Annotated in this window: 53 protein-coding genes and 2 pseudogenes (2 of these 55 only partly in view); 20 read left to right on the forward strand and 35 right to left on the reverse strand. The window is 71.2% G+C overall.

Going from position 1 to position 56,583, the window contains the following annotated elements:
• Positions 1–673, forward strand: the 3' portion of a protein-coding gene (gene eccB, locus AWQ71_RS08970) for a type VII secretion protein EccB (RefSeq protein ID WP_067129606.1). The gene continues 740 nt to the left of window position 1, outside the view; only the last 673 of its 1,413 coding nucleotides appear in the window; its start codon lies off the left edge, out of view; it ends in the stop codon at positions 671–673.
• Between the two features lie 42 nt (positions 674–715).
• On the opposite strand, the gene AWQ71_RS08975 is transcribed toward eccB, so the two are convergent.
• From AWQ71_RS08975 to AWQ71_RS09020, 10 genes are all read right to left on the reverse strand, one after another.
• Positions 716–1,432, reverse strand: coding sequence for a WXG100 family type VII secretion target (locus AWQ71_RS08975; RefSeq protein ID WP_067129609.1), 717 nt, complete (start codon positions 1,430–1,432; stop codon positions 716–718).
• Positions 1,433–1,473: 41 nt separating this feature from the next.
• Positions 1,474–2,541, reverse strand: a complete 1,068-nt coding sequence (locus tag AWQ71_RS41465; protein ID WP_067129611.1) for a hypothetical protein — start codon at positions 2,539–2,541, stop codon at positions 1,474–1,476.
• Between the two features lie 23 nt (positions 2,542–2,564).
• Positions 2,565–3,842 (reverse strand): hypothetical protein, encoded by a 1,278-nt coding sequence (locus tag AWQ71_RS08985; protein ID WP_067129615.1) that lies wholly within the window; start codon positions 3,840–3,842, stop codon positions 2,565–2,567.
• A gap of 11 nt (positions 3,843–3,853) precedes the next feature.
• Positions 3,854–4,375 (reverse strand): hypothetical protein, encoded by a 522-nt coding sequence (locus AWQ71_RS08990; protein ID WP_067129618.1) that lies wholly within the window; start codon positions 4,373–4,375, stop codon positions 3,854–3,856.
• A 25-nt stretch (positions 4,376–4,400) separates the two neighbouring features.
• The gene (locus tag AWQ71_RS08995) at positions 4,401–5,963 is read right to left on the reverse strand and encodes a WXG100 family type VII secretion target (RefSeq protein ID WP_067129621.1); all 1,563 of its coding nucleotides are present in this window, start codon (positions 5,961–5,963) and stop codon (positions 4,401–4,403) included.
• A gap of 13 nt (positions 5,964–5,976) precedes the next feature.
• A complete protein-coding gene (locus AWQ71_RS09000) occupies positions 5,977–6,396 on the reverse strand; it encodes a hypothetical protein (protein ID WP_067129624.1) in 420 nt (139 codons plus the stop codon).
• A 120-nt stretch (positions 6,397–6,516) separates the two neighbouring features.
• Positions 6,517–6,831, reverse strand: coding sequence for a WXG100 family type VII secretion target (locus tag AWQ71_RS09005; protein ID WP_067129627.1), 315 nt, complete (start codon positions 6,829–6,831; stop codon positions 6,517–6,519).
• Between the two features lie 33 nt (positions 6,832–6,864).
• On the reverse strand, positions 6,865–7,191 hold the full coding sequence (locus AWQ71_RS09010) for a WXG100 family type VII secretion target (RefSeq protein ID WP_067129630.1): 327 nt from the start codon (positions 7,189–7,191) through the stop codon (positions 6,865–6,867).
• A gap of 163 nt (positions 7,192–7,354) precedes the next feature.
• Positions 7,355–7,801 carry a YbaB/EbfC family nucleoid-associated protein gene (locus tag AWQ71_RS09015; protein ID WP_067129633.1) on the reverse strand — a complete coding sequence of 149 codons (447 nt, stop codon included), beginning with the start codon at positions 7,799–7,801 and terminating at the stop codon, positions 7,355–7,357.
• Between the two features lie 182 nt (positions 7,802–7,983).
• Positions 7,984–8,499 carry a YbaB/EbfC family nucleoid-associated protein gene (locus AWQ71_RS09020; protein ID WP_067129636.1) on the reverse strand — a complete coding sequence of 172 codons (516 nt, stop codon included), beginning with the start codon at positions 8,497–8,499 and terminating at the stop codon, positions 7,984–7,986.
• Positions 8,500–8,665: 166 nt separating this feature from the next.
• Between AWQ71_RS09020 and AWQ71_RS09025 the strand changes: the two genes are divergently transcribed.
• Positions 8,666–8,980 carry a hypothetical protein gene (locus tag AWQ71_RS09025; RefSeq protein WP_067129639.1) on the forward strand — a complete coding sequence of 105 codons (315 nt, stop codon included), beginning with the start codon at positions 8,666–8,668 and terminating at the stop codon, positions 8,978–8,980.
• A gap of 109 nt (positions 8,981–9,089) precedes the next feature.
• Entirely contained in the window at positions 9,090–9,836 is a 747-nt protein-coding gene (locus AWQ71_RS09030) for a hypothetical protein (RefSeq protein ID WP_067129652.1), read from the forward strand.
• A 48-nt stretch (positions 9,837–9,884) separates the two neighbouring features.
• On the opposite strand, the gene eccD is transcribed toward AWQ71_RS09030, so the two are convergent.
• Positions 9,885–11,321, reverse strand: a complete 1,437-nt coding sequence (eccD, locus tag AWQ71_RS09035; RefSeq protein WP_084258718.1) for a type VII secretion integral membrane protein EccD — start codon at positions 11,319–11,321, stop codon at positions 9,885–9,887.
• A 125-nt stretch (positions 11,322–11,446) separates the two neighbouring features.
• Between eccD and eccCa the strand changes: the two genes are divergently transcribed.
• Both eccCa and AWQ71_RS09045 read left to right on the forward strand, forming a co-directional pair.
• Entirely contained in the window at positions 11,447–15,454 is a 4,008-nt protein-coding gene (gene eccCa / locus AWQ71_RS09040) for a type VII secretion protein EccCa (RefSeq protein ID WP_067129666.1), read from the forward strand.
• The gene (locus AWQ71_RS09045) at positions 15,454–16,467 is read left to right on the forward strand and encodes a scabin-related ADP-ribosyltransferase (RefSeq protein WP_067129668.1); all 1,014 of its coding nucleotides are present in this window, start codon (positions 15,454–15,456) and stop codon (positions 16,465–16,467) included. The genes eccCa and AWQ71_RS09045 overlap by 1 nt, the downstream gene beginning before the upstream one ends.
• Here the strand turns inward: AWQ71_RS09045 and AWQ71_RS09050 are convergent, their stop codons facing one another.
• A complete protein-coding gene (locus AWQ71_RS09050) occupies positions 16,468–16,803 on the reverse strand; it encodes a hypothetical protein (RefSeq protein ID WP_067129671.1) in 336 nt (111 codons plus the stop codon).
• A 162-nt stretch (positions 16,804–16,965) separates the two neighbouring features.
• Between AWQ71_RS09050 and AWQ71_RS09055 the strand changes: the two genes are divergently transcribed.
• The 4 genes from AWQ71_RS09055 to AWQ71_RS09070 all read left to right on the forward strand — a co-directional run bounded on the left by AWQ71_RS09055 (position 16,966) and on the right by AWQ71_RS09070 (position 21,585).
• Positions 16,966–17,301 carry a hypothetical protein gene (locus tag AWQ71_RS09055; RefSeq protein ID WP_067129675.1) on the forward strand — a complete coding sequence of 112 codons (336 nt, stop codon included), beginning with the start codon at positions 16,966–16,968 and terminating at the stop codon, positions 17,299–17,301.
• A gap of 106 nt (positions 17,302–17,407) precedes the next feature.
• Entirely contained in the window at positions 17,408–18,526 is a 1,119-nt protein-coding gene (locus tag AWQ71_RS09060) for a transglycosylase SLT domain-containing protein (RefSeq protein WP_157570254.1), read from the forward strand.
• Positions 18,527–18,655: 129 nt separating this feature from the next.
• A complete protein-coding gene (locus tag AWQ71_RS09065; protein ID WP_067129681.1) occupies positions 18,656–20,074 on the forward strand; it encodes a hypothetical protein in 1,419 nt (472 codons plus the stop codon).
• Positions 20,075–20,352: 278 nt separating this feature from the next.
• Positions 20,353–21,585, forward strand: a complete 1,233-nt coding sequence (locus tag AWQ71_RS09070; RefSeq protein WP_157570255.1) for a pentapeptide repeat-containing protein — start codon at positions 20,353–20,355, stop codon at positions 21,583–21,585.
• Here AWQ71_RS09070 and AWQ71_RS09075 read toward each other — a convergent pair.
• Positions 21,562–22,953, reverse strand: a complete 1,392-nt coding sequence (locus AWQ71_RS09075; RefSeq protein WP_067129685.1) for an NAD(P)H-quinone dehydrogenase — start codon at positions 22,951–22,953, stop codon at positions 21,562–21,564. The genes AWQ71_RS09070 and AWQ71_RS09075 overlap by 24 nt on opposite strands.
• Before the next feature lie 151 nt (positions 22,954–23,104).
• On the opposite strand from AWQ71_RS09075, the gene AWQ71_RS09080 reads away from it, so the two are divergent.
• The 3 genes from AWQ71_RS09080 (at position 23,105) to AWQ71_RS09090 (ending at position 26,155) form a co-directional block, all read left to right on the forward strand.
• Positions 23,105–23,557, forward strand: coding sequence for a gamma-glutamylcyclotransferase family protein (locus AWQ71_RS09080; protein ID WP_067129688.1), 453 nt, complete (start codon positions 23,105–23,107; stop codon positions 23,555–23,557).
• 142 nt (positions 23,558–23,699) lie between these two features.
• On the forward strand, positions 23,700–24,503 hold the full coding sequence (locus AWQ71_RS09085) for a purine-nucleoside phosphorylase (RefSeq protein WP_067130408.1): 804 nt from the start codon (positions 23,700–23,702) through the stop codon (positions 24,501–24,503).
• 8 nt (positions 24,504–24,511) lie between these two features.
• Positions 24,512–26,155: a phospho-sugar mutase gene (locus AWQ71_RS09090; RefSeq protein ID WP_067129692.1), complete on the forward strand. Its 1,644-nt coding sequence runs from the start codon at positions 24,512–24,514 to the stop codon at positions 26,153–26,155.
• A 140-nt stretch (positions 26,156–26,295) separates the two neighbouring features.
• On the opposite strand, the gene AWQ71_RS09095 is transcribed toward AWQ71_RS09090, so the two are convergent.
• The 4 genes from AWQ71_RS09095 to AWQ71_RS40010 all read right to left on the reverse strand — a co-directional run bounded on the left by AWQ71_RS09095 (position 26,296) and on the right by AWQ71_RS40010 (position 29,208).
• Positions 26,296–26,865, reverse strand: coding sequence for a PH domain-containing protein (locus AWQ71_RS09095; RefSeq protein ID WP_067129696.1), 570 nt, complete (start codon positions 26,863–26,865; stop codon positions 26,296–26,298).
• Positions 26,862–27,950: an adenosine deaminase gene (locus AWQ71_RS09100; protein ID WP_067129699.1), complete on the reverse strand. Its 1,089-nt coding sequence runs from the start codon at positions 27,948–27,950 to the stop codon at positions 26,862–26,864. Before AWQ71_RS09100 ends, AWQ71_RS09095 begins: the two co-directional genes overlap by 4 nt.
• A 186-nt stretch (positions 27,951–28,136) precedes the next feature.
• Positions 28,137–28,493, reverse strand: coding sequence for a cupin domain-containing protein (locus AWQ71_RS09105; RefSeq protein ID WP_067129702.1), 357 nt, complete (start codon positions 28,491–28,493; stop codon positions 28,137–28,139).
• Positions 28,494–28,506: 13 nt separating this feature from the next.
• Positions 28,507–29,208, reverse strand: a complete 702-nt coding sequence (locus tag AWQ71_RS40010; protein ID WP_084258720.1) for an AMIN-like domain-containing (lipo)protein — start codon at positions 29,206–29,208, stop codon at positions 28,507–28,509.
• A gap of 169 nt (positions 29,209–29,377) precedes the next feature.
• Between AWQ71_RS40010 and AWQ71_RS09115 the strand changes: the two genes are divergently transcribed.
• Positions 29,378–31,243, forward strand: coding sequence for a SigE family RNA polymerase sigma factor (locus AWQ71_RS09115; RefSeq protein ID WP_067129705.1), 1,866 nt, complete (start codon positions 29,378–29,380; stop codon positions 31,241–31,243).
• 1 nt (position 31,244) lies between these two features.
• Positions 31,245–31,813: pseudogene (locus AWQ71_RS43690) on the forward strand (transposase); the annotation flags it as partial.
• 272 nt (positions 31,814–32,085) lie between these two features.
• Here AWQ71_RS43690 and AWQ71_RS09120 read toward each other — a convergent pair.
• Both AWQ71_RS09120 and AWQ71_RS09125 read right to left on the reverse strand, forming a co-directional pair.
• Positions 32,086–32,472 carry a TraR/DksA family transcriptional regulator gene (locus AWQ71_RS09120; protein ID WP_067129708.1) on the reverse strand — a complete coding sequence of 129 codons (387 nt, stop codon included), beginning with the start codon at positions 32,470–32,472 and terminating at the stop codon, positions 32,086–32,088.
• 165 nt (positions 32,473–32,637) lie between these two features.
• Complete coding sequence (locus tag AWQ71_RS09125) at positions 32,638–32,838, reverse strand: response regulator transcription factor (RefSeq protein ID WP_369407193.1); 201 nt, start codon at positions 32,836–32,838, stop codon at positions 32,638–32,640.
• Between the two features lie 68 nt (positions 32,839–32,906).
• On the opposite strand from AWQ71_RS09125, the pseudogene AWQ71_RS44875 reads away from it, so the two are divergent.
• Positions 32,907–33,059, forward strand: a pseudogene (locus AWQ71_RS44875) (transposase family protein); the annotation flags it as partial.
• Positions 33,060–33,162: 103 nt separating this feature from the next.
• On the opposite strand, the gene AWQ71_RS09135 reads toward AWQ71_RS44875, so the two are convergent.
• Positions 33,163–33,696, reverse strand: coding sequence for a P-loop nucleotide/nucleoside kinase family protein (locus tag AWQ71_RS09135; protein WP_067129712.1), 534 nt, complete (start codon positions 33,694–33,696; stop codon positions 33,163–33,165).
• A 241-nt stretch (positions 33,697–33,937) separates the two neighbouring features.
• Between AWQ71_RS09135 and AWQ71_RS40020 the strand changes: the two genes are divergently transcribed.
• Complete coding sequence (locus AWQ71_RS40020) at positions 33,938–34,117, forward strand: hypothetical protein (protein WP_245658188.1); 180 nt, start codon at positions 33,938–33,940, stop codon at positions 34,115–34,117.
• Positions 34,118–34,154: 37 nt separating this feature from the next.
• Here AWQ71_RS40020 and AWQ71_RS09145 read toward each other — a convergent pair whose 3' ends face one another.
• Positions 34,155–35,582: an MFS transporter gene (locus tag AWQ71_RS09145; protein ID WP_245658189.1), complete on the reverse strand. Its 1,428-nt coding sequence runs from the start codon at positions 35,580–35,582 to the stop codon at positions 34,155–34,157.
• Positions 35,583–35,683: 101 nt separating this feature from the next.
• Here AWQ71_RS09145 and AWQ71_RS09150 point away from each other — a divergent pair, with 101 nt between their 5' ends.
• The gene (locus AWQ71_RS09150) at positions 35,684–36,082 is read left to right on the forward strand and encodes a MarR family winged helix-turn-helix transcriptional regulator (protein WP_067129721.1); all 399 of its coding nucleotides are present in this window, start codon (positions 35,684–35,686) and stop codon (positions 36,080–36,082) included.
• 72 nt (positions 36,083–36,154) lie between these two features.
• Here the strand turns inward: AWQ71_RS09150 and AWQ71_RS09155 are convergent, their stop codons facing one another.
• The 9 genes from AWQ71_RS09155 to AWQ71_RS09195 form a co-directional block, all read right to left on the reverse strand.
• Positions 36,155–37,459, reverse strand: coding sequence for a thymidine phosphorylase (locus AWQ71_RS09155; protein WP_067129725.1), 1,305 nt, complete (start codon positions 37,457–37,459; stop codon positions 36,155–36,157).
• Between the two features lie 49 nt (positions 37,460–37,508).
• On the reverse strand, positions 37,509–37,907 hold the full coding sequence (locus tag AWQ71_RS09160) for a cytidine deaminase (RefSeq protein ID WP_067129727.1): 399 nt from the start codon (positions 37,905–37,907) through the stop codon (positions 37,509–37,511).
• Positions 37,904–39,175: an ABC transporter permease gene (locus AWQ71_RS09165; protein ID WP_067129729.1), complete on the reverse strand. Its 1,272-nt coding sequence runs from the start codon at positions 39,173–39,175 to the stop codon at positions 37,904–37,906. Before AWQ71_RS09165 ends, AWQ71_RS09160 begins: the two co-directional genes overlap by 4 nt.
• On the reverse strand, positions 39,172–40,299 hold the full coding sequence (locus AWQ71_RS09170) for an ABC transporter permease (protein ID WP_067129731.1): 1,128 nt from the start codon (positions 40,297–40,299) through the stop codon (positions 39,172–39,174). The genes AWQ71_RS09165 and AWQ71_RS09170 overlap by 4 nt, the downstream gene beginning before the upstream one ends.
• On the reverse strand, positions 40,296–41,915 hold the full coding sequence (locus tag AWQ71_RS09175) for an ABC transporter ATP-binding protein (protein ID WP_245658190.1): 1,620 nt from the start codon (positions 41,913–41,915) through the stop codon (positions 40,296–40,298). Before AWQ71_RS09175 ends, AWQ71_RS09170 begins: the two co-directional genes overlap by 4 nt.
• A 61-nt stretch (positions 41,916–41,976) precedes the next feature.
• Positions 41,977–43,041: a BMP family lipoprotein gene (locus tag AWQ71_RS09180; RefSeq protein WP_218001709.1), complete on the reverse strand. Its 1,065-nt coding sequence runs from the start codon at positions 43,039–43,041 to the stop codon at positions 41,977–41,979.
• 411 nt (positions 43,042–43,452) lie between these two features.
• Positions 43,453–44,700 (reverse strand): amidohydrolase, encoded by a 1,248-nt coding sequence (locus AWQ71_RS09185; RefSeq protein ID WP_084258725.1) that lies wholly within the window; start codon positions 44,698–44,700, stop codon positions 43,453–43,455.
• 389 nt (positions 44,701–45,089) lie between these two features.
• On the reverse strand, positions 45,090–46,271 hold the full coding sequence (locus AWQ71_RS09190; RefSeq protein ID WP_067129735.1) for a glutamate--cysteine ligase: 1,182 nt from the start codon (positions 46,269–46,271) through the stop codon (positions 45,090–45,092).
• A 62-nt stretch (positions 46,272–46,333) separates the two neighbouring features.
• Complete coding sequence (locus AWQ71_RS09195) at positions 46,334–46,540, reverse strand: SCO4848 family membrane protein (protein ID WP_067129737.1); 207 nt, start codon at positions 46,538–46,540, stop codon at positions 46,334–46,336.
• Positions 46,541–46,638: 98 nt separating this feature from the next.
• On the opposite strand from AWQ71_RS09195, the gene AWQ71_RS09200 reads away from it, so the two are divergent.
• Complete coding sequence (locus AWQ71_RS09200) at positions 46,639–47,790, forward strand: D-alanyl-D-alanine carboxypeptidase family protein (protein WP_084258726.1); 1,152 nt, start codon at positions 46,639–46,641, stop codon at positions 47,788–47,790.
• An 85-nt stretch (positions 47,791–47,875) separates the two neighbouring features.
• Here AWQ71_RS09200 and AWQ71_RS44330 read toward each other — a convergent pair whose 3' ends face one another.
• Entirely contained in the window at positions 47,876–49,762 is a 1,887-nt protein-coding gene (locus AWQ71_RS44330) for a sensor histidine kinase (RefSeq protein ID WP_067129739.1), read from the reverse strand.
• 192 nt (positions 49,763–49,954) lie between these two features.
• Positions 49,955–51,214: an MFS transporter gene (locus AWQ71_RS09210; protein ID WP_067129742.1), complete on the reverse strand. Its 1,260-nt coding sequence runs from the start codon at positions 51,212–51,214 to the stop codon at positions 49,955–49,957.
• A gap of 82 nt (positions 51,215–51,296) precedes the next feature.
• On the opposite strand from AWQ71_RS09210, the gene AWQ71_RS09215 reads away from it, so the two are divergent.
• Positions 51,297–52,124: a LysR family transcriptional regulator gene (locus AWQ71_RS09215; RefSeq protein WP_067130421.1), complete on the forward strand. Its 828-nt coding sequence runs from the start codon at positions 51,297–51,299 to the stop codon at positions 52,122–52,124.
• Between the two features lie 18 nt (positions 52,125–52,142).
• On the opposite strand, the gene AWQ71_RS09220 is transcribed toward AWQ71_RS09215, so the two are convergent.
• Genes AWQ71_RS09220 through AWQ71_RS09230 form a run of 3 tightly spaced genes read right to left on the reverse strand, consistent with a single transcriptional unit; the run spans position 52,143 to position 55,493 of the window.
• Positions 52,143–53,078, reverse strand: coding sequence for a YihY/virulence factor BrkB family protein (locus AWQ71_RS09220; RefSeq protein WP_067129745.1), 936 nt, complete (start codon positions 53,076–53,078; stop codon positions 52,143–52,145).
• A 47-nt stretch (positions 53,079–53,125) separates the two neighbouring features.
• Positions 53,126–54,133: a tryptophan--tRNA ligase gene (gene trpS, locus AWQ71_RS09225; RefSeq protein WP_067129747.1), complete on the reverse strand. Its 1,008-nt coding sequence runs from the start codon at positions 54,131–54,133 to the stop codon at positions 53,126–53,128.
• Between the two features lie 43 nt (positions 54,134–54,176).
• A complete protein-coding gene (locus AWQ71_RS09230; RefSeq protein WP_067129756.1) occupies positions 54,177–55,493 on the reverse strand; it encodes a hemolysin family protein in 1,317 nt (438 codons plus the stop codon).
• A 192-nt stretch (positions 55,494–55,685) separates the two neighbouring features.
• Between AWQ71_RS09230 and galE the strand changes: the two genes are divergently transcribed.
• Positions 55,686–56,583: the 5' portion of a UDP-glucose 4-epimerase GalE gene (gene galE / locus AWQ71_RS09235; protein ID WP_067129758.1), read on the forward strand. The gene runs 50 nt beyond the window's last position; only the first 898 of its 948 coding nucleotides appear in the window; it begins with the start codon at positions 55,686–55,688; its stop codon lies off the right edge, out of view.

Raw genomic sequence — 56,583 nt, forward strand, 5'->3', positions numbered from 1 at the left:
GCTGCGCGGTCCGGACGGCACGAGCGCCGTCGTGGGCCAGGTGTTCACCGTCCCGGCGATGGCCGGAACCCCCGCCCGCTGGTACGTTTTGATGGGCGACGGGCTCGCCCCGATCTCCATCACCCAGGCGAGCCTCCTGCTGGAGGACCCCGAGAGCAAGAAGAAGGCGTACGGCAGGCGGCCGGTCATGCCCATCCCGATCGACGCGGCCACCGCGAACAGCGCGCCCGTGTCGAAGACCGACATGACGGTCCCCGGGATGCCCACCGAGATGCCGAAGATCATCGTCCCGGACCTGTCCGCGCCACTGTGCGCCGTCTACGCCGACAGCGAGTCCGGCTCGGCCCGGGCCCGGCTGACCATCGGGAGCCGGATCGAGATCCCGGTGCCTCCGGCGAGCGGCGACCAGGAGCATTTCGACCAGGTACTGCTCCCGCCGGGGGCGGCGGCGGTGGCCGGGGTGCTGCCCGGCGACGGCGCGGCGGTCCACACGTACTTCCTGGTCACCGACCAGGGGCGCCGGTTCGCGGTCGCGTCCGCCGACCTGCTCGCCGATCTCGGCTACCAGGTCTCGGACGCCGCGCCGGTGCCGACGCAGATCCTCCACCTGATCCCCGAAGGCCCGGCGCTCGACCCCGCCGCCGCCAGGAAGCCCCTGCAGTACGGCCAGTGACCGGCGCTCCGGCGGGACTTCCCGGCCCGGCTTCCGGCTTCCCTAGGCCCCCGCCATCCCCGGGATCTGCGGGACCTTCAGGTCCTGCTGGAGCCCGGCCTCGTCGTTGTACTTCAGGTACGCGCCGGAGTAGTCGGCCGGCTGCTGCGGGAGCGCCGTCGTGTTGGGGAACAGGGCGCCCGTACTCGAGCTCTGCCAGTTCACCAGGCCGATGACTCCGGCGATCATGAAAACGGCCCTGGCCTGCTTCTGCAGGAGCTTCCTCATCGCCCCCGCGAGGGTGGTCAGCGCGGAACCCGTCGCGGCCCGGACCGCGACCTTGGCAGGGGGGTAGGCGATGCATATGTACTGCAGCACGGCAAAGGCGGCCAGTAGGCCGGCCACACTGAGGCAGACGATGACGGCGACGTGGTACATCCTCGCGGTCTGGTCGAGGGAGTCACCCGCCCCTTCGTGGTTGCGCTTGAGCTGATCGACTCCTTCCACGAAGGTGTCCGCGACGGCGCTGAAGGTCGAGAACGCCGGCCCCTTCCACTTGTCCTTGAACGAGTCCCTCATCTGGACGATGTGGTCCTTGAGGGAGTCGAGGTCGACGCGCCAGTCGGCCGCGGCCGCGGCCATGGCCTCCGGATCGGAGACGAACGACGACATCATGAGAACGATGGTCCTCGCGACCGGGTACTCCCACAGAAGCATCGCGGAACCGCCGGCCGCCGCCACCGCGTTCATGATCAACATCTTGTCGCTCTCGTAAGCCACGAGCCGCTTCCTCTATTCCTTCTGGTGTCGCCGGACGGCGCTCAGTCGATCTGACCGATCACCGCAGGGGCCACGTCGTCGTCCGCGCCCCAGTCACCCTCGTCACCGGTGAGGAAGGCCGACTTCTCCCTCTCGCGCTCCTGCGCCCCACCGCCGCCGCCCCCACCCATCGGGGGCATGTACGGCATCCCCGTGCCGCCCGCTCCCGCCGCGCGCGCGGCGTCGGCGGCCGTCCGGCCCAGCCCCGCCCCCGGCGCCGTTCCGGAGTAGCCGGGTCCGCCGGTGGTCGTACCGCCCGGCCCGGATCCCGGCCACCCGGAGCCCCCGGGGTACTGCCCCCCGGGGTTCTGCCCCCCGGGAATCGTGACCCTGTTCGGGTCGAGTCCCGCGAGGTTGGTGCTCGGATCGCCGATCGAGGGGGTGGTGATCCCGGTCGTGTCGTGGGACGGGAGATCGGTTCCCGGCCCCTTGCCCAGGTCGTCCGGGTTCGGAACATTGGGCCCCTTGCCCAGGTCGTCCGGGTTCGGAGCCTTGGGCCCCTTGCCCAGGTCATCCGGATTCGGAGCCTTGGGCCCCTTGCCCAGGTCATCCGGATTCGGAACGTCGGGCCCCTTGCCCAGGTCATCCGGATTCGGAACCTTGGGCCCCTTGCCCAGGTCATCCGGATTCGGAACGTCGGGCATCTTCGGATCCGGCGTGCCGGGGATCTTCGGCGTGCCGGGGACCTTCGGATCCGGCGTGTCCGAGCCCTTTTTCTTGTCGTCGGGGTTGGTGCGGTCGTAGTTATCGTCCATGTCCTTGAGCGCCTTCTCCCAGGACGCCAGCGCCTTCTGGGCTTCCTCGAGGGCGCTCGCCGCGGCCTTGCGCGCGGAGTCGTGCGCGCTGGCCAGGCCGATGCCGACGGCGCCGAACCCGGGGAACCCGATCTCGATCGAACCGGTCGCCTGCGAGATCTTCCCGAGGGCGGGGGCGCGTTCCGCGAGTTTGCTGCCGAGACTCGCCACCTCCCCCTTCTCCGGGAACTGGAGCTCTTGGTGGCCCATCAGCGACGAGCCGCCCATCAGGTCGGCGGCGCTCGGGATGCCCGAACCGGACGAGGAGTCAGTCATGTGTACGCGCCTTCCGCTGTCCGCTACCCGAGCACCGGGGGAATGCTGCTGCCGCCCTCGCCCCAGACCTCGTCGTCTTCCATGAGCCAGGTGGAGTTCTCCCGGTCCGCCTGCCCCTCACGGCCCTGTCCGCCGCCGTGCGCGCCGGCCCCCATCATGCCGTTCGCGCCCGCCGCTCCCGCGCCGCGAAGACCCGTACCGCGAGACGCCGCCCCGCCTCCGGACGAGCCGCCGGCCACGCCGCCGAGCCCCGGCACGATCCCGGCGGAGCCCCCTCCGAAGGCGCCGGAGCCGGACGAGCCGCCGGAGGAGGGACCGCTGAGCGTGGTCGCCGACGGGGTGAGCGTCCCCGGGCCGCTGTACCCGGCCAGATCGGCGGTGCCGGAGCCCGATCCCGTGCTCGATCCCGGGCCGGTTCCCCCTCCGGAGGGGCCGCCGGGTGTCACCCCGGTCCCGTCTCCTCCCCCGAGACCGCCGGTGGACGGGCCGAGGACGGACGGCGTGACCCCATCGGCGCCGGGACCGGTGATCCCGAGGTCGCCCGGGATCGAGCCGGGCCCTCCGAGACCGTCGACGTCCGGAACCGATCCATTGACGTCCGGAACCGAACCGCTGACGTTCGGAGCCCCGTCGAAGCCGGGCAGGGGGCCGCCCGGGCCCGAGGGCAGCCTCAGGTTGACCTTCTCCGGGTCGTACTGGACCTTCGAGAGGTCCGGCAGCTCGATGTCGTGGGGGTCGGGCAGCGCCTGCTGGACTTCGGACGGCAGCGTCGCGTAATTCTCGACGATCCGCTCGTTGACCCGCTTCAGATGGTCGGCGGCGCGCTTTTCCGTACGAGACCGGCCCCACCACACGTCGGCCCAGTCGATGTCGTGATCGGAACGCGAGTCCTCGCCGACCTTCTCGACCACGTTCTGCTGCGCGTACACGAGAGTGTCGGCGTAGTCCTGGAGCGACCGTCCGGTCTTCCCCAGCTTCCCGGCGAGCTCGCGCACGCTCGCGTGCAGACTCCGGAGCTGCTTCTGCACCTCGACCGCCTCCGGGCCCTTGTAGTGCTCGGCCAGCCCGGTGGCGGCGCTTTTCACGTCCGTGGCGAAGCTGTCGAGCAGCCCCTGGGCGGCGGAGTAGTACTGCCCGGCCCGGCGCACCGAGTTCGGGTCGCTGTTGTCCACCCAATCCTTGATCGTGTCGATGTTGGAGTGGAACAGGGTCGCCCAGAAGCCGGTGGCGAGATCGACGTCCTTGGTGGGAGCGATCGTGAACTTCTTCAGTTCGATGTTTACGATCTTCGGGTCCGTCATCGTGCGCTCCGTCAGACTTCGCGCGAAGCGTCGGCCCCGTTGGCCTGCTCCGCTCGGTCATAGCTGTCCACCATCGTCAGCAACGCCTGGGCGGCGGCGTCGGCCCGCGTGACCAGGTCCGCGTACGCGCCGGTCCCCGCCTGCAGGTGCTCGCCTCCGGGGGAACGGCTGTCCCCGTCGTGTTTGATGGCGCCCTCGCCGACAAGCTGGTTGAACGCGACATTCGCCGCTGTGTAGAAGGACTGCGCCGCCCGCCACGAGCCGTAGCGCTCCGCGGCGAGCCCGCACTCCCGTCGCAGGTCCGGCAGCGATCCCGCGCCGGCCGGGGGCCCCGGCAGCGGCGAGTTGTCCCCGGGGGCGTGCGCCACGAACCGGGCCGGCGCCTGGGTCTCCGTGATCAGGGCGTCCAGGGCCGTGCGCAGGTTGCCGGCGATCCGCTTGATCTCCGGACGGTTGAGTTCCGGGCTACCCGACCCGCTCGCGTCGTTCTTGTCCGTCAGACCGGGCCAGTCCGGGTCATACTCGAGCGCCATGCGCACCATCCTGCTCTGGTAGGGATCAGCCGATCACCGGCGGAATGACGCGATGGCTGGAGTCCCAGGCGTCGCGATCCTCGTTCAGCCAGGTGGTCCTCTCCTGACTTTCCCGGTCACCGGCGGCGCCGGCTCCGGCTCCGCTCATCGGCATGAACGGCATCGACGACCCCGCCGGGCCCCTGGGCGCCACGAGCCCCGGCCCACCGGCGACCGGTGTACCCGATCCCGGCCCGCCCAGGATCGACGGGGTGCCCGGAGCCACCGTTCCCGGTTGGGTCACCACGCCGCCGGTCACCCGCGGATCGACCGAGATGAGCCGGCCGTTCGTGTCGCCGATGACCGGATTCGTGATCGGCATGTCCCGGACACCGGCCGTCTCGGTGCTCTGACTGTCGCTTCCCGCCAGGTCGTTCTGCCCGATGACGGAGGGGGCGGTGCCGTCGCCCGTGTTCGTCGCGGGGCCCGCACCGGTGTCCGTCCCGGGAGCCGATCCGGGGTCGGAGCCGGTCCCGGGGGCGCCGGGATCACCCGCGCCACCTGACGGGTCGGTCGTGCCACCGCCCGCTTCCGGGGATCCCGGGTTTCCCGAGCCGCCGGAACCGCCGGAACCGCCGGTGTGACCGCCTCCCGTGCCGGAGCCGTCCGTCCCGTGGGATCCCCCGCCGCCCGAGCCGGAGCCCGCCCGCGGCGACGAGCCCCCCGAACCGCCCGAGCCACCGCTGTGGTCCGCACCGCCGGTGCCGCCGGAACGGACTCTCGACGTGCCGCCCCCGTCCGAGCCCGACGACCCGTCTCCGTAGGTGACCTGGCGCCGTGGTGGGGAACCCCCGTCCGGAGGCGACACCTTCGGCAGCTCGTACGTCACATCAGCGGGTATGTGAGCCGCGTAGACATCGACGATCTTCGTGTTCAGCTCGTTGAGCACTCCCCTGGCGCGGTTGTCCGCGAAGGCCTTGGCCGCCAGGTAGGTGCCCTCGGTCTTGATGCCGTTGTAATTGGAACGCAGGAGGCTGGGGGGAAGGCCCCCCTGATCGCCGATGACTCCGTTCGAGTACAGCCCCGGCTGGGTCGGGCCCTGGAGTCCCGTGGCGCCCGTCAGCGACGGGCTCGTGTTCTGCTGGAACGAAGTGGCCCCCGAAGGCGGCGGCCCGACCAGAGAAGAGTTCTGCTGGGGGTAGCACCCGGGCAGTTCCTTCTGCAGATTTCCCTGGATCTGCTCGATCTCGGTCTTCGCCTTGGGCAGATGGACCTCGCCGTACAGCCTGAGCGCCTGGCTCATCCCCCGCATCTTCGTGGCGAGTTCCTCGCCCACCGCGGTGAGGAGCCGCAGCGCCTTCTGAACGTCGGCGGCGGCCGGCCCCTTCCACGCCTCGGCGAGCCGCTGCGCGCGCGCCTGGATCGCGTCCGTCATCAGTTCGATGTTCGAGGCGGCGTGTGTGTAGGCGAATCCGGCGTCGCTCACCAGCGTCGGCGAGCTTTTCCGCAACCACGCCGCGATCTGGTCCGTGTCGGTGGGAGCGGTCACCGGGGCGGCCGTCGGGGGCTGCCCCGTTTTGATGCTGAGAGTCTTTCGATCGGTGTCCACGGCGGCCCCCCTGTCAGGCGCTCCCGTTGCCCTCGTTCGCGCGGTTCGTCTTGGCGTACTCGTCGGCCTGGGCTTCCATCACGAGCATCACGGTCTTGTAGACCTCGGCCCACCGCTGGTAGGCCTCCAGCAATGCCCTGCCGCCCTTGGCCGCCGTGTCGGCGAGCACCTTCGCGTCCGCCCACTCACCGAGCTGTCCGGCCCCGATCTTCTCCAGGCCGCTCTGCTCGACACTCTTCACCGAGCCGGTCGTATAGCCCTCGTCGAAGGCCGCTGCGTCGACGCCGGCCAGGTACTCCTTCAGCTCTCCGGCGATCGTCCTGATCGTGGCGACGTTGTATTGCACCGGAACGTCACCGTCCAGGCCCGGCCATTTCGGGTCGAGCGGGAGCGTGTCGCCGCCGTCGCCGCCCATGGCGTCCTTCTGCGTCATGTCACCCCAACTCACGACCTGCGAGGCCCGTCACCGAGCCATCCGCGGAATCGGGCACGGAAGGGCCGTCCCGGCCGTCGAGAACGGCGACGGCCCGGGAAGACCCGTACGAGCGCTGGGTCAGCCGTTCACCCACATGCTCTTGTTCCTGATCTCCGCCGCCTTGTAGTTCTCGTTGGCGATCTGGATGGCCCGCTGCATCTCGTCCAGCTGGCTCCTCATCTTGGTGGCGGCGGCGTCCCACTTCCGCTGGTGCTCGCGGAAGAACGCCTCCGCGCCGTCGTCGCCCTCCCAGTGACCGGAGAGGTCCTGCTGGAGCTTGGCGAGCAGGTCGGACGTGGCCCGCTCGAAGTCACCCAGGATCTTGACGAAGTCCTCCTGGGCCAGATCCATGTGGCCGAAGTTGACCTTGGTAAAGTCGAGTTCAGCGGACACTGCGCTCTCCGTTCCTGCCTGACTGGCTTTCGGTCACTTGATGTCGACGTTGATCAGCGACTCGACACGGCCCACGCCGGCCTGGACGTCCTGGTCCGCGGCGTCGTAGACGATGGCGTTGACGCCCATCTTGTCCGCGATCGACTCGAGGTCCTCTCGGACCGTCCTCATGCTGTCGTTCCAGGTGATCATCGCCCGCTTGAAGACGGCGGCCGCCGGGCCCATCCATCCCGTGGCCAGCAGGCCGTTCGCCGTCGTCTCGACACCCGAGCGAAGGCCCTCGATGTACTGGGCCGTGTCGACGACATGGCCGGACGCTTTCGTGATCTGTGCGGGGCTCGCCCCAAAGAACTGCGACATTCCGTCACCTCCGTGACATGTGGCCGGTCTGGCCCCAGACGTTCCCGGCGTCAAGGACACGTCGTACGGATATCACCAGACCGCATCGTATGCCTCAAGATCTACCTAGCTAACATGCATGTATATTACGGATAAGTAAACTTTGATCAACCTATCCGTGTCACTACGCGCCTTCGAGCCGCTTCTGGATATGGCCGAGCTCGGCCATCACGTCGTCGAAGGTCCGGTTGTAGAGCCCCTCGGCCTCCCTGACCCTGTCCATCGCCGCGTCGGGGTCCTTGAGGAGCTTCATGGGGTCGTTCTCCTTGCCGAAGACCTCCTCGGACGCCTCCTCCACCAGCCGCTGCATGTCCTCGGCCGCCGCCCGGATCGTCTCCTTGATCTTCTCGGCGAGCTCGCCCGAGCTGAGCCGCATCGCCTTGGGGTGCAGCTCCAGCTCGCGCAGACCGGCCCCGGCGTATTCCACGGTGACCAGGCGGTCCTCGTCCTGCGCCCGACCGACCAGGTCCGACAGGACGCGCTCGAACTGCTGCATCTGCTCGATCTGCTGATCGCCGCGTCGCATGAGCTGCTCGATGTCGATGTTCGCGAAGTCGCCGAAGTCCGTCATCCGTCGCCCCCATCTCCGGTGCCGGCAGCCGTCCACGTGCCAGAAATCACATATGGACACATTTAGAGGGCAACGTACCTCATCGACCCTCGCTTTCACCGGCCTTTCCGGTCATGTGATATCCGCTGAAATAGGCGAAACCACCACTGACCAGGCCGAACCCGCTCCTCCCGCTGACGGGGTCAGCCGGAGCCGTTCCGGAACCGCTCCAGGCGGGCCATCCGGCCCTCCATCGAGTCGAGGAAGGAGTCCTGGATCGCCTCCAGCCTCCGCCGCGCACGGTCGATGTCCAGCGCCCGGTCGGCCGGGCGGCCGGGCTCCCTCCCGTCGCCGGAAGACTCCGCGCGCCCGCCGGACGCGTCCGGAAAGGCTCCGCCCAGAGGGTCCTCCAGCGCCGAGCCGAGCACCTCGGCGGTCCTGCGCTGGGCGTCCTCCTGCGCCGCCCGTACGGCGCTGACCACCGCCTCGGCCAGACCCTCGCTGCCCTGCCGCATCACCCGGGGATCGAACCGCACGTCCCTGATCCGGCCCTCGCCGTCCACGATGGCACGGATCATGCCGCCGGCGGCCTCGCCCTCCCCGGTCACCTCGCCCAGCCGTCCCAGGGCCTCGGTCAGATCGCGGAGGGTGCGTTCCGCCTCCCGGGAGATCCGGTCGATCTCCTCCGTACGCACCGTCGCGGGATCGAAGTCGAACATCCCTGCCCCCTCATGATCGCGTCATCCAACTTGATCATCGGACGGTGAACCGACCCCCAGCGCGCGGTGTCCGCGCCCCCAACCCGACATGAACAAACACCTCCCACCTGCACGAACGCCCCCGGCGCCGTGGCCGCCGGAACGATCATGGTGATATGGAGATCACATGTCTCCGAACCCCAACCAGGACCGGTACGTCACCTCGAACGGCATCAACAAGCTCCGGAACCGGCTCGCCGACGACGTCATCCCCCAGTTCGAAAAGCGCAGGAGCCAGGTGGACGAGACCGTCCTCGGCCCCTGGGACCTCGGCATCTCGGGCAGCGCGATCATCCTGTCCACCTACGAGACCGCGATCGTCAGGGCGCGCGGCCATCTGAGCGACGCCATCGACACGGCCCAGCAGTGGAGGGAACAGCTCGGCATCGCCGCCGCCAACTGGCGCGACGCCGAGGACGCGAGCACCGTCAAGTACGTCTGACGGTCCGCACACCGGCCCGTGCCGCCAGGGACGCGAGCCGGCGAAACCTCACACCGCCGAGCCGGGGCCTTCCCGGCTCGGCGGCATCATCGGGAAAGGCGAAACGAACATGGGCAAGCACGCGGGCGCTCCCGCGGTCGAGGCGCTCTCGAACCTGAGACGGGCGCAGCTCCTCGCGGGGGGAGGCCTGCTCGCGCTGACGTTCGTGGAGAGCCTCCTGGTCGACGACGAGGCGATCATCCACGCGGCCAACAACTGGCTGGCGCTCGCTCGCGAGCTGGACGGGGGCCCCAAACGGCTCATCGCGCTCATGCTGGCCGAGTCGAAGGAGGACTGGATCGCCGAGGACCACCTCGCGTTCGAGGACGCCGCCGTGACCTTCCAGTCGGAGCTGGAGGTGCTGCGGGGCACGCTCACCGACACCGCCGGCCTGATCGACGAGGTCGGGGCCACCTTCCGCAACTTCGGATGGGCGGTGTTCGCGTTCTCGGTCACACTTCTCGCCACGGCGATCTCCGCGGCGGTGCTGACCCTCACCCCGGCCGGAGCCCAGGCCCGGCTCTTCATCCGCGCGCTCATGCAGGCGGCGGACAAGATCCTCGCCGCCTGGGGCAAGGCCCTGACGGGCTACCTCGGCGGTGTGGCGGTCCTCATGGGCTACCTGTGGCGCAAGGAGATCCAGTTGAAGCACGTGGAGCCCACCGGCAACGTCGCCATCGACTTCAAGCAGGCGACGATCGACGTGAACCGCGCCCCCACCTTCACGAAGCCCGGGCCCCCGGGGACGCCGTCGCCCACCGCCGGCTTCGACTGGCTCGCCCCCAAGCGCGACGTGCCCCTGCCGTACGGCCAGTAGGAGCCGTACGGCCGATGAAGCCGGGCGGTGGGACCGGCCCGGACGAGATCAGCCGGACAGGCCGCGGATCCAGGCGTAGACCTCCAGCACGCCCAGCGCGAGCGGGAACAGGCCGGCGGTCAGCATGACGTCGACGATGTCCCCGGCCCGTCCCCAGAACGGGGACGGGCGCCCGGTCGGCAGCCACAGGCCGAGACCGGCCGGGATCGCCGCCGCCCACATGAGCCCGATCACGAGCGCGACGGACCAGACGCCGCCCACCCGCGTGCTCAGCGTGAGCGTGAGCAGGACGAGCCCGGCCAGCGCGGGCACCGTCAGCCAGAGCCGCTGCGCGACGCCGTGGAAGACCCGCGTGCGGAGAACCATGGACAGCGACAGCGCCAGCGACATGACCGGCGCGATCCACCCCTCGTCGAGCACGAGCAGCGGCTGGGCGGCGAGCACGGCCAGCCCGATCCCCGCGACGATCCCGGTGGCGTAGCGCTGCGCCTGGCCGGTCCGCTCAAGGATGGACGCGCTGTCCACCCGCTCGTTGTCCGCGCGCAGCTCCTCGGCCGTGGTGGGCATCGAGGGCAGCGGCATCCGGGCCAGCCGGAACGCCAGCGACGGGACGATCGGGCTGCACGCCAGCAGGAGCGACGCGGCCACCGCGGCGACCCCCGGCGCGGGCGCGTCGAACACCATCACGATCGCGGCGCACACCGTCCCGGTCACCGAGGCGATCGCGGTGCCGAGGAACCCGGGCACGCCGTCGGCCACCGCGGCCCCGCCGACCGCGGCCACGAACGCGACGCAGGCGAACCCGGCGAGCAGGTGCGGCGCGCCCAGACCCGCGAGCCCGGCCGGTCCCGCCGGGGCGAGCAGCCCGGCCAGGAACCCGTACGGCAGGGCCGCGTAGCCGAGCGCCGCGCCCGCGCCCGAGTGGCCGAGCGCCCGGGACAGGGAGGCGGCGGCGAGAAGCAGGAGGAGGGCGAGCACGCCCGCGACCACGGCCACCACGCCCAGTGCCGTGCCGGACAGCACGAGCGCGGGAACCCCGGCGACGAGAAGGGCGCAGGAGGCGCCCGTCCCGAGCAGCCGGGTGTGCCGGCCGCTCCAGGCGTTCCTGCCCTCCTTGACGCCGGTGGCGACCACATCGGCGACGTCGTCGAACATCGCCGGGGGCAGCACGAACTCGCGCGGGCGGAGGTAGAGCACCTCACCGTCGAGGACGCCGAGCACGCCGAGGCTCTGCCCGAGGTCGAAGGGGGTGCCGCCGAGCCGCTGCAGGATCCATCCGGGCGCGGCGGCGTGCTCTCCGTCCATCTCGCCGAGCGCGCGCAGCAGGCCGGGCATGACGTGCGGCAGCGGGATGTCCGACGGCAGCGCGAGGTCGGCTCTCTTGTGCGGGCCGACGATCGTGACGTGGCAAAGCGCCGGCAGCCGGGCGCCCGCCGCGGCGAGAGCCCCCTGCGACATCGGCTCATGGGCGGCCAAGGACGTCACTGCCGTACTCCCTCCGCGTGCGGAACAGCGAACAACGCGAACATAGCGCGCCTACGTTCCTCCACTCGGACGTAAACCGCATCTGGTAAGAAAAAGATCCACACGATCAGGAGGGGGCGTCGAGGGTGAGCATTGTCATCGTGCGCCGACCCGAGCGGCGCCCCAGCCCCAAGCCGCCGCGCGGCGAGGTCCTGCTGGAGCCGCCGCCGGAAGTACCGGAGGTCCAGCCGCAGGGACTCACCGGCGTACTCACCTACCTGCCGATGGTGGCGGGGGCGGCGGCCATGGGGCTGATGTTCACCGCGGGCGGCAACGGCAACCCGATCATGTACGTGTCGAGCGGCCTGTTCGCGGTGTCCATGGTGGGGATGAGCCTCGGCCAGATGGGCCGCCAGTCCGGCGAGCGCAAGAGCCGGATGAACGGCCTGCGCCGGGACTACTTCCGCTACCTCTCCCAGGTGCGCAATCGGGTCCGGCGGGCCGCGAAACAGCAGCGCGAGGCCCTCGAATGGAGCGGCCCCGCCCCGGACTCCCTGTGGTGGCTGGCCATGGGCCCGCGCCTGTGGGAGCGACGCCCCCGCGACGACGACTTCGGCACGGTACGCCTCGGGACCGGCGTGCAGAAACTCGCGATCCAGCTCATCCCGCCGGACTCCAAGCCGGTCGAGGACCTGGACGCGCTGTCGGCCGGCGCGCTGCGCCGGTTCGTCCGGGCGCACTCCACGGTGTCGAAGCTCCCGGTGGCCGTCGCCCTGCACGCCTTCTCCCGGATCAAACTGACCGGCGACCCCATCGCCGTACGGGAACTCGTCCGGGCGATGATCTCGCAGATGGCGGTGTTCCACTCGCCGGACGACATGCGGATCATGGTGTGCGCGGGCCCCGAGTGGATGCCCCAGTGGGAGTGGGTCAAGTGGCTGCCCCACGCGCTGCACCCGGAGGAGACCGACGCCGCCGGCCAGGTGCGGCTGATGACCGAGAACCTCGCCGAGCTGGACCGGCTCGTGGGCGCCGATCTGAAGGAGCGCGCCCGGTTCCGGCCGGGCGCGGCCGCCGACGCCCTGCCGTACCACGTCCTGATCCTCGACGGCGGGCGGGTGCCGCTCGACTCCCAGCTCGGGACGGACGGCATCCAGGGCGTCACGGTGATCGACCTGTCCGGGTCGGCGAGCGTGGTCGAGGAGCAGAGCACGCTGCGGCTGGACGTCCAGCCCGACGGCTTCTTCATGGTCAAGCTGGATCACGCGGGCAAGGAGAGCAAGACCCGCCTCGGCGACCCCGACGGGCTCGACTTCCTCAGGACCGAGGGGCTGGCCCGGCAGCTCGCCCCACTGCGCGCGTCCACGGCCAAGGGCAGGGAGTCACAGGACGTCCTCGCCACGAACACCTCGCTCACCGACCTGCTCGGCGTCGGCGACGCCGCCCGCGTCGACCCCGTCCTCACCTGGCGGCCCCGGGCCGGACGCAACCGGCTGCGCGTCCCCATCGGGCTCGGCGCCGACGGCCGCGTGGTCGAGCTCGACATCAAGGAGTCCGCCCAGGGCGGCATGGGTCCGCACGGCCTGGTGATCGGCGCCACCGGATCGGGCAAGAGCGAGCTGCTGCGCACGCTCGTGCTCGGGCTGGCCATCACCCACTCGTCGGAGATCCTCAACTTCGTCCTCGTCGACTTCAAGGGCGGCGCGACGTTCCTCGGCCTGGATAGCCTCTCCCACGTCTCCGCGGTCATCACCAACCTGGAGGACGAGCTGCCGCTCGTCGACCGCATGCACGACGCCCTGCACGGCGAGATGGTGCGCCGCCAGGAGCTGCTGCGCGCCGCGGGCAACTACGCCTCGCTGCGCGACTACGAGCGGGCCAGGGAGCAGGGGGCCGACCTCGCGCCGCTGCCCACGCTCTTCGTCGTCCTCGACGAGTTCAGCGAGCTGCTCACCGCCAAGCCCGAGTTCATCGAACTGTTCGTCATGATCGGACGGCTCGGTCGCTCGCTCGGCGTCCACCTGCTGCTCGCCTCCCAGCGCCTGGAGGAGGGGCGGCTGCGCGGCCTGGACACCCACCTGTCGTACCGGATCGGGCTGCGCACGTTCTCCGCGATGGAGAGCCGGGTCGTGCTCGGGGTGGCCGACGCCTACGAGCTGCCGCCCGCCCCCGGCAACGGCTACCTGAAGTTCGACACCACCGGGATGACCCGGTTCAAGGCGGCCTACGTCTCCGGCGCGTACGAGCCGAGCGCCGGGCAGCCGGTCGCGGCGGACGGCAGCGCCCCGACGCCCCGCGTCGTCGAGTACGGCCCGGCGTACGCGCCCGAGCCCGAGAAGCCGAAGGAGACGCCGGAGGCCGGAAAGCCGGCCGAGGCCGCCGCTCCCGAGGCGCCGCCGCAGCAGCGCAGCCTGCTCGACGTCGTGGTGACCCGGATGAAGGACAAGGGACCGGCCGCCCATCCCATCTGGCTGCCGCCCCTCGGCGCCCCGCCCAGCCTGTCCCATCTGCTCCCGCCGCTGTCGGTCACCCCCGAACTGGGACTGTCCACGACGGGCTGGCAGGGACGCGGAGGGCTGCACGCCATCATCGGCATCATCGACCGGCCGTTCGAGCAGCGCCGCGACCCGTTCTGGGTGGACCTGTCCGGCGCGGCCGGTCACGTGGGCATCGCGGGTGGCACGCAGAGCGGCAAGAGCACCGTCCTGCGCACACTGATCACCGGCATGGCGCTCACCCACACCCCGCGCGAGGTCCAGTTCTACCTGCTGGACTTCGGCGGCGGCGCGCTCGCCTCACTTGATGGGCTGCCGCACGTCGGCGGCGTGGCCAGCCGCCTCGACGCCGACCGGGTGCGCCGTACCGTGGCCGAGATCTCCACGCTCCTGCAGCAGCGGGAACGCGAGTTCGCCGAGCAGGGGATCGACTCGATCACGGACTACCGCCGGCGGCTTGCCGAGGGCAAGTTCCAGGGCGACGGGTGGGGAGACGTCTTCCTCGTGGTGGACGGCTGGCTCACCATCCGGCAGGACTTCGACTCGCTCGAACCCGTGATCACCGACCTGGCCGCGCGCGGCCTCGGGTACGGCATCCACGTCGTCGCCGCCACCAACAAGTGGTCGGAGTTCCGGCCCGGCATCAGGGACCTGTTCGGCACCCGCATCGAGCTCAAGCTGGGCGACGCATACGAGTCGGAGATCAACCGCAAGAAGTCGCTGGCCGTGCCGGAGGGTGTGCCGGGGCGCGGCCTGACCAGGGACGGCCTGCACTTCCTGTCCGCGCTGCCGAGGATCGACGGCGTCCAGCGCGCCGACGACCTGCCCGACGGCCTGCGCGCCCTCGTCCAGTCGGTGCGGGACGCCTGGAAGGGACGGCCGGCCCCCGCCGTACGGCTGCTGCCGTCCCTGCTGCCCGCCGAGACGCTGCCCGCGATCGAGCAGACCGGTCCCCGGATCCCGATCGGCATCGACGAGAACACGCTCTCGCCGGTGATGATCGACTTCGACACCGACCCACACTTCGTCGTGGTGGGCGACACCGAGAGCGGCAAGACCAACCTGCTGCGGCTGGTGACCGAGGGCCTGGTGGCCCGGCGCACCCCGCAGGAGGCCATGATGATCGTGATCGACTACCGCCGCTCGCTGCTCGACACCGCCGTGACGGACCACCGCATCGGGTACGCCGCGTCCGGGCCGGCCGCCGCCGAGCTGATCAACGACGCCCGGAACGCGCTGCTCAAGCGGCTGCCCCCCGCCGACCTCACCCCCGAGCAGCTCCGGGCGCGCAACTGGTGGCGCGGCTCCGACCTCTACATCGTGGTGGACAACTACGAGCTGGTCGCCACCTCGTCCAACCCCCTGCTGCCGCTGGCCGAGCTGCTGCCGCAGGCCCGCGACATCGGCCTTCACCTGGTGATGTCCCGGTCGATGGGCGGCCTCGGCCGCGCCATGTTCGACCCGCTCATCCAGCGGATCAAGGACATGGCCAGCCCGGCGGTCGTCCTGTCCGGCAACCGGGACGAAGGCTTCCTCTTCGGCAACGTCCGCGCGCACCCGCTCCCGCCCGGCCGCGGCTACCACGTGGACAGAAAGTACGGCAACCGCCTCATGCAGACGGCCTTCCTCCCGCCACCGCAGCCCCCGGAGCCGAGCTGATGGGGATCCAGCTCCCGGCCGGCCTCGTCCTGGCGGCAGGGCTCGTCGGCTACACCTGGCCCGACATGGACGAGGACGAGATCGCCGCGGCGGGGCACGCCTGGCTCCGCCACGCCGACACCCTCGTGGCAGGTTCTCAGGCCGTCAACGAGCATGTCCTGCGCGTGATCAGACGGAACGCCGGCCCGGCCGTGACCGCCATGCACGACCACTGGACCTCCGCCGACGGTCCCGGCACCCACACCAACGACGCCGTCACCGCCACCCGCCTCATCGGCGCCGCCTGCCTCGCCGGAGCCGCCCTCGTCGCCGCCTTCAAATTCGGCATCATCGCGGCCCTGGCCCGCCTCGCCGTAAGCGTCGCCCGCGCCATCGCCACCGCGAGCGCCAGCCTGGGCACCTCCCTGGCGACCATCCCCCTGCACGCCGCCGCGACCCGCGCCGCCATCCAGCGGCTCCTGCGAACCATCCTCGGCGGGGTCAAGCGCATCGTCGAAGGCCTGCTGACCCGCGCCCGCGCCCTCCTGGAAAAGATCACTCCCATGGGGCTGCGCCTGCGCATGGCCCGGCCCGACCCGCTCCGTGCGGCCGCCGACCGGAGCGTGAACGTCAAGGCCATCACCCCGTCCCCCGTGTGGCGGAGTGACCGGCTCATCCTCCGGCGTGCGGACGACCGTCACCCGGACGAGGTGTTCGGGCCGGGCTTCCATCCACGCAACCCTCGCAACACGGACCTGGAATCCCATCTACGGTTCGAGGAGTCGGCGTTCGTCAGCACGACGCGGCTGGACAACCCGATGGACATCTTCCCGACCCGATACCTGTACGACGTGGACGCGCCGGGAGGGGTCGACATCGCGGAAACCATGGGCAGCGCCCTGCGCACCGGACACCAGCGGGAGGTGGCGTTCCCCGGCGGGATCGAGGGCCGGTACATCAAGGGGGCGCGGCCGTACGACGCGTCGACCGAGACTTTCGGGGACTACATCCCCAACCCGGATTATCGGCCCTGATCAGACGACCTGGTCGGGAACGGCCGCGGCCGCGACCTCCTCGGCGGCCGACTCGGCGACGGCGTGGTTGACGGACATCGTCCCGACAGCGGTCCCCGCCTCTCTGATGCCGTCGGCGAGCGCCGCGTACGCGTCCAACGCCTCCTTCCTGATCTGCGCGTATATGGGGCCGATCAGACTTCCCAGGTCGCCGTCGCCCCAGAGATCCGGCCTCCCGGCCGGCTCGGCGCCGAAGATCTCCACCTCCACCGCCATGTTCTGCCCCACGCTCACGATCCCCTCGGCCGCGGCGCGCAGATCCGCGTGGGACACCTCGATTCCATCCGGCTCCCTCATCCGCCCTTCTCCTTCCCCTCGGTCCCTCGGCCCCCTCAGCATGGCGGCCCAGCCTCGCCGGACGTTTCATGAGCGTCTGCCCGGTCACGGCGTTTCGCGTGAGGATCTTTTTACTATGCTCCGATTCGTCGGCTTTGTCGGACGCTGGAAGGAGTCGGCCTCGTGGAGGGTCTCGATCTCCACTTCAAAGCGCTGGAGGAGTGCCGCAGCGCCCTGTACGACGTCGCGCAGAGTTTCGCCGCCCCGACCGGAGCGTCCGGATCGGGTGAAGCGTCCGGATCGGGCGGCGGCGTCGGCTCCTCGGCGTTCGGCCGGCTGAGCAGCTCCGGCGGTCTGGCCGCCGCGATCAACGAGGTCGAGACGGCGCTCTCCACCGAGCTCGGCCGGGTCTCCGGCCTGCTCAACGCCAACAGGAACGCCCTGGCGACCGTAGAGAACAACATCCGCGCAGCGAGCAAGGCGGCCGAGCAGGACGGGGAGCGGCTGGCCCAGGCCTGACGCCCACGCGTCGCCGTGACGCCGGCCTCCACTCCCGGACAGGAGATCCGATGAGCACGTGTCTATTTGCGCTCGCTCCGCTCGCGCGGGCTCGGGGCGCGGCCTGGTGAGCGAGCCGAAGGAGGTGGCGGCGCCTCAGCTCGCCGAGCTGCCGGGCGGTGGCGAACTGGCCGGGCTCCTCGCCGACGTGACCGGCAAGCCGGAGCTGATCCGCGGCCTCGCCACCCGCTGGTCCGGCCTGATGCGGCGGCTGGACGAGCAGGGCGGCGCGCTCGTCACCGCTGTGAACAACGTCGACGACGCCTGGCAGGGCTCCTCCGCCGACGCCTTCGTCACCCACATGCGCAAGTACGGCCCGGCCGCCGAAGAGCTGCACGACGCGCTGGACCGGGCCGTCAGAAACCTCCGCAAGGCGGCCGACGCCCTGGAGAAGTCCCACACCGAGGTGTCCGCGCTCTGTGACGGAGTCGTCCGCAACGCGGGGATGTACGCGAAGGACCACCCGGACGCGAGCGCGCAGAACGCGGCGGATCACAAGCGGGCGCTGGTGGAGCAGGCGCTCACCTCGGCGCGGCCGCACGTCGAGAGCGCCGACGAGGCCATGGACACGGCGTTGGCGGCGGTCGGCGACCTGCGCGACCACGGCATGGCGAAGTTCTCGGCCATCAAGGCGCCGGGGGACCACGCGTTCGTCCCCGCTTCGGCGAACGCCGGGCTCGGCTGGCAGCGCACCCCGGGCTACCCGCCGGAGACCGGGAGCGGCACGCGGACCACGCTCGCCTCCTACAGCGGTTCCGGCAGCTCCGCTGGTTTCGGCGGCTACGGTCCGAGCGGCCCGCCGCCGCCCGGAGGAGGCCCCGCGGCGCCCGCCGAGGTCAGGGCGTGGATCGAGGAGGCCGTGGCCATCCTCAAGGCACGCGGATACCCGGCGTCGAAGATGAACGTCGACGACATCTGGATGATCATCCAGCACGAGTCCGGCGGGAACCCGCGCATCGTCAACACCCGGGACTCCAACGCCGCCAAGGGGACGCCGTCCAAGGGCCTGATGCAGACGATCGACCCCACGTTCAACGCGTGGTCGCTTCCGGGGCACAAGGACATCTACCAGCCGGTGGACAACATCATCGCGGGCGTCCGGTACGCCATCGCCCGATACGGATCCGTCTCCGCGGTGCCGGGAGTGGTCGGTGTGAAGACCGGGACGGGCTACCAGGGTTACTGACCGCCACCGCCGCGTCACGAGGGGATGATTGAACCCGGCATGGATCGGTTTCGCGAGCGGATACGGTTTCGCAGGGCAGGAACAATTACGCATCACGGTTCGTCCTCAAGGGCGAAGGAGGCTTACGCCGTGACCATCACCCATCCGCTGGGCCGCGTGGGGGCCGCCGTTGCGGCGGTCCTCGTCGGCCTGTTCACGCTGTTCGCCGGCGGGGCGGCATCCGCCTCATCCGCCGTCGCGGCTCCCCCCGACGTCTCGACGGTGCTGGCGCACTGGAAGGACCAGAAGGATCCGCTGTTCGTGCAGGACGGCAGCCCGCTGGCCTCCGGCGAGCAGGGCGACATCCGCGACGCGCTGAAGAACTCAGAAAGCAAGATCTACATGGTCGCGCTGCCCGACGGGTCGATCACGACCAACCAGGCGGCCGGCACCTACATCACCTCGCTCGGCCTCGCGCTCAAGAACGCGGGCCGTCCGCAGGCGACCGTCGCGGTCCTCGACGGCAAGACCCTCTACGCGGGGTCGAGCGCACTCCCGCGCCGGTCGGCGAGCGCCGGCCAGATCGCCCGGGCCGCCACCGACGCCAACGACAACGTGGCCGCCGGTGTGCAGGACTTCGTGAACCGCATCAACATGGCCGTCAACGGTGGGGGCAAGGACGTGCTCGCCCCCAAGCCGGTGAGCGGCGGCGGTGGCGGCGGCAGCGGTCTGCTGGTCATCCTGGGTATCGCCGTCGTCGGAGGTGGCGCTTTGTGGGTCTTCTCTCGCCGTGCCAAGCGCAAGCGCGAGGAAAAGGAGGCGGCCGAGCTCGCCGCCGTCAAGCAGACGGTCGAGGAGGACGTCACCAAGTTCGGTGAGGAGATCACCGCGCTCGACATCGACGTCAAGATGCTGCCGCAGTCCGAGACCTCGGGCGACTGGCAGCGGGCCCTCGACTCGTACGAGCGGGCCAAGAACGAGCTGGCCGCCGTCAAGCGCACCGACGAGTTGCGTACGGTGACCGCGTCGCTGGAGGACGGGCGGTACGCCCTCGCCTGCGTCAAGGCCCGCGTGAACAACCAGCCCATCCCCGAGCGGCTGCCTCCGTGCTTCTTCAACCCGCAGCACGGCCCGTCCGCGCGCAACGTTCGCTGGGCTCCTCCCGGCGGCGCCCCGCGCGACGTCCCGGCCTGCGCGGCGGACGCCGAGGCGGTCGAGCGGGGCTTCGACCCGCAGATGCGCGAGGTCGTGGTGAACGGCGAGCGCCGTCCGTACTGGGACGCCGGCCCCGCCTACCAGCCCTACGCGTACGGCTACTACGGCGGCTTCGGCGGCGGCGACATGCTGACCGGCATGCTGGTCGGCACCATGCTCGGCAGCGCGTTCGGCGGCTTCGGTCACGGTGGCTACGGCAGCGGCTACGCGGACGGCCTCGCGGCGGGCAACGCGGACTCCGGAGGCGGCGACTGGGGCGGCGGTGGCGACTTCGGCGGCGGTGGCTTCGGAGGCGGCGACTGGGGCGGCGGTGGCGACTTCGGCGGCGGCGACTTCGGCGGCGGCGACTGGTGAGTGCCGCGGCGGGCGGTCACGCCGATCGCCCGCCGATCGCCCGGCTGACCGCGTCCCGGTCGGCCGCCGATCACCGCTGATCGCCTCGGCCCATCGGTCCTGATCGCGGGGGCCCGCCGGCGCGGGCCCGGTTCCAGCAGGTGACCTCGCACCCTCGGGTGCGAGGTCATCGGCTTTTCCGGCACTTTGGGACGCTCCCGGACCGGGGCAGGCGTGCGGCCTACCTTCGCCGCGAGAGACTTAGGACCGTTCTTCGGAGGTTTGCGAGGAGGCTTTCGTTGCGTCGCTTTCGAGCGTTGTCCGTCGTGCTCGTGATCATGGCCGTCGCGCTCCCCGTACCGCTCAGCGCCGCGGTCGCGGGGGCCGATGCCGCGGCGCTGTCGGCGGGCTGCCGGCCCGGCAGCGGGCCGGACATGCGCGGCGAGGACTTCACCGACGCCGAGGACCTCCCCAACGACCTGCAGTGCGCGAACCTGACCGGTGCCACCCTCGACGGCGCCGATCTCTCCAACCGGGACCTGCGCGGGGTGATCCTGCGAGACGCCTCGCTCAAGGACGCCGACCTGACCCTGGCGCACGCCGAGGGCGTCGACCTGCGCGGGGCCGATCTCAGCGGCGCCGAGCTCGGCCAGTTTCACGGCAAGCAGGCGCAGCTGCGCAGCGCGATCCTCAAGGACGCCTACGCGGGCCAGGCGGACCTGAGCCGCGCGGACCTCACCGGCGCGGTCCTGGCCCGTGCGCAGCTGACCCAGGCCAACCTCACCGGCACCACCTTCGTCGGCGCCGACCTCAGCAAGGCGATCCTCGGCCAGGTGACCGCGCGGACCGCCGACTTCACCCGGGCGACGATGCGCGCCACCAAGCTCACCCAGGCCCATCTGGAGAGCGCCGTGTTCGCCGCCGCCGACCTCGGCGGGGCGGCGCTGGGTCAGGCCGAGATGGAAGGCGCCGACCTCACCGGCGCGAACGTCGAGGGCGCGTCCTTCGTCCAGGCGCGGGACGTGAATCTCACCGGTTCGCGCGGCACTCCGGCGGTCGCCCCCACCACGCTGCCGTCGCCCTCCCCGAGCGGCGACCGGAGCCCGGACGCCACCGACCGGGCGATCGCGGAGGATCCCGTACGGACGGTGACGGGGCTCCTCCTGGTCGTCCTGAGCGGCATCGGGCTCACGATCACGCTGTTCTTCTGGGCCGCCGCCCACCGGCGCAGGAGGCGCGACGCTGACGCCTTCGATCTGGAGCGCCAGGTGCTCGCGGAGGATCTCACCCAGCTCGGCACCGAGATCAACACGATGGACGCGGAGCTGCGGCGCGACGACGGGACGCCGACGGAGCCCGGCGACCAGCGGGAGTGGCGGGCCGCGCTCGACGCGTACGAGGCGGCCAGGCACGTGCTCACGGTCGCGCGCACCTCCGGCGAGCTGCAGGGGGCCGTATCGGCCGTGGAGCACGGGAGGGCGTCGCTGCGCCGGGTCAGGACACGGCTGTCAGATCACGGTGGTCAGCGGTGACATGAGGCGGCGGGCCGCCTCGGTGATCGACCCGGACAGCGAGGGGTAGACGGCGAACGTCTGCGCGAGCTGGTCGACCGTGAGCCGGTGCTGCACCGCGACCGACAGGGCGAGGACGAGCTCGGACGCGCGGGAGGCCACGATCACGCCGCCGAGCACGATGCCCGTGTTGGGACGGCAGAAGAGCTTGACGAAGCCGTCGTTGAAGCCCTGCATCTTGGCCCTGGCGTTGGTGGCCAGCGGCAGCTTGACGACGTTGGCCTCGATCTCGCCGGACTCGATCTGCCGCTGCGACACGCCGACGGCCGCGATCTCGGGGTCGGTGAAGATGTTCGCCGCGACGGTGGCCAGGCGGATCGGCTGCACGGCCTCGCCCAGGGCGTGCCAGACGGCGATCCGGCCCTGCATGGCGGCGACGGAGGCGAGCATGAGGACACCGGTGCAGTCGCCCGCCGCGTAGACGCCGGGCGCGGAGGTCCTGGAGACCTTGTCGACCTCGATGAAGCCGTTCCGGTCAAGCCGGACGCCGGCCTCCTCCAGGCCGATGCCGGCCGTGTTGGGGATCATGCCGACGGTCATCAGGCAGTGGCTGCCTTCGGCGGTCCTGCCGTCCTCCAGCGTGACGACCACGCCGTGCTCGGTGCGCTTGACCGAGGCGGCGCGGGAGCGGCCCATGACGTTCATGCCACGGCGCCGGTAGACCTCTTCGAGCACCTCGGCGGCGTCGGCGTCCTCGTTCGGCATCATCCGGTCGCGGGAGGAGACCAGGGTCACCTCGGAGCCGAGCGAGCGGTAGGCGCCGGCGAACTCGGCGCCGGTCACACCCGAACCGACCACGATCAGGTGCTCGGGCAGCTCCTGCAGCTCGTAGAGCTGGCGCCAGGTGAGGATGCGCTCGCCGTCCGGCTCGGCGCCGGACAGCACCCTCGGGTGCGCCCCGGTCGCGACGATGACGACGTCGGCCCGGATCGTCCGGTTCCCGGCCCGGACGACCTGGGGGTCCACGAGCCGGCCCTTGGCGCGGATGATCTCGACGCCCTCGGCCGCGAGCCGCGCGGCGATGTCGGCGGACTGCGCCTGCGCCAGCTCCTTGACGCGCTTGTTCACCAGGGGCATCTCGACCATGACGCCGCCGCAGTCGCCGTCCGCCCCTCCGTCGAAGTGGACGCCCACCGAGGCCGCGTCCAGCAGCGCCTGTTTACGGACCGAGGTGGCGATCAGCGTCTTGGAGGGCACGCAGTCGGTGAGCACGCACGCGCCTCCCGGCCCGTCCTGCTCGACGACGGTGACCTGTGCTCCGAGTTGGGCGGCGACCAGGGCCGCCTCGTAGCCGCCGGGGCCGCCACCGATGATCACGATCCTTGTCACGTGCCCTATTCTCCCGCATCATCCCGCTAGTCAGGGATGAGGGGGATGCGTAAGGGTTCGACTGCGCGGGAAGTCCCTGATTTCACCGGGAGATGGCGGGTCCTGCGTCATGACCGTCCGGTGACGCGCCTTGTGGTTTAGGCTTCGTGCCGTGCCTGTCTACGCGGCCTACAGCAGCAACATGGATTCCAAGCAGATGGCCGAGCGGGCCCCGCATTCCCCGATGCGCGGCACCGGTTGGCTTCCTGACTGGCGGCTGACCTTCGGCGGCGAGGACGTCGCCTGGGAGGGCGCACTCGCCACGATCGTCGAGGACTCCGACAACCAGGTCTTCGTCGTCCTGTACGACGTGCCCGAGTGGGACGAAGCCTCGCTCGACAAGTGGACCGGCACGGAGCTGGGCTTCTACCGCAAGGTCCGGGTCCGGATCGCGACGCTCGACGGCGACGTGCTGGCCTGGACGTACGTCCTCGACTCCTACGAGGGCGGCCTGCCGTCGGCCCGCCACCTCGGCATCATCGCGGACGCGGCGGAGAAGGCCGGGGCGCCGGACGACTATGTGAAGGATCTGCGGACCCGTCCCTGCAAGTCCCTGGGCGACTGAGCGTCGCGGGCCTTCCGCCCGTTTCATCCCCTGCCGTCGAGCCTCTCCGGTTTTGGCAGATATCGCCAGATCTTGTCGCGCGACGTCGGACCCGCCGTTTTCTGGCTGGGATGGTTCATCCGCTTCTGTACGCTCGGTGAACGTGACCAACGACGCTTACGCACTGGCGGCAGAGGCCGCGGCCACCTTGAAGAACCTCACCGGCATCGGATCCTTCGACGTCGCCCTCGTCATGGGGTCGGGCTGGGTCCCGGCCGCGGACGTGATCGGCGAGACCGTCACCGAGTTCCCCGTGACGAAGCTGCCCGGCTTCGCCCCGCCCGCGGTCGCCGGGCACGCGGGCACGATCCGCGCGGTCAGGACGACGTCGGGGAAGAACGCCCTGATCCTGCTCGGCCGTACGCACCTGTACGAAGGCCGCGGCGTGGAGCCGGTGGTGCACGGCGTACGCACCGCCGTCGCCGCGGGGGCGGGCACGGTGGTCCTCACCAACGCCGCGGGCGGCCTGCGCCCCGAGACCCAGAACGTGGGCGACCCGGTCCTGATCAGCGACCACATCAACCTGACCGGCGCGAACCCGATCACCGGGGCCACCTTCATCGACCTGACCTCCGTCTACTCGCCCCGGCTGCGCGACCTCGCCCGCGAGGTGGACCCCTCCCTCGCCGAAGGCGTCTACGTGGCCTTCCGCGGCCCGACGTACGAGACCCCGGCGGAGATCCGGATGCTGCGCACCCTCGGCGGCGACCTGGTCGGCATGTCCACCGTGCTGGAGGCCATCGCGGCCCGCGAGGCGGGGGCGGAGGTGCTCGGCATCTCGCTCGTGACCAACCCGGGCGCCGGCCTGGTGGGCGAGCCGCTCAACCACGAGGAGGTCCTGGAGGTGGGACGCGCCACCGCGGCCCGGATGGGCGTCCTCCTCGCCAAGGTCGTCGACAAGCTGTAGGGGCACCCATGAGCGATCTCATCGAGCGGGCGCGGGAGTGGCTGTCCCAGGACCCGGACCCGGAGACCCGCGCGGAGCTGGAAGCGCTCCTCGCCCGCGACGACGAGGCCGAGCTGGCCTCCCGGTTCGGCTCCCGGCTGGAGTTCGGCACCGCGGGCCTGCGCGGCGAGCTGGGCGCGGGCCCTGCGCGGATGAACCGGGTGACCGTGATGCGCGCCGCCGCCGGCCTGGCCCGCGTCCTCGGCCCCGGCCGGCACGTGGTGATCGGCTACGACGCGCGGCACAACTCGGACGTCTTCGCCAGGGACACCGCCGCCGTGCTGACCGGCGCGGGCCTGCGCGCCTCCGTCATGGACGGCAGGTGGCCGACGCCCGTGCTGGCCTTCGCCGTACGCCACCTGGGCGCGGACGCGGGCGTCATGGTCACCGCCTCGCACAACCCGCCCCGGGACAACGGTTACAAGGTCTACTGGGGAGACGGCGCCCAGATCGTGCCGCCGATCGACGCGGAGATCTCGCGGGCGATCGACGCGGTCGGCCGGGTGGACGAGTTGCCGCTCGGCGACTCGTGGCAGACGCTCACGCATGAGGCGATCGTCGTCCCCTACCTGCGGGCGCTGGCCGGCCTGCCGGTCGGTGACGCCCGGGACGTCCGCGTCGCGTACACGCCGTTGCACGGGGTCGGCGCGGAGACGCTCGCGGAGGCGTTCCGCGGCCTGGGCTTCGCGGTCCCGGCGATGGCCGCCGCGCAGCGCGACCCCGACCCGGACTTCCCGACCGTCGCCTTCCCCAACCCGGAGGAGCCGGGGGCGATGGACCTCGCGCTCGGCCTCGCGGAGGAGACCGGCGCGGACCTCGTCCTGGCCAACGATCCGGACGCCGACCGGTGCGCGGCCGGGGTGCCCCTTCCCGGCGGCGGCTACCGGATGCTCACCGGCGACGAGCTGGGCTGCCTGCTGGCCGAGCACGTGCTGCGCGCCACCTCGGGCGACGACCGCCTGGTCGCGACGACGATCGTCTCGTCGTCGCTGCTCGGCAAGATCGCCGCGGCGCACGGCGCACGGCACGCGGAGACGCTGACCGGCTTCAAATGGATCATGAAGGCGGGTCCCGGCCTGATCTTCGGCTACGAGGAGGCACTGGGATACAGCGTCGGCTCCGCCGCCGGGCTGCCCGTCCACGACAAGGACGGGATCGGCGCGGCGCTCACCGTCGCGGGCCTGGCCGCGGCGGCCCGGCGGGACGGCAGGACGCTGCTCGACCTGCTCGACGACCAGGCCCGCCGGTACGGCCTGCACGCCACCGGCCAGCTCTCCGTCCGGGTCGAGGACCTGTCGATCATCCAGCGGGCGATGGCCGGACTGCGCGCGGCGCCGCCGGTCAAGCTCGGCGGCCGGGAGGTCGAGTCCGCCGAGGATCTCGCCGCCGGCCTGGCCGGGCTGCCCCCGACCGACGGCCTGCGGTACCGGCTCGCCGGCGGCGCCCGCGTGGTCGTCCGGCCGAGCGGCACCGAGCCGAAGCTCAAGTGCTACCTGGAGGTGGTCGTCCCGGTCACGGGGCCCGCGTCCGGGGACGTCGAGCGGGCGCGGACGGCGGCCGCCGCCGACCTGGCCGCGCTCAAGGCGGACCTCGCCGCCGCGATCGGCGGGTAGCGCGGGGCGCACACGCGCGAGACCGGGACCCGCAGGGCGCGAACGCCCGGTGAAGGGTCCCGGCACAGCGCGGACGCCCTGCGAAGCGGGTCCCGGCAGGGCAGAACGGCCGCCCGACGCGGGGCGGCCGTCACCGCGGCTCAGGTCAGGGCGATGGTCACCACGACGAGGGCGACCGCGACCGCGAGGCCGGCGATCGCCACGGGCGACCACGACATGCTGGTCGCCCCCGAGGCGTTCCGCTTGCGCAGCACCGCCATCTCGGAGAGCTGCTGCGCCACCCAGTCGGCGTGCGTGCGGCCTGCCGCGGCCGCGTCGTGCTGCCGCTGGTCGGACGCCTGCGCCTTGTTCGCCCGGCGGAGCGCCTTGGCCCGCTCGCGGGCGCTCGGCTGAGGGCTCCAGCAGCGGATGGTCGTGTCACCGGCCACGATCACGATCGCGTTGGAGACCCGCACCTGGTCCACCGAGCTCCACGGCACGTACGCGGTGCGGAACGGGTTGCGCACCCGGACGCCGCCCTCCTCCGAGATGATCGCCGGGCGCAGGGCCAGCAGCCCGACGAACACCGTGATGACGCCGAGCACCGCCCCCGCGATCAGCGCGGACGGCATGCTGCCGCGGGAGATCAGGTCCCAGGCGTTCCAGGCCGCGAAGACGATCCACGCCCACCCGAAGACCCACGCCAGCTTGGAGCGGAAAACCTGTTTCATGCGTGCCACTTCAGTTGGGCGAAGCCCGGCTTGATCACACCGTTGATCAGCGCGAGCCTCTCGTCGAAGGGGATGAACGCCGACTTCATCGCGTTGACCGTGAACCACTGCAGGTCGTCCCAGCCGTAGCCGAAGGCGTCCACCAGTTTGGCGAACTCTCCGGTCACGCTGGTCGCGCTCATCAGCCGGTTGTCGGTGTTGACCGTAACCCGGAAGTGCAGCCGGCGCAGCAGCCCGATCGGATGCTCCTCGATGGACGGCGCGGCCCCGGTCTGCAAGTTCGACGTCGGGCACATCTCCAGCGGGATGCGCTTGTCCCGGACGTACGCGGCCAGTCTGCCGAGCTTGGCCTCGCCGTCGTCGGACAGCGCGATGTCGTCGATGATCCGGACGCCGTGGCCGAGCCGGTCGGCCCCGCACCACTGGATCGCCTGCCAGATCGAGGGCAGCCCGAACGCCTCGCCCGCGTGGATGGTGAAGTGGGCGTTCTCCCGCTGGAGGTACTCGAAGGCGTCGAGGTGGCGGGTGGGCGGGTGGCCCGCCTCGGCCCCCGCGATGTCGAACCCGACCACGCCCACGTCGCGGTAGCGCACGGCCAGCTCGGCGATCTCCATCGAGCGGGCCTGGTGCCGCATCGCGGTGAGCAGCGTGCCGACCCTGATCCTCGGAGTGCCGTCGGGGCCGAGCGAGCCGATCCGGAAGCCCTCGATGACCGCCTCCACGACCTCGTCCAGCGAGAGGCCGCCAGAGGTGTGCTGCTCGGGCGCGTACCGGACCTCGGCGTAGACGACGCCGTCGTCGGCGAGGTCCTCGGCGCACTCGGCGGCGACCCGGACCAGCGCCTCGCGGGTCTGCATGACCCCGACGGTGTGGTCGAACGTCTCCAGGTAGCGTTCGAGCGATCCCGAGTCGGACGCCTCCTGGAACCAGGCGGCGAGGTTCGCGGGGTCGGTGGACGGCAGCCTGCCGTAGCCGGTGTCACGGGCGAGATCGATGATCGTCTCGGTGCGCAGGCCCCCGTCGAGGTGGTCGTGCAGCAGGACCTTGGGCGCCTGGCGGATCTGCTCCCGCGTCGGCGTGTTCACGCGCGCTCCCCCGCCCGCCGCGCGGAACCGCTCGTGTTCCCGGCTCCGATATGACCGCTGCGTCGCTCGCTCATCGCTTGTCGTCACTCCTCCGCGCCCAGCGGCGCCCGGGTCCCGGACGCCGCTTTCACTCATCTCGGCATCCTATGCCACCTGCGAAAACAGGGATCATGTACTGTTTGCCGATTACGCGTCGTCGCGGTTGGCAGTCTCGGGCGAGAACGCCGGGAGGCACACGGCCACGTACTCGGCCCCGGACGGCCCGGAGCGATAGCGGATCTTCTCGCCCGGCTCGCTGACGAACGCCTGACCTGCCCCGACCTCGGTGGCGCCGCCCTCGTGCTCGACGATCACCGAGCCCTTGAGCACGAGGGTGTACTCGGCGAACTCCGGCGTCTGTGGCGGCTCCTCCCACTCCGGGGGAGCCTGCATGTGCGCGATCGAGACCCGCTCGTCGCCGCTGTTGACCCGTCCGACGTACTCGTCGATGATCTTTCCGCCCGGGACCGGGATCCGGGTGGCCGCGTCAATCCTCCGTACCATGTGTCCCAGTCTGTCAGTGGGCCACGTCGATGACGATCCTGGACGGCCCCGACTGCGCCAGCACCCGGAACCCGGCCTTGCGGGCGAGCACGAGGCCGACGCTCACGATGCCCTCGAAGTCGCCGTTGTTCACGATGTGGCGGACGTTCGGCAGGTTCGCCGCGACCTGGCGGGGGCCCTTCCAGGTCGGGCCGCCCGCGCGGTTGTGCGCGGCCGCCGGGGTGATGCGCACCTGGAGATACGCCCCGCCCGCGAGGCCGACCTGGTCGCCGGAGGCGTCGTGAACGAGCTTGTCGGTCCAGGCGACGGAGTAGCCGGGCATCGCACCGGAGAGGTCGATCACGACGCGGTCGAACCCCGCGTGCCGGGCGAACCTGACCCCGGTCACCGTGGGCGGCTTGGCCGGGTGGCGGGAGACGGTGACCGGCTTGGTGCTCGTGGGCGGCGCGGGCTCGCCCGGCTTGGCCGCCGGGTTCCCGGCGGCGGCGGCGTTTCCCGTAGACGTCGCGTTTCCGGTGGACGTGCCGGTCGGGGCGGTCGGGGCGGTCGGGGCGGCGCTCTCCCGCCCGGCTCCGGTCCCCGGGGAGGCGACTGTGGCGGTGGCGTCTCCGGCGATCCCGCCGCTCGCGCCGCTCGCGGTGGTCGTCGTGCTCCCGCAGGCGAGGGTGGCGGCGATCGGCACGAGGGCGAGAGCCAGGGCGCGCGACGTCTTCATGGCGATTTCTCCTGTCGAACGTTCCACTGCGAACGGATGCGATTGCGTGCCACCTGATTAGACGTATGCGCCGGGCCCGGAGTTCGGATCTCCGTTAATGTGGCCGCCGTACCGGGTCTCACATTGCGAAATATCCACATCTATTCGCCCAGCACAGTGGAGGGCAGCGATGAGCTCCGAGGGCGACCTGGGCCGGCTGCAGGGGTTCGACGCGTTCGTCGCCGACCAGGCCCAGCCGCTGGCGCGTACGGCCCTGCTGCTCACAGGGGACCGGTGGAGCGCGCGGACCCTCGTGGTCGACGTCCTGACCAGGATCGCGCTCACCTGGCCCACCGTCCGCTGGGCCAAGCCCGCCGACTCGGCCCGCCGGGGGCTCTTCGCGTCCTTCCTGTCGTGGGCCGGTGGCGGGACGGAGCCGGCCGCCCAGAGCTCGGACGGCCTCAGCGCCGCCGCCCCGACGTTCAGGGACGCCCTGGGGGCGCTGCCGCCGTCGCGCCGGGCACTGGTCGTGGCGCGCTTCCACGAGGGGGTGCCGGAGGCGGAGGCCGCCGCGCTGTGCCGTACCGATCCGGGGACGGCGCGGGCCGAGATCGCGGCGGCCGTCGCGGAGCTGCGCGCCCACGTCCCGGGTCTCACAGCACCCGAGAAGGAGTCCGTGCCAGAGCCCGAGCCCCGCACCGGCGGGTGGGCGACGACCTGGGCCCCGCCGACGCCGGAGCAGGAGCAGGAGGCGCCCCGGCAGCACTCCTGGACCTCGGTGCCCTCGTCGGTGCTCCCCTGGTCCGGCGGAGGCGCCGCGGCGACCCCCACCGGAGCCGCGGACCTCGGCCCGGAGGGCGAGGCGCTGCGCCGCGCGCTGGACGCCCTCGCCTCCGAGATGCCGCCCATGGGCGACGTCTTCGACCAGGTCGCGGGGACCGCGCGGCGGCGCCGCTCCACCCGCGGCCGCCTCGTCACCGGCGTTTCCGTGGTTGTGGCCGCCCTCGTGATCGTGCCCGTGGTCTTCGGCGCGACCTCCCTGATCAGCGCGATCAACGAAGCGCCCGACCGCACCACCGAGGGCCCGTACGCGACATCGGACGAGGACGACTCGTCCGGCGACGCCCTCCCCTCCATGGTGGACGCCCCCATCCGGTACGCCTACCGGGCCCGCTGCCTGGTGGACGACACCGAGGAGGGCCGGTGCTTCGAGTGGCGCGTGGTCACCGCCGAAGGGCGACAGTACGTGATCTACGACGCGGGCGTCAGGACCGATCCCGGCGGAAACCAGCTACTCGCGATCACCCCGGACGGGAACCACATCGCGTACTACAACACCTCCTGGTCCGATTTCGTGGTCATCGACCGGCGGCACTCCGTACCGGAGGGCGGCGACCTCGTCGAGGTCGGGCAGCGCCTCACCAAGGACACGTCGCTGGCGATCTCGCCGTCGGGTCGGTGGGTGGCAACCGGGTTCGGCACCGGAGGGCGGGCCCGGCCGACCCGGGTGCGCGACTTCACCAGTCGCCGCAATTGGACGTTGCCACGCAGGCTCCACGTCCTCGCGGTGGCCGACGACGGCACGGTCACCGGCACGGTCGGCCAGGTCGGCGGCGGGCGGCCGGTCGATCTGGTGCGGATGCGCCCGAACGGCCGGGTGCTGAACCGGATGCGCCTGGACGGCCCGCTGCTCGCCCCCGACCTGCCCGTGGCCGCCGTCGCGTCCCCCAGCGGGCGCACCCTGGCGGTGGTCGCCGAGGTCGCCCGCCCGGGAAGGGCCACCGCGGTCCGGGTGGCGATCGTGGACGCCGTCGCGGGCCGGGTCCGCGGGAGCTGCCTCGCCTCGCTGCCGCCGGGCACCGAGGTCCGCCGCGTCCACGGCTGGGGAGGCGCGCGCGAGGTGGTCGTCGAGACCGGCCCCTCGTCCAGGAAGAGCGACCGCGTCTCGTCCGCGACGGCCGTCGAGGTGCGGTCGTGCCGTCTCCGCGGCATCGCTCTCGACGGCCGGGCCGAGGCCCACCCCCACTGGGCCCTGGGCGCGCTGAACGAGTCCTAGGGCCTGGTACGGACCCTGGTCCACGGTCTATGACAGGTTCCGCTCATGGGCGGTGCACGGCGTGTTCGAACGGCTGATGCAGGCGATGATCGCCGAGGCCGCGGCCGCGGGCAGGCCGATCTCGACCTGGTCAGCGTGGACTCCACCACGGCCGCGCCCATCACCACGCTGCTGGGATGGTCCTGGGCGGTGAGTTGGCCGCAGCGCTGCACGAGGCCGTCGAACGGGAAAGGGGGCTACACCAAAGGGCCAAAACGCCCGCGACGGTGACCCCGGTCAAGACGGGGACGGGAACGAAGACGGGGACGGACGACGGCTAATCCGACGTCGGTACCGGTTCCGGCTGAGGGCGGCCAAGCTAGGCCGCTCGCGGGGCGGGCTGACCAGCAAAGTCCACCTGTCGGCCGACCGGCGCTGCCGTCCGCTGTCCTTCGTCCTCACCCCCGGCCAAGCCGGAGACAGCCCGCAGCTTCGCGCTGTGCTGGAGCGCATCAAGATCCGTCTGCCTGTCGTCTCCCGCGGACCAGGCCGGGCGCGGTGGCCGCCGACAAGGCGTACTCCTCCCGCGGCTTGATCACCAGTCAGCCCGGATAGTAAACGTCCGTACTGACACTCGCTCCTGGCGTCAAAGAGCACCTGGCTGTGCGCGGCAAGGGCGAGGAGACGCTTGCCGTGCGTGGGGAGGCCACCTTCAAAGGTGGATCGGGATGACCTCGGTTCTGTCCAGCCGGGGCCCGCCGGGCAGTCACGCGAGCACCCGTCTCCGGGGAGAGAGTCCCCTACCTCACAAGGTGAGCGCTTCCGTGCCGTCCTCAGGGGCGGGACGCGCCGCCTACAGGGGATCAGCGTCGGGCAGACGCGCAAGCGATGCAGGTCTTCGCCGCCGGACGGGCCTTCAGTCGTTCGACGGCGATGGGGCGTCCGCACACCTCGCACACCCCGTATGCGCCGTCGTCGAGCCGCTTCAGAGCGGTGTCCAGATCGGCGAGATGGCTCTTTCCCTGGTCGAGCAGGGCTTGGACATGGGCGCGCTCGAAGGCGGTGGACGATCCCTCGGGGTCGTGCTCGTCATCGGTGGCCACCAGCGCGGCCGACTGGACGATGGCGTCCCAGTCGCGCGTCAGCGAAGCGACTCGCGCCACGGTCCGTTCGCGGTCGGCGCCGATCAGATCTCGCATGGTCGCGAGCTCGGACGGGGAGAGCGCGGCGTCCTGAGATCGCTCAGCCATCAAGACGCCCCACCTCCTCTTCGGCTCGTCTTGCCGGATCCGTTCGCTGGCCGGCCGCGGGTGTCGTTGTTCCATACGTGCTGGTAGACCGCTGTTGCGACTCCTGCCCAGGCTGCGCGTGTTCAGTCCTTCAGGAGGTCGAGGAAGGGGGCGCCACCGGCGTCATCACTGCCCGGGAACGATCAGGCCGCTCTCGTAGGCGGTGATCACCACCTGGACCCAGTCACGCAGCCCGAGCTTGGTCAGCATGTTGCTGACGTGGGTCTTCACGGTGTGCTCGCTGACCACCATGGCCTGCGCGATCTCCGCGTTGGACAGGCCGCGAGCGATCATCCGCAGCGTCTCCTCCTCGCGGACGGTGAGCACGCCCAGGTGTTCCGACGGCGGTGCGGCGGGGCGTAGGGCGCCACGCGAGGTGAACTCGGCGATGAGCTTACAAGCAGCGCAACACAGTGGAACGGTGCATCAATCGGATCAAGGAGTGGCGTGGGCTGGCCTTCCGGTTCGACAAGACGCCCGACAGCTATCTGGCCGGCCTGCACCTACGCGGGGCCATCTTGTGGATCCGCGGTCTTCGACCGGCCTAGAGATCCGAACTCCGCACAGGCTCTAGGGCCGCACCAGGCAACGTTTCGCCCCGTGGCGGTGAACTCGTTCTGCCTCACGGCAGGGTGTGCGGTTGGGGGCTTGTCAGGACGCGGGCCGTGAAGATTGTGATGCTATGGCCAGGTACTCCCGGGCCTTCGTCACGTTCGTGGCCAGGTCCGTAATCGAATCGAGCACCAGCCGGTCATCCGTCCAGGGCTGGTACTCAGCCCGTCGCTGCTGAACAGATTCCCAGGTCGGCTCTACGAAGCCAACGATGCCCCGGGACCGGCGCTCCAGTCGCTCGCGATGCGCCCGCGAGTCCGAGCACACCACCTCGATGAACGCCACTGACACCTGGTGGCGCTCGGCCAGCGCCCGCCACTGCCGGCGAGCCGCCTCCACCGCGTTGACCGCGTCGATGATCGCGCTCTGGCCCAGCGCCAGCACACCGTCGGCCACCGCCTCCGCAACAAGGTAGGCCGCCAGGCCCGTGGGCTGACCGCGATCCACGCCGGCACGCCATATCGCGGCCTCGACAGGGTCGACCGCCACCACCGGAGCAGGTAGCACCCGTCCCAACCCCTCGGCAATCGAGCTCTTTCCCGCCGCGGGTAGACCGGCCATCACGATGAGCATGACGGCACTGTCGCATACGGCGGCTCGTTACACACCGCCCAGGAAGCGCGCCCGCTCGGCGATGCTCCGGTGGATGTCAACGGCTGGAAGGTAGGCATTCAGCAGGATGCCGGTGCGAATCGCGTGGCGGCCACGGGACGATCGTGGACGCAACCCCGATGACAGGCGTCCGTCCGACAGTTGTGGCGCGAGCCGAGCACCTGTACGACATCTACCTGACAGAGCACAAGGAGATGAGCCAGTGAGCAGCTATCGCAAGTGGCGCGAGAGCGGTCACCTGGAGCGTGCGATCGAAGCCGCCGGCGGCGTAGAGGCGTTCGAAGACGAGGTTCATCACCTGCGCGAGGAGGCGCAGGGATGGCAGCTCGCAGGCAACGGGTGCGATCTTGATTCTTGCGATGTAGGACCGGAACGCGCGTGAGGAGCGCTTCCCCCGTGGAGCGCCCCTCACGCTGTCGTCAGACCGTTTCGAGGGCCTGCTCCGGGGCGGCGGTCGCCGTACCGGACCGGGAGCGGGAGCGGAGCCGCAGCCCGCTCACCGCGACGGCCAGGCCGAGCAGGGCGAACAGGGCCGAGACGATGATCGCCGAGCGGAAGGCGCCGATCGGGTCGGCCGGCGAGCCGGAGGTCAGGACCGCCGTCACGATGGCCAGCACCACCGCGCCGCCGACCTGGCCGGAGGTGTTGAGCAGGCCGGAGGCGAGCCCCTGCTCGTCGTCGGACACCCCGTTGGTGGCCTGGATGTTGAGCGACGGGAAGGAGAGCCCGAACGCGATCCCGAGCAGCGCCATCCCGGGCAGGACCATGGTGGCGAGGCTGGGGTGCGTGTCCAGCCGCAGGAACATCGCGTAGCCCGCCAGCAGCGCGACCGAGCCGAGCGCGATCAGCCGCCCGGTGCCGTACTTGTCCGCGAGGTCGCCCATCTTGGTCGAGCTGATCGCGACCAGCAGCCCGGCGGGCAGGAACGCCAGCGCGGTCTCCAGCGCCGACCAGCCGAGCAGGTTCTGGAAGTACTGCATGGCGACGAACTGGAAGCCGACGTACGAGCCGAACAGGATGACGAGCCCGATGTTGGCTCGGACCAGCGGCGCGGAGCGCAGGATGCCGAGGCGGACCAGCGGGTGCCGGACCCGGCGCTCCAGCCACACGAACAGGCCGAACAGCGCGGCCACGGCGACCGCGGAGAGCGCGGTCCGCCAGAGCGGCACGTCCGGCGCCTGGACCACGGTGAAGACCAGGAGCAGCATCGCCGCGGTGATCGTGATCGCGCCGAGGATGTCGTGGCCGCCCTCGCCGCGCTCGTCGGAGCGGGGCAGGAGCCGAAGGCCGGCGATCAGGGCCACGATCGCCACCGGGACGGGCATCAGGAAGGTCCAGCGCCAGCCGAGCTCGGTCAGCAGGCCGGAGAGCACGAGTCCGAGGGAGAAGCCGCTCGCGCCGCAGGCGGTGAAGATGCTCAGCGCCCGGTTCCTGGCCGGCCCCTCGGCGAAGGTCGTGGTGATGATCGACAGCGCCGCGGGGGCGGTGAAGGCCGCGCTCATGCCCTTGACGAAGCGCGCCGCGATCAGCAGCGCGCCGTCGTTCATCAGCCCGCCGAGCAGGGACGCGACGGCGAAGACGGCCAGCGCGACGAGGAAGACCCGGCGGCGGCCGAGCAGGTCGGCGGTGCGGCCCCCGAGCAGGAGCAGGCCGCCGTAGCCGAGCACGTACCCGCTCACGACCCACTGGAGGGCGGCGGTGGACATGCCGAGGTCGGCCTGGATGGAGGGCAGGGCCACACCCACCATCGACACGTCGAGGGCGTCGAGGAAGATGACAGCGCAAAGAACGCTGAGCGCACCCCACAGGGGCGCCCCCCAGCGCTCGTTCGTTGCGGAAGAGGTCATGGCCGCAGACATTACATGCACCTGCATTCAATGCACAAACATTTAATGCGATTGCATGTATTAGCCTCCCGTGCTAGGCTCCGCGCGAAAAGGAGGCTGGGATGGCTCGCCACAAAACCGGCAATAACGTCATCGACAAGTGGCGTGAGCTGCTCCGGCGGCACGCCACCGTCTCCTGCGCGCTCGATCGCGAGCTGGGTGAGCGGCACGGCCTCGGCGTGAGCGAGTTCGAGGTGCTGGATCACCTGGCGGAGGGCCTCTCCACCGACGCGGGCGGCAAGGAGAAGTTCCGCGTGCAGGAGCTCGCCGACGAGGTCCACCTGAGCCAGAGCGCGCTGTCCCGGCTGATCGCCCGCCTGGAGCGTGAAGGGCTGGTCACCCGCGCGATGTGCGAGGCCGACCGCCGGGGCGTGTTCGTCCTGCTCACCGACGAGGGCAGGAAGCGGCACGCGGAGGCCGCCCCCACTCATCTCGCGGTCCTCACGGCCCATCTCGGCTGACGCCGTCGCCTCGGGCCCGGTACGTGCGGCGAGCGCCGGTCCTGAAAGCTCGCCGCACGTACGCGTGCGGGGTCAGTCGCGGGCGAGGTCCCCTTCGGTGATGCGGTCAATCACCAGCGGGAACAGGGCGGGGTCGGCGGTCTTGCCGATCTCGTAGCCGCCCTCAAGCACGGCGAGCGCCCGCTCGAACCGTCCCGGTTCGTCGGCGTGCAGGGTCATCAGCGGCTGCCCGGCGCGCACCGTGTCGCCCGGCTTGGCGTGCAGGGTGATCCCGGCGCCGAAGGAGACGGCGTCCTCCTTGCGCTCGCGCCCGGCGCCGAGCCGCCAGGCCGCCACGCCCACGCTGAGGGCGTCCAGCCGGCGCAGCACACCCGAGGACGGCGCGACGACGTCCATCGTCTCGGCCGCCACGGGCAGCGGCGCGTCCGGGTCGCCTCCCTGGGCGCCGATCATCCGCCGCCAGGCGTCCATCGCGGAGCCGTCCTTGAGCGCCTGCTCGGGGTCCTTGGCCCCCGGTACGGCGGCGGCCTCCAGCATCTCCCTGGCCAGCCGTACGGTCAGCTCGACGACGTCGGAGGGGCCACCTCCGGCGAGCACCTCGACGGACTCCGCGACCTCCAGGGCGTTGCCCACGGCCCGGCCGAGCGGCCGGTCCATCGCGGTGAGCAGGGCGACCGTCCTGACCCCGGCGTCACCGCCCAGCGCGACCATGGTCTCGGCCAGCTCGCGGGCGTCGTCCACGTTCTTCATGAACGCGCCGGAGCCCACCTTGACGTCGAGGACGAGCGAACCCGTGCCCTCGGCGATCTTCTTGGACATGATGGACGAGGCGATCAGCGGGATCGACTCGACCGTCCCGGTGACGTCCCGCAGCGCGTACAGCTTCTTGTCCGCCGGGGCGAGGCCGCTGCCCGCCGCGCAGACGACGGCGCCCGCGGTGCGGATGACGTGCAGCATCTCGTCGTTCGACAGCGACGCGCGCCAGCCGGGGATCGACTCCAGCTTGTCGAGCGTGCCGCCGGTGTGGCCGAGCCCGCGCCCGGAGAGCTGCGGCACGTACGCGCCGCACGCCGCGACGAGCGGCGCGAGCGGCAGGGTGATCTTGTCACCCACGCCGCCCGTGGAGTGCTTGTCGGCGGTCGGCCGGTCGAGCGCCGACCAGTCCATCCGCTCGCCGGACCGGATCATGGCGAGGGTCCAGTCGGCGATCTCCCTGCGGTTCATGCCGTTGAGCAGGATCGCCATCGCCAGCGCGGACATCTGCTCGTCGGCCACGCCACCCCGGGTGTACGCGTCGATCACCCAGTCGATCTGGGCGGTGGACAGCTCGCGCCGGTCCCGCTTGGTGGTGATGATCTCGATCGCGTCGAACCCCATGGTTCCCCCCAATTTCGCGTACGGCCCCACGTAAGCCGCACGTCCCGATTTATCGCGACAGGTCGTCTGGGCCGAAGGCGAACGGCAGGAGGTCCGCCAGCCGCCAGGGGCCTTCCGGGGTCTCGACCAGCAGCTCGGACCCGCCGTGCTCCAGCAGGAGCTGGCGGCAGCGACCGCACGGCATCAGCAGCTCTCCGTGCCCGTCCACGCAGGTGAACGCCACCAGGCGCCCGCCCCCGCCGGCGTGCAGCGCCGACACGAGGCCGCACTCCGCGCACAGCCCGACGCCGTACGACGCGTTCTCGACGTTGCAGCCGGTGACCACCCGCCCGTCGTCCACCAGCGCGGCGGCGCCCACGGGGAACTTGGAGTACGGCGCGTACGCGTGCGCCATGGCCTCGGTCGCCTGGGCGCGCAGCGCGTCCCAGTCGATGGTCGGCTTGGTCATTTGGCCTGTCCTCTGCGATAGGGAACGCCGTCGGCGGCCGGCATCCGCAGCCGCTGCGAGGCGAGTGAGAGCACCAGCAGCGTAGTCAGGTGCGGCGTGAACGATGTGAACGCCTCCGGCACCGTGTCGGTCACCGCGAACACGGCGAACACGGCGACGGCGGCGATGCCGGTGGCCAGGGCGGCCTTGTTCCGGCTCTGCCGTACGAGCTGGTAGACGGCGACGGCGGCGAGCAGCAGGGCGACGACGAGCAGCAGCGCGTGGACGGAGGGGCCACCCTGCCGGAGCTGGAGCGCGTCGGTGTAGCCGAACAGGGCCGCGCCTCCGGCCAGGCCGCCCGGACGCCAGTTGCCGAAGATCATGGCGGCCAGGCCGATGTAGCCGCGGCCGCCCGTCTGCCCGTCCCGGTAGATACCGGCGGCGACGAGCGACAGGAACGCCCCGCCGAGCCCGGCCAGCCCGCCGGACACCATCACCGCGATCCACTTGTAGAGGTACACGTTGACGCCCAGCGACTCGGCCGCGACCGGGCGCTCACCGCACGACCTGATCCGCAGGCCGAACGCGGTACGCCACAGCAGGTAGAACGACAGCGGCACCAGCACGATCGCCAGGATGGTGAAGAGCGAGATGTTCTGGGTGATCCCGTGGAGGACGCCGGCCACGTCCGACACCAGGAACCAGCGCTTGTTCTGCAGGTCCTGGAGCGGCTGCCCGATGCCCGGCACGCTGATCTTGCCCATCTTCGGCACGCGCGGCGACTGCTTGGCGCCGCCGCCCTTCATCGTGGCGAAGACCAGCTTGGAGAGGTACTGGGTGAAGCCGAGGCCGACGATGTTGATCGCGACACCGGAGATGATCTGGTCGACGCCGAAGGTCACCGTCGCCAGCGCGTGGACGGCCCCGCCGATCGCGCCGCCCAGCGCCCCGGCAAGCACCCCGGCCCAGGGGTTGCCGAACTGGAGCGCGCCCCAGGCGCCGAACCAGGTGCCGAGGATCATCATGCCTTCGAGGCCGATGTTGACCACGCCGGCCCGCTCCGACCAGAGGCCGCCGAGTCCGGCCAGCCCGATCGGGACGGCGAGGCCGAGGGCGGCGCTGACGGTGCCGCCGGAGGTGATGTCGTTGGCGCCGGTCACCACCCTGGCGATCGAGAGCAGGATGACCAGCCCGGCCAGCCCGATCAGCAGGACGGGGAAGGTCAGCCTGAACCGGCGGGCCGGCGGCGCGGCCGCCGGCTTCTCCGCCGCGACGTCCGTGGCGGTCATGCGGCGGCTCCTTCCGTCTCGGCCGGGGCGGCGAGCTCACGACTGACCTTGCGCTGCGCGGCCACGACCCGGTACCGGTGAACCAGCTCGTACGCGATGATCACCGAGAGCACGATCACGCCCTTCATGATGTCGACGAGCTCCTTGGAGATGTCCATGAGCTGCAGGGCGTCCGAGGAGCTGTCCAGGAAGCCCCAGAGCAGCGCGCCGACCGCCATGCCGACCGCGTTGTTCCGTCCGAGGAGGGCGATCGCGATGCCGGTGAAGCCGAGGCCCGTCGGGAAGTTGAGGCTGTACTCGAAGGAACTGCCGAGAAGCTCCGGCATGCCGATCAGACCGGCCGAGGCGCCGGAGATGACCATCGCGGCGACCACCATGCGCTTGACGTTCACGCCGCTCGCCACCGCGGCCGGCTCCGACCGGCCCGTGGCGCGCAGGTTGAACCCGAACCGGGTCCGGTTGAGCAGCACGGCATAGGCGACGCCGACGATGATCGCCACGACGAGGAAGCCGTTGATCTTCATCGGGGTGCCCGGGATGAGCGCCATGCCGGGCATGTGCGCGTCGCCCGGGATGGGCGGGGTGCCGATCGCGTTGCCGCTGAGCACGCCCAGCCGGTCCGCGGTCAGCAGCCAGCCGGTCAGGCCGGTCGCGATGGCGTTCAGCATGATCGTCGAGATGACCTCGCTGACGCCCCGGGTCACCTTCAGCACCGCGGCGATCGAGGCCCACAGGGCGCCCACGAGCATGGCCACGAGAACGACCAGCACGATGTTGAGCGGCCCCGGCACGAGCGCGGCACCGCCGACGGCCGCCGCGACCAGCGCGGCGAGCCGGTACTGGCCGTCGACGCCGATGTTGAACAGGTTCATCCGGAACCCAACCGCGACCGCGACCGCCGACAGGAAGTAGGTGGTGGCGAGGTTGACGATCAGGACCAGCACGCGGGGCTGCGCGCCGTACTCCACCAGGGACGTGAACGCCTCGACTGGCTGGTGCCCGGCGATCAGCAGGACCACCGAGGTAACCAGCCCGGCGAAGACGACGGCCAGCGCGGGCGCGACCAGCGCCATCACACCGCCGAGGCCGACCCGCCCGAAAACGCGATCAAGAAACGTGCTCATGCGCCCTCCCCGGCGCCGGTCATCGCCGAACCGAGCTGCTCAGGCGTCACGGAGCCGGGATCCACGTCGGCGACGATCCGGCCACGCAGGATGACCTTGAGCGAGTCGGACAGGCCGATCAGCTCGTCAAGGTCCGCGGAGATCAGCAGTACGGCGAGGCCGGCGGCCCGCGCGTTCCGCAGGTGGTCCCAGATGGCCGCTTGCGCGCCCACGTCCACACCCCGAGTCGGGTGCGAGGCGATCAGCAGCGCCGGTTCGCCGCTCATCTCCCGGCCGACGATCAGCTTCTGCTGGTTGCCGCCGGACAGGGCGGCCGCGTCCACATCGATGCCGGGGGTGCGGACGTCGTACTCCTCGACGATCCGCTGGGTGTCCTTGCGGGCCCCGGCCCGGTCGATCCAGATGCCCTTGACGTTCGGCTCACGCGTCTGGTGGCCGAGGATGCGGTTCTCCCACAGCGGCGCCTCCAGCAGCAGGCCGTGCCGGTGGCGGTCCTCGGGGATGAAGCCGATGCCGCCCTCGCGCCGCTTCAGCGTGGACCAGCCGGTGATGTCCGCGCCGGCCAGGCTGACCGTCCCGGCGTTGATCGCGCGCATGCCCATGATGGCCTCGACCAGTTCGGCCTGGCCGTTCCCCTCGACGCCGGCGATGCCGAGGACTTCGCCCTTGTGGATCGTGAACGAGATGTCGTCGAGCAGCAGGCGCACGCCGGCCGCCCGCAGTTCGTCGGCGGAGGCGCCCTTCGCGACGGGTCCGGCGCCCGTGTCCGCCATCGTGAGGCCGGAGACCTCCAGCGTGACGACGTCGGTGACGGTGGACTCGCGGGTCTCCGGGCTGGGCAGCTCGCTGCCGACCATCAGCTCGGCGAGCTTGCGCGCGGTCACCTCGTGGGGGTCGACGCTGGCCACGGTCGTGCCCCGGCGGATCACCGTGATCGCGTCGGCGACCTTGAGCACCTCGTCGAGCTTGTGCGAGATGAAAAGGATCGTGAGGCCCTCGCGGACCAGCACCCGGAGGTTGTCGAAGAGCTCGTCCACCTCGTGCGGCACGAGGACCGCGGTGGGCTCGTCCAGGATGAGGATCCGGGCGCCGCGGTAGAGGACCTTGAGGATCTCCACCCGCTGGCGGTCGCCGACCCCGAGGTCCTCGACCAGCGCGTCCGGCTCGACACCGAGGCCGTACGCGTCGGAGATCTCCTTGATCTTCTTGCGCGCCGCGGCGAAGTCGACGGCGAGGCCGCCCTTGCGCGGCTCGCTGCCGAGGATCACGTTCTCCAGCACCGTGAAGTTGTCGGCCAGCATGAAGTGCTGGTGAACCATCCCGATCCCGGCGACGATGGCGTCGCCGGGGGTGTGGAAGTTCACGACCGCCCCGTCGATCCGGATCTCACCCTCGTCCGGGCGCTGCATGCCGTAAAGGATCTTCATGAGCGTGGACTTGCCCGCGCCGTTCTCTCCGACGACGGCGTGGATGTGTCCCTTGGCGACGCTCAGGCAGATGTCCCGGTTCGCGACGACTCCGGGAAACCTCTTGGTGATCCCCTTCAGCTCAACGGCGGGTTCTGTGGCGATTGCGGTGGTTATGGCGGCCTCCCCCACACAAGGTGCCTGGGTCACAGGCACGGTAGGCCGAGGAGCCCGGAGCGGTCGGCTCCGAGCCCCTCGGAAAGACGGCGGGTCAGGGGGTCTGGGAGACCGTGATCTCGCCGCTGATGATCTTGTTCTTGTACTCGTCGAGCTGCGACTTGATGTCGTCGACCTTGCCGCCGGTGGTGGAGAAGTCCACACCGCCCGCCTTCAGGTCGTACCGGGTCTCGCCGCCCTTGAGGGAGTTCGCCGTGTAGTTCTTGAGGAAGTCGTAGACCGCGACGTCGACCTTCTTCAGCATCGAGGTGATGATGACGTCGGAGACGGCCTTGTCCGCGGTCAGGGCCTGGTCGGAGTCGACGCCGATCGCCATGGCGTTCGCGCCCTTGACGGCCTCGAAGACGCCGCCGCCGGAGCCGCCCGCCGCCTGGTAGACCACGTCGGCGCCGGCGTCCAGCATGCCCTGGGCGGTGGTCTTGCCCTTGGCCGGGTCGTTGAAGCCGGTGAACTCCGGCGGCTCGCTCAGGTACTTGACCTGGATCTTGATGTCCGGCTTGACGGCCTTGGCGCCCGCGACGTAGCCCGCCTCGAACTTCTGGATCAGCGGGACCTTGACGCCGCCGATGAAGCCGACGTTGCCCTTCTGCGACTTCAGCGCGGCGGCCGCGCCGACCAGGTAGGAGCCCTGCTCCTCGGCGAACACCAGGTTGCTGATGTTGGGACCGGTCGCGTCCGCGTCGTCGACGATGGCGAACTTGACGTCGGGGAACTCAGCGGCGACCTTCTTCACCGACCCGGAGTAGGCGAACCCGACCGCGACGATCGGGTTGAACCCACCGGAGGCGAGCAGGCGCAGCCGCTCCTCCTTCTGCGCGTCGGTCTCGCCGGGCGAGGCCTCCAGTTCCTTGGCCTCCATGCCGAACTCGCCCTTGGCCTTGTCCAGACCGACGGCGGCGGCGTCGTTGAACGACTGGTCGCCGCGGCCGCCGATGTCATAGGCGAGGCCGACCTTGCCGCCCTTCGTGGCGCCGGCGTCCGAGGAGGCGCTGGCCCCCGTCTCAGCCTTGTCGTCGCTACCTCCACACGCGGCGGCGGCCATGAGCATGGCGCCCGCAGCAGTGGCGGCAGCCAGCTTGCTTACTCGATTGCGGAGCAAGGTGTTACTCCCCTTCCGTGTCCCGCCGTCCAACCGGTCCCGCGCGCACGACGCGCGCCGACCCTGCACGGAAGATAGTTGTTTGACCTGCATAGACCAAATGGGCGCACGAGTCCGAAACCTGTCCGTTATGTACCTCTCGCCACCTTGTGACCAGCGAGTAAGTTCGATCTATCCCGAGAGGCGCGCGGAGGACTCGGCACCGGTCTTCATCGAACGCGCGATGACGGCGCTTCGGCAGGTCATGGCCGGTGCGAGAAGAAGGCCGGGGAAAGGGCCGGAAGGGGTCGGGGCGGCGGCAGGGGCCGTACCCAGACAAACGTGCCGGAGCGGCGGTGTCCGCCCACTCCGGCACGTCGAGTCACACAGGGATATCCGCGGCGGCGTGCACCGGGACGTCCAGGAAGGCCGTCAGCGGGCGCCGTCTCCCCACAGCGCGGTGAGCGCGGTGGCCGCCAGGGTCTTGACCCCGACCCCGATCGCCCGCTCGTCCACGTCGAACTCCGGACGGTGGATGTCGACCTCGTTGACCGCGCCGGGGACGCGGGTGCCCAACCGGGCCAGCGCGCCGGGCACCGACTCGAGGTACCAGGAGAAGTCCTCGCCGCCGAGGCTCTGCGGGGTCGGCACCGCCGCCGTCTCCCCGACCATCTGGACCACCGCGTCGTGCAGCATCTGGATGCTCGTCGCCTCGTTCACCGTCGGCGGTGTGCCACGCCGATAGTCGATCTCCGCCTCGACGCCGTACGCCGAGGCCACCGAGTCGACCAGCGACGCGATCAGGTCGGGCGCCTGCTGCCACGCCTCCTCGTCGAGCGAGCGGACCGTGCCCTTGGCCTCGCCGACGTCGGGGATGGCGTTGAACGCCGAACCGGCCGCGATCTGGCCCCACACGAGGCTGAGGCTGGAGCGCGGGTCCACCCGGCGGGACAGCGCGGCCGGCAGCTCGGTGATGATCTTGCTCAGCGCGTACACGAGGTCGACCGTCAGGTGCGGGCGGGCGGTGTGCCCGCCGGGACCGGTGACCCGGACGGCCATGCTGTCGCACGACCCGGTGATCGGGCCGGTGCGCAGGCCCACGTGCCCGACGTCGATCCTGGGGTCGCAATGGAGCGCGAAGATGCGGTCCACGTCGCTCAGCCCGCCGTCGCGCATGACCACGAGCGCGCCGCTCGCCGTCTCCTCGGCGGGCTGGAAGATCAGCCGGACCCGCCCGGGCAGCGCGCCCGCCTCGGCCTGGGCGGCGAGGAACAGCCCCGCGCCGAGGACAGTGGCCGTGTGGACGTCGTGGCCGCAGGCGTGGCAGGCGCCCGGCACCGTCGAGCGGTACGGCACGTCCTTCTCGTCGTCCATGGGCAGCGCGTCGATGTCGGCGCGCAGCGCCACGGTGGGGCCGCTCTCCCGGCCGAGGTCCACCCACAGGCCGGTGCCGCGGGTGAGGATCCGCGGCTTCAGGTCGGCCTCCAGCAGCCGCTGGACGATCTTCTCCGTGGTGCGGTGCTCGTTGAAGGCGGTCTCGGGGTGGGCGTGGAGGTCGCGCCGGAATTCGATGAGCTCATCGCCGTGCTCGCGCAGGAAGCCGGTCAACTGCCCGGCGAGGTCGCCGCCCTGGGGAACCTCCGCGTTGTCGGGGGGCGCGAGCCTCGATGAGATCGTCACAACTCTTTCCTTCCTCGGGCGAACCGCGGCCCACGGGCCTGGGAGGGTGCCGTTCCCTCTGCCCGGCGCGGTTCGCCGGTTATCGTGATGGCGCTCAGCGGGGCGCGACCGCGTCGCGCCGTGTGCCGGACAGCCGGGGTCCGGAGATCGGCTGAGCGTCGCCGTCGTACCCGCCCTCGCCCAGGTTCGGTGTCAAACGCCCGAGCGGACCTCTGTGGAGTCCCGCTCCACCCGGCGGGCCGCGATGTCAGGCCACGCCGAAGAGCGAAAGGGTCGCGTAGACATGTCCGCCACGACCGACCCTTCGTTCGCAATCTTTCCACGGTTCCGCCGGGCAAGATGGGCGATTGACACAGTATTTACGACGAGAACTCGATCATCACCTGCTTTCAGGTCCCGGAGTGACCGGGACCGCCGGCCGACAGCCCGGGGGGCGAGGTGACGAACCTGTCCTCCGCGAGTTCGACGATCGTCGCGTCCACGACGTCCTCCAGCGAGCCGCCCGCGGCGAGGATCGCCCGCTGCCGCTCGCAGGAGCTCCCCCGGTCGAGGACCTCGCTCATGACGGCGAGCTCGTCCGTGCAGCCGAGCCGCTCGGCGACCGGCTCCAGCTCGCGCTGAAGCTCGTAGAGCACGTCGCGCACCGGCGCGGTGGACCCCTGGTCGTCCGTGATGACGTCGGCGCCGAGGCCGTACCGGGTGGCCCGCCACTTGTTGTCCCGCACGACCCAGGCCGGCGGCCGTGGCAGCTTGTACCCCCGGTCGAGCTGCTGGTCGAACTGCTGGACCAGGCACTGGGAAAGGGCGGTCACCATCCCGACCTCACGGAGGGTGGGGATCCCGTCGAACATCCGGATCTCGATGGTTCCAAAATCTGGATGTGGCCGGATATCCCACCATACCTCCTTTATGCTCCTAATTGTCCCGGCGCGTACCAGAGTGTCCATATACTCCTCGAACTCCGTCCAGTCGGCGAGGAGGTGCGGCGGGCCGGCCGTGGGCAGCGCGCCGAAGACGATCGCCCGGCTGGACGCGAGCCCGGTGTCCTGCCCGCCCCAGCAGGGGCTCGACGAGGTCAGCGCGAGGAAGTGCGGCAGATACGTGGCCAGGGCGTTGACGATCGGGATCACCTTGTCCCGGTCGCGTACGCCGACGTGGACGTGCACCCCGAAGGTCTGGATGCGCCAGGCCAGCCACTGCATCTCCTCGACCAGCTCGGTGTACCGCTGGACGGGGGCGTAGACCGCGTCGCGCCAGTCGCTGATGGCGTGCGTGCCGGTGCAGGCGAGCGACATCCCGCGCGGCTCGACCGCGTCGCGGAGCCGGTCGATGCTCTTGCTCAGGTCGGCCACCGCCTCCGCCGCCGTGTGGCAGATGTCGGTGACGATCTCGATCTGCGACTGCATCAGCTCGTGCATGGCCTTGGGCCGCGCACTCTCGCTCAGCTCGGGGACCGCGGCCAGCACCTCCTTCGCGTCCTGGCGCAGCCGCCTGGTGTGCCGGTCGACGAGCTGCAGCTCCCACTCCACTCCCAGAGTCGCCCCACGCGAAGGATTGAACTGGATCGCCACCGCGGACCTCCCGTGCTCGGAATCGGCGTTCTACTACGCCGTACCCGATTTATCCGCCCGGTTTACCCCCTTCTACTACCTGGTTTCCAGGATCGGATGGCGACCACGGCGAGTACGAGGGCCAGGATGATGTTGACCGCGATGAGGATGCCGTGCACGACGTAGAAGCTCGTCGGGTGCCCGTCGGCCAGGTTGAACCCGAGGTTGATCCATTCAAAGACCATGAAAGCGGCCAGGGCCAGGAGAAAGCCCGATACACGTCTCGACATGCTCTCAGTATCGGCATTGCCACTGAGTGCGTACGCCCGCGATCTTTGGGGGATCTGTCACATCATGCGCAAAGATCCAAAGCTAGGCTGAGCTCCTTATGGGGACCAGCCTGCGCGCCCTCGGGGCGGCCTTCACCGCGGCGACCACCGTCGCGACGCTCGTCGGCGTCACGCTCTGCACTCCCGCCGCGGCGCGGACCGCGCGCGAGGGCGCCGTCGGGGGCGACCTGCTCGCCGGACATGGGCTGATCGCCCCCGCCGGGATCAAGGCCCCTCCCAAGACCACCGGCTCCTCGTACGTCATCGCGGACGCGGAGACCGGCCAGGTGCTGGCCGCCAAGGACCCGCACGGTCAGTACCTGCCGGCGAGCACGCTCAAGACCCTGACCGCGGTCACGCTCATCCCCCGGCTGGACAAGACCAAGACCGTGAAGCCCAGCCAGGAGGCGTGCAACGAGGAGGGCAGCGCGGTCGGCCTGGTGCCCAAGCCGATCTACAAGGTCGACGACCTCATGCGCGCGCTGCTGATGGTCTCCGGCAACGACGCCGCCAACGCGCTCGCCGAGGCGCACGGCGGCCTCGCGGTCACCCTCGCCGACATGAACAAGGAGGCCCGCAGGCTCCAGGCGTACGACACCGTCGCCAAGACGCCGAGCGGCCTGGACCGTCCCGGGCAGCGCAGCTCGGCCTACGACCTCGCGCTGATCGCCAGGGCCGGCCTGGCGCTCCCCGAGTTCCGCAAGTACGTGAGCACGAAGACGGCCAAGTTCCCCGCGCCCAAGGGCTACTACGAGATCGGCAACCACAACAAGCTGCTCTGGCGCTACCCCGGCATGATCGGGGTGAAGAACGGCTGGACCACGAAGGCGCTCGGCAGCTTCGTCGGCGCGGCCAGCAGGAACGGCCACACGATCATCGTCTCGATCATGCACTACGAGGGCTCGTTCTGGGACGACGTCGCCAAGATGCTCGACTGGGGCTTCGCCGCGCGCGGCCGGTCCACACCGGTGGGCGTCCTCGTCGATCCGGTGCCGGACACGCCGCCGTCCGCCAAGGCGCTCCCGCGCTCGGGCCCGGCGCTCGCCGGGGGCGGCGCCACGCCGATCGCCTCGGGCACGCCGGTCGCCGCCGTCGACCGCAGCGGCGGCGGGGCCGTCGCCGGGATGATCGCGGCCGGCGCCGGTCTGCTCGGCGGCCTCGTCTGGCTCGTGTACGGCGTCCGCCGGCGCCGCCGCGCCGGCCACACCTGACCGGCCGCCCGCGGATGTCGAGGCGCACGGCGGAACGGTCGAGGTAGGGGACTCGCCGACCGGCGGCGTGTGCTTCCTCGTCCGTCTACCCGTCTGCGACGGGTAGCGAGAATGCCGAGGGGCGGTCGCCGACGTGGATCGGGATCACGATCGACAGCGAGGTGCCCTGTCCCGCCGGACTCTTGACCTCCATCGTGCCGCCCAGCGCCTCGACGCGGTCGCGTAGCCCGACCAGCCCCGAACCCAGCGCCGGATCGGCTCCGCCACGCCCGTCGTCCCGGACCAGAAGGCGGACGTTGTCGGCGTCGGCCCGCAATGCGACACGCACCTCGGAGGCGGACGCGTGCTTGGCCACATTGCTCAACGCCTCGGAGATCGCGAAGTAGGCGGCCACCTCCACGGCTTCCGGCAGCCGCCGGTCAATCCCCACGTCGAGCTCGACGGGAATGGAGGAGCGCCGGCCGAGCATCTTGAGGGCCGGCCCGAGACCCCCCTTCGAGAGGATCGCCGGATGGAGGCCACGGGACAGTTCCCGCAGGTCGTCCAGCACCTCTGTCAGTCCGTCACTCGTACTGGACAGCTGCGCCCTGAGCTCGGGGAGCTCAGCCGGGACATGGGCCTCTGCGGCGCGCAGCGCCATGCCGAGGGAGACCAGCCGCTGCTGCGCTCCATCATGCAGGTTGCGCTCGATGCGGCGTCTGGACTCGTCGGCTGCGGCGACCACCCGGGCGCGGGAGGCGGCGAGGTCGGCCCGTGCCTGAGCATTCGATATCGCCGTCGCGACGAGTTCGGTGAAGTACAGCATCCGTTCCTCCGCACCGTCGAGTGTCTTCTCGGCGCCCACAGCGAAGGCGATCACCACACCCCAGAGGCTTCCCTCCACGAGAACGGGGCAGCCGACTGACAAGGCGATCCCCTGGCGGCGGACCCACTCGGCGGCCTGTCCGGGAACCCGGTCGTAGCCGGCCATGCGGGCGGGGCGGCGCAGACGCCACACCCGACTGGAGACGCCGGGTACGTCGAGCGGCCAGCGCGTGCCGATGATCGCCCTTGCCTCGGCTTCGTCTCGGATGCTCCAGGCACCGACCACCGTCGTGTGGCCGGGCTCGTACCGCCCCACCAGGACGTAGTCGGCCGTCAGGATGCGCCCCATCTCACAGGCGACGGCATTGCACAAATCCGTCGCCGAGATGCCGCGCGCGACCAGCGTCGCCACACGGCGCAACGCCGCCTGTTCCTCCGCGATCCTGCGGTTCTCGTCCCGGCTCTCCTCCAGGGCGGACTCGACGGCCTCCCGGGCGCTTGCCGTCTGCAGCAGGGCCTCGATCGAGGTGAGCATCCGGTTGGACAGGCGTTGACGTACGGCCTCCGCCAGGTCGGCGGGGTAGCTGAGCGTGGCGACCGGGTCGCCGTTCACGCGCAGCGGAAAGGACACTCGGCCCTCCCCCGGAGCGACCGCGCCGCGCTCGATCACCAGGCCCGGTAGCCGCAGATCCTGCGCCATGCGACGTGAGGCGACGGGCAACACACTGTCTGGATCCGCGCTGCGTAGGAGAAGGTGGGCCAGGTCGGCGGCGAGGTCCGCCTCCCGGCGGCGTGTGTCTGCCTCAAGGGTCCGCGCGCGGGCGAGCGCCGCGAGCATGCAGCCCAGCCCAGCGGTCGAGTAGAAGACCAGCATGTGCACCCAGGCCCAGTTCTCCGCGAGCGTGAGACTGCCGAAGGGCTCAAGGTTGAAGACATTGAAGGCGATGCCGCTGATGAGGACCGTGGCCAATCCCAGCCTCAGGCCCCACAGGTACGAGGCTGCCAGGATGCCGACCAGGTACACGACGCCCAGGACTCTGCTACCCGTGTTGAACTCCAGCAGCAGGGACAGAGCGATCTCCGCCGTGATGAACAGAGCGACGAAGGCGATACCCCATCTGAGCGATAGACGGGTCGGGTGTATGGGCGGCGACGGTCCCGCGCGCATACTCGCCAATGTACTCGCAGCTTCATGAAAGAGAACGGGCGAGGGATCGTCCTTGGCAGCACTCACGCCTGCTCGGTCTCGCGCAAACGCCCGTGACCAGCTGGATGTCCTCCACCCGCTGACAGCGTCCAGCGTGATGGCGCCGCCGCGCCGGCCACACCTGGCCGGCGGGCTCGGGCGCGGGACGGCGGCTCAGCCCGCGGCCGCCCGCGCCCTGGCGCTCCCGGCCGCGTAAACGACCGCCGTCACGGCGGCGAGCCCGGCCGCCACGAGAAGCGGGTCGCCGAACCCTCCGAGCACGGCGACGCCGAGAGTGGCGCCCACCTGGCGGGCCGCGTTCACCGCCCCGCCGGCCGTGCCCGCCGTACCGGGCGGCGCCGCGGCGACCACGCCCGCCAGTAGCGCGGGGAAGCAGAACGACAGCCCGAGTCCGGTCACGACCAGCGACGGCCCGAGCAGGTCGGTGCGCGCCACCCCGGCCAGTCCGGCGGCGAGCAGAACCAGGCCGCCGGTGATCGGGGCCCGCGCGCCGTACCGGGCCACGAGGCGGCCGGTGAGCAGCGGGTTGACGGTCATCGGCAGGGTGAGCGGCAGGAAGGCGAGCCCGGCGGCCACCGGTGCGAGATGCCGCCCCTCCTGGAGGGTCAGGGTGAGCACGAAGAGCGCTCCGGAGAAGGCGAAGTTCGCCACGGCGCCGGCCACCAGTTCGGGCCAGGCGGCGCGCAGCAGCCCGCCCGGCAGCGCCGGAGCCTGGCTGCGCCGTTCCACCGCCACGAACGCGACCAGCGCCGCGGCCGCCACCACCCCCAGGAGCGGGGAGCGCCCGGTCACCGCCTGAGCGAGCGAGGCGAGGAAGGCGCACGCCGACGCCTGCACGGCCCAGTCGATCCGGCGCAGCCCGCGCGGCGACACCACGCCCCTCGCGCCCAGCAGACCGAGCGCGGCCAGGGGCGGGTTGATCAGGAAGGTCGCCCGCCAGCCTCCCACGTCCACCAGCAACCCGCCGAGAAGCGGGCCGAGCGCGAGGGCGCTGCCCGTCACGGCGGCCCAGACGCCCATCGCCCGCGCCCTCTCCTGCGGCCGGGGGTGGAGCTGCGCGATCAGGCCGAGGGAGCCGCCGAGGCAGAGCGCGCCGGCCACGCCGAGCAGCGCCCGCAGCGCGACCAGCGCCCCGAGCGCGGGTGCCAGCGCGCACAGCGCCGAGAGCAGGCCGAAGGCGGCCACGCCCACCCGGAACACGCGGGCCGCGCCGTACCGGTCGGCCACCGCCCCGCCGACCAGCAACGACGCGGCGAAGGCGACCGTGTACCCGTTCACCGCCCACTGCTGCCCGGCGAGCGAGCCGCCCAGCGTCGCGCGTATGTCGGGCAGCGCGATGGTGAGCACGGTGGTGTCGAGGAGCACCAGGAAGTACGCGAGCGCGAGGCTCAGCGAACGCAAGCGAGACGTCATGCCGGTCACCCTGCTGAACCGGACATCCTGCCTCAACAGCTCCCACCGGAAGCGGCGTTCGGGATATCCGTATGCTCGGGGCGTGGAACTGCGGCATTTGCGGGCATTTATAGCGGTCGCTCGGTCCGGCACCGTCACCGAGGCGGCCAACGCGCTGGGGCTGGCCCCCGCCTCGGTGTCGGAGCAGGTCCGCAGACTGGAAGGGTCGCTCGGCGTCGCGCTGTTCACGCGTACGTCACGGGGCATGCGGCCCACCGAGGCGGGCGCGCGGCTGCTCGACCGGGCCCAGGCCCTGCTCGACCACGCCGACGAGGTACGGCGCGCGGTGACGGGGGCGCGGCAGCGGGTCCGGGTGGGCGCGCTGGAGATGCTGGCGGCGACCCGGCTGCCGTCCGTCGTGCGGCGGCTGGCGGAGCGGCGCCCCGACATCGACCTGGAGATCGCCTCGCTGCCCCGCAACGTGCTGCTCGCCGAGCTGGCCACGGGCGGCGTCGACGCCGGGCTGCTGCTCGACTCCGGCCTGCGGGTCGGCGCGCTGGGCTTCCCGGTGCCGCCGGACCTGGAGCACCTGGACGTGGCCGAGGTGGCGTTGGTGATGGTCGCGGCGCCCGGTCACGCGGACCGCACCCTGCTGGTGACCTCGCCTGAGTGCTCGGGGCGGCTGGCCGCGGAGCGGGCCGTCGGCCGCGAGGTCCCGCGCCGGGAGCTGTCGAGCATCGCCATGGTCAGGGAATGGGCCAGGCAGGGGCTCGGCATGGCGCTGCTGCCCGACTTCGTCGTGGAGGCGGACCTGGCGTCGGGCGCCCTGGTGGCGCTGGACGTCGCCGCGCCCACCCTGGCCCTGCGGCTGGTCTGGACGCGCGGCCGCGAGGAGCCGTTGCGCGACGTCCTCTACGCGTTGAGCGCCTGACCCCGGCCGGGAGACGGCTCAGGCGGGGAGGGCGGGGGACGGCACGGGCGTCGGCTCAGGCGGCGGGCCCATCCCCGAGGTAGCCGTCCAGGCGGCCGCGTAGAGGACGACGCGGGCCGACAGGTTGATCCAGACCAGCATGCCCACGACGACGGCGAACGTGCCGTACACCGGGTTGGTCAGCGTGTGGGACAGGATCAGCGTCGCGAGCTGCTTGAGCACCCCGAAGACGAAGGCGCCGAGCAGGGCGCCGCCGAGCACGACCCGGAACGGCTGCGGCGCCCGCGCCAGCCACGCGAAGATGATCAGGAAGAGCACGAGGTCGGCGACGAGCCCGGCGAGGAAGCCGGTCAGCCAGACGGCCACGCCGACCGGTTCGGAGCCGCCCACGCCGAGCCATCCGGCGACCGTGCTGGTCGCCCCCACGGCGAACGCCCCGATGGCGGCCGATACGAGGAGCGTCACCCCGGTGAGGAGCAGCGCGATCAGGTCCCTGAGCTTGGCCCGCAGGAAGTCGAGCGGCGGCTCGCGGCTCATCCAGATCTCGCGGAGCGCGAAGCGCAGGGCGTCGACCGCGCCGAGCCCCGCGTACAGCAGGCCGACCAGGCCGAACACGCCCGCCCCCGCCCGCGCGTCGGCGATCCGGCTGATCTCCAGGCGGTCGGCGAGGCCGGGGAGCTGCTGGTTGATCGCGTCGGTGAGCGCCGTCCGCGCGTCGGGGCGCGCGGCGAGGACGAAGCCGAGCAGCGCGAACGCCAGCGCAACCAGCGGGAAGAAGGACAGGAACGCGAAGTAGGTGAGGGATCCCGCCAGCCGGCTCCCCGACTGCACCTCGTAGCGGTGCGCGGTGCGGACAAGGTGGTCGAACCAGGGAAAGCGGACGCGTTCCCGCTCCATCAGCCGGCGGCCGCCCGCCCGGACCCTCTCGACGAACCGTGTGATCCTCCCGAACATGACACCCCAGCCGGAGGACTACCCCGGACCGAGGCCCGGGGATCAGATCAGGAGGAGGAAGGCAGGAAACCCACGCGCTCGCGCACCTCGGCCATGGTGGCGCGGGCCACCGCGCGGGCGCGCTCGGCTCCCACGGCGAGCAGCCGGTCCAGCTCGGCGTCGTCGGCGAGCAGCTTCTCCGTGCGCTCGCGGATCGGTCCGAAGGTGTCGAGGACCAGCTCGGCCACGTCCTTCTTGAACGCGCCGTAGCCCTGGTCGGCGTAGCGGGTCTCCAGCTCGGGGATCGGGGTGCCGCTCAGCGCCGACTGGATGCGCAGCAGGTTGGTGACGCCGGGCTTGTTCTCCTCGTCGGCGCGGACCTCCGTGCCGGTGTCGGTGACCGCGCGCATGATCTTCTTGCGCAGCGGGCCCGGCTGCTCCAGCAGGTCGAGGATGCCCTGCGGGCTGGAGGACGACTTCGACATCTTCGCCGTCGGCTCCTGGAGGTCGGTGATCTTCTCGACCTCCTTCAGGATGTACGGGTTGGGCACCTTGAACGTCTGCCCGAACCGGCTGTTGAACCGCTGCGCGAGGTCGCGGCTGAGCTCCAGGTGCTGCTTCTGGTCGACGCCCACCGGCACCTGGTCGGCCTGGTAGATCAGGATGTCGGCGGCCATCAGGATCGGGTAGGTGAACAGGCCGACGCTGGCCGCGCTCTCGCCGTACTTGGCCGCCTTGTCCTTGAACTGGGTCATCCGGGCGGCCTCACCCATGCCGGTCTGGCAGGCGAGGATCCAGGCGAGCTCGGTGTGCTCACGCACGTGGCTCTGCACGAAGACCGTGCAGCGCTCGGGATCGAGACCGACCGCGAAGAGCTGGGCGGCGGCGATCCGGGAGCGGCGGCGCAACTCCTCCGGAGCGGGGTTGACGGTGATCGCGTGCAGGTCCACCACGCAGTAGAACGCCTCATGGGTCTCCTGCATCGCCACCCACTGCCGAACCGCGCCGAGATAATTTCCCAGGTGGAAGGAGTCAGCGGTGGGCTGGATTCCAGAGAGCACGCGAGGACGATCCATAGCACCTCATTCTGTCAGCACAACGGCCGTGCCCGTGACACGCTCACTCGGCCGTCCCGGACGCCTCCGGGGCCCCGGGGGCGGCGGGCGCGCGGACCACGCGGACGCGTGCGACGCGGCGGCCGTCCATCTCGATCACGGTCAGCCTGGCCCCCGGCGCCTCCGCCGTCTCCCCTGCCTGCGGCAGGTGCCCGAGCGCGGCCATGACGTACCCGCCGACCGTCTCGTACGGGCCGTCGGGGAGGCGGACGCCGGTCTCGGAGGCGAAGTCGTTCAGGTTGACCAGGCCGTTCACCTCGATGACGCCGGCCACGACGCGCACCGTCCCGGCCGCCTCGTCGTACTCGTCGCGGATGTCGCCGACCAGCTCCTCGACCAGGTCCTCCAGGGTGACGATGCCGCGGGTGCCGCCGTACTCGTCCACGACGATCGCCAGGTGGTGGCCCTCGTCCCGCATCTCGGTGAGCGTGGGCAGCACGCGCTTGGTGGCGGGCACGAGCTTGACCGGCCTGATCGGCACGAGTTCGCTGATCGGCTCGATGCGCCCGGTGAGCACGGGATCGAGCAGGTCACGAACGTGGACGAATCCGATGATGTCGTCATACGAATCGCGGTAGACCGGGAACCGGGAGTGCGGCATGGTCGCGGCCAGCACCGCGGCCTCGGCCAGCGGCGTGTCCGCGGCCATGAACTCCACCTCGGTGCGGGGCAGCAGGACCTCCCTGAGCTGCCGCTTCCCGGCCGTGAACACCTCGGCGATCACGTTGCGCTCGTCCTGCGTGAGCTCCTTGTGGCCCACGATGATGTCGCGGAGCTCCTCGGTGGTCATCGCGGCCCGGTCGGCCGAGGGGTTGCCGCCGAGCAGCCGGACCACGCCGTTGGTGGACACGGACAGCAGCCAGATCACCGGCCGGGACAGGGTCGCGACCAGGTCGAGCAGCGGCGCGAGCGCGAGGGACATCCCCTCGGCGCGCTGCCGCGCGAACCGCTTGGGCGCGAGCTCGCCGAAGACCAGCGTGAAGTACGAGATGGCCATGGTGACCACGGTGAACGCGAGCGGCGCGGCGACCGCGGCGGACAACCCCCAGCCCTCGATGACGGGTTCGAGCCGCTCGGCGAGCGCGTCCGCGCCGAGCGCGGCCGACAGCACGGTCGCGACCGTCACCCCGACCTGGACGGCGGACAGGAACCGGTTGGGGTCGCGGGCGAGCTTCTGCACGCGCGCTCCCCTGCGCCCCCGCTGGCTCAACCTGCGTATCTGGCTGTCGCGCAGGGAGACCATCGCCATCTCCGCCGCCGCGAAGAACCCACAGATCAGGATGAGCAGCGCGACGAGGGGGATGGCCACCGCGACACTCACGGTCGCCCCTCGCGGACGCGGGCACGGCACCCGTGCTCGCCGGCCCGCTCGCTACTCTCGCTCACGACTTCGTCCGTTCGCACGGTACTGATCGGCTCAGCCTACTGCCTGACATGAGACCCGTGTCTCACCTCCGCGGCGTAAGCTGGGAGGAGACGTACATAATCCAACAAATTCAATCAGGAGCCAACAGTGCGGCTGATGGTCACGGGCGGAGCGGGATACATCGGCAGCGTCGTGGCGGCGCAGCTCGTCGAGGCGGGGCATGACGTCACCGTGCTCGACGATCTGTCGACCGGCCACGCCGACGCCGTTCCCGACGGCGCGCGGTTCGTCAAGGGGTCGATCACCGAGGCCGGTGACCTGCTGGCCGAGGGGTTCGACGGCGTGCTGCACTTCGCCGCCAAGTCGCTCGTCGGCGAGTCCGTCGAGCGGCCGGGGCTGTACTGGTCGCACAACCTCGGCGGCACCCTCGCCCTCCTCGACGCGATGCGCCGGGCGGGCGTCGGCCGCATCGTCTTCTCCTCCACCGCCGCCACGTACGGCGAGCCGGAGAGCACGCCGATCCCCGAGACCGCGCCCACCCGGCCGACCAACCCCTACGGGGCGTCCAAACTCGCCGTCGACACCGCGCTGACCGCCTACGCGGGCCTGTACGGCCTGGCCGCGGTGAGCCTGCGCTACTTCAACGTGGCCGGCGCGTACGGCCGGTTCCGTGAGCGGCACGACACCGAGACCCACCTGATCCCGAACGTCCTCAAGGTGGCGCTCGGCGAGCGGGAGTCGGTCAGCCTGTTCGGCGACGACTACCCCACGGCCGACGGCACCTGCGTCCGCGACTACGTCCACGTCGCCGACCTGGCCCGCGCGCACCTGCTCGCCCTGGACGCCTGCGCCCCCGGCACGCACACCGTCTACAACCTGGGCAACGGCACCGGGTTCTCGGTGCGCGAGGTCGTCGAGGTGTGCCGCGAGGTCACCGGGCACGAGATCCCCGCGGTGTTCGGCCCGCGGCGGCCCGGGGACCCGGCCGTGCTGGTCGCGTCGTCGGAGAAGATCCGGCGTGAGCTCGGCTGGGAGCTCGGCCACA

This window comes from Microtetraspora malaysiensis (assembly GCF_001528665.1).
GTDB lineage: Bacteria > Actinomycetota > Actinomycetes > Streptosporangiales > Streptosporangiaceae > Microtetraspora_A > Microtetraspora_A malaysiensis.

What these genes read in the sequence shown, in the direction of transcription:
- AWQ71_RS41465 (WP_067129611.1), bottom strand. Translation starts at nt 2,541, where the DNA reads ATGACTGACTCCTCGTCCGGTTCGGGCATCCCGAGCGCCGCCGACCTG.
- AWQ71_RS08985 (WP_067129615.1), bottom strand. Translation starts at nt 3,842, where the DNA reads ATGACGGACCCGAAGATCGTAAACATCGAACTGAAGAAGTTCACGATC.
- AWQ71_RS08990 (WP_067129618.1), bottom strand. Translation starts at nt 4,375, where the DNA reads ATGGCGCTCGAGTATGACCCGGACTGGCCCGGTCTGACGGACAAGAAC.
- AWQ71_RS09000 (WP_067129624.1), bottom strand. Translation starts at nt 6,396, where the DNA reads ATGACGCAGAAGGACGCCATGGGCGGCGACGGCGGCGACACGCTCCCG.
- AWQ71_RS09010 (WP_067129630.1), bottom strand. Translation starts at nt 7,191, where the DNA reads ATGTCGCAGTTCTTTGGGGCGAGCCCCGCACAGATCACGAAAGCGTCC.
- AWQ71_RS09015 (WP_067129633.1), bottom strand. Translation starts at nt 7,801, where the DNA reads ATGACGGACTTCGGCGACTTCGCGAACATCGACATCGAGCAGCTCATG.
- AWQ71_RS09020 (WP_067129636.1), bottom strand. Translation starts at nt 8,499, where the DNA reads ATGTTCGACTTCGATCCCGCGACGGTGCGTACGGAGGAGATCGACCGG.
- AWQ71_RS09025 (WP_067129639.1), top strand. Translation starts at nt 8,666, where the DNA reads ATGTCTCCGAACCCCAACCAGGACCGGTACGTCACCTCGAACGGCATC.
- AWQ71_RS09030 (WP_067129652.1), top strand. Translation starts at nt 9,090, where the DNA reads ATGGGCAAGCACGCGGGCGCTCCCGCGGTCGAGGCGCTCTCGAACCTG.
- AWQ71_RS09045 (WP_067129668.1), top strand. Translation starts at nt 15,454, where the DNA reads ATGGGGATCCAGCTCCCGGCCGGCCTCGTCCTGGCGGCAGGGCTCGTC.
- AWQ71_RS09050 (WP_067129671.1), bottom strand. Translation starts at nt 16,803, where the DNA reads ATGAGGGAGCCGGATGGAATCGAGGTGTCCCACGCGGATCTGCGCGCC.
- AWQ71_RS09090 (WP_067129692.1), top strand. Translation starts at nt 24,512, where the DNA reads ATGAGCGATCTCATCGAGCGGGCGCGGGAGTGGCTGTCCCAGGACCCG.
- AWQ71_RS09095 (WP_067129696.1), bottom strand. Translation starts at nt 26,865, where the DNA reads ATGAAACAGGTTTTCCGCTCCAAGCTGGCGTGGGTCTTCGGGTGGGCG.
- AWQ71_RS09105 (WP_067129702.1), bottom strand. Translation starts at nt 28,493, where the DNA reads ATGGTACGGAGGATTGACGCGGCCACCCGGATCCCGGTCCCGGGCGGA.
- AWQ71_RS40010 (WP_084258720.1), bottom strand. Translation starts at nt 29,208, where the DNA reads ATGAAGACGTCGCGCGCCCTGGCTCTCGCCCTCGTGCCGATCGCCGCC.
- AWQ71_RS09115 (WP_067129705.1), top strand. Translation starts at nt 29,378, where the DNA reads ATGAGCTCCGAGGGCGACCTGGGCCGGCTGCAGGGGTTCGACGCGTTC.
- AWQ71_RS09120 (WP_067129708.1), bottom strand. Translation starts at nt 32,472, where the DNA reads ATGGCTGAGCGATCTCAGGACGCCGCGCTCTCCCCGTCCGAGCTCGCG.
- AWQ71_RS09135 (WP_067129712.1), bottom strand. Translation starts at nt 33,696, where the DNA reads ATGCTCATCGTGATGGCCGGTCTACCCGCGGCGGGAAAGAGCTCGATT.
- AWQ71_RS09145 (WP_245658189.1), bottom strand. Translation starts at nt 35,582, where the DNA reads ATGACCTCTTCCGCAACGAACGAGCGCTGGGGGGCGCCCCTGTGGGGT.
- AWQ71_RS09150 (WP_067129721.1), top strand. Translation starts at nt 35,684, where the DNA reads ATGGCTCGCCACAAAACCGGCAATAACGTCATCGACAAGTGGCGTGAG.
- AWQ71_RS09155 (WP_067129725.1), bottom strand. Translation starts at nt 37,459, where the DNA reads ATGGGGTTCGACGCGATCGAGATCATCACCACCAAGCGGGACCGGCGC.
- AWQ71_RS09160 (WP_067129727.1), bottom strand. Translation starts at nt 37,907, where the DNA reads ATGACCAAGCCGACCATCGACTGGGACGCGCTGCGCGCCCAGGCGACC.
- AWQ71_RS09165 (WP_067129729.1), bottom strand. Translation starts at nt 39,175, where the DNA reads ATGACCGCCACGGACGTCGCGGCGGAGAAGCCGGCGGCCGCGCCGCCG.
- AWQ71_RS09170 (WP_067129731.1), bottom strand. Translation starts at nt 40,299, where the DNA reads ATGAGCACGTTTCTTGATCGCGTTTTCGGGCGGGTCGGCCTCGGCGGT.
- AWQ71_RS09195 (WP_067129737.1), bottom strand. Translation starts at nt 46,540, where the DNA reads ATGTCGAGACGTGTATCGGGCTTTCTCCTGGCCCTGGCCGCTTTCATG.
- AWQ71_RS09200 (WP_084258726.1), top strand. Translation starts at nt 46,639, where the DNA reads ATGGGGACCAGCCTGCGCGCCCTCGGGGCGGCCTTCACCGCGGCGACC.
- AWQ71_RS44330 (WP_067129739.1), bottom strand. Translation starts at nt 49,762, where the DNA reads ATGCGCGCGGGACCGTCGCCGCCCATACACCCGACCCGTCTATCGCTC.
- AWQ71_RS09210 (WP_067129742.1), bottom strand. Translation starts at nt 51,214, where the DNA reads ATGACGTCTCGCTTGCGTTCGCTGAGCCTCGCGCTCGCGTACTTCCTG.
- AWQ71_RS09220 (WP_067129745.1), bottom strand. Translation starts at nt 53,078, where the DNA reads ATGTTCGGGAGGATCACACGGTTCGTCGAGAGGGTCCGGGCGGGCGGC.
- trpS (WP_067129747.1), bottom strand. Translation starts at nt 54,133, where the DNA reads ATGGATCGTCCTCGCGTGCTCTCTGGAATCCAGCCCACCGCTGACTCC.